General features: G+C 72.0%; 42 protein-coding genes and 3 rRNA genes (1 of these 45 running past the window's edge). 9 read left to right on the forward strand and 36 right to left on the reverse strand.

Translation table 11 applies throughout. The annotated features are described in order from the left end of the window. Positions 1 to 148: 148 nt before the first annotated feature. The gene (gene pepN, locus OG618_RS13490; protein WP_329487650.1) at positions 149 to 2,722 is read left to right on the forward strand and encodes an aminopeptidase N; all 2,574 of its coding nucleotides are present in this window, start codon (positions 149 to 151) and stop codon (positions 2,720 to 2,722) included. 183 nt (positions 2,723 to 2,905) lie between these two features. Here the strand turns inward: pepN and OG618_RS13495 are convergent, their stop codons facing one another. Both OG618_RS13495 and acnA read right to left on the reverse strand, forming a co-directional pair. Next, complete coding sequence (locus tag OG618_RS13495; RefSeq protein ID WP_329487651.1) at positions 2,906 to 4,213, reverse strand: glycoside hydrolase family 18 protein; 1,308 nt, start codon at positions 4,211 to 4,213, stop codon at positions 2,906 to 2,908. A 185-nt stretch (positions 4,214 to 4,398) separates the two neighbouring features. Beyond that, on the reverse strand, positions 4,399 to 7,059 hold the full coding sequence (gene acnA, locus OG618_RS13500) for an aconitate hydratase AcnA (RefSeq protein WP_329487652.1): 2,661 nt from the start codon (positions 7,057 to 7,059) through the stop codon (positions 4,399 to 4,401). A gap of 477 nt (positions 7,060 to 7,536) precedes the next feature. On the opposite strand from acnA, the gene OG618_RS13505 reads away from it, so the two are divergent. Beyond that, on the forward strand, positions 7,537 to 8,199 hold the full coding sequence (locus tag OG618_RS13505; protein WP_329487653.1) for a superoxide dismutase family protein: 663 nt from the start codon (positions 7,537 to 7,539) through the stop codon (positions 8,197 to 8,199). Between the two features lie 27 nt (positions 8,200 to 8,226). On the opposite strand, the gene argF is transcribed toward OG618_RS13505, so the two are convergent. The 3 genes from argF to OG618_RS13520 all read right to left on the reverse strand — a co-directional run bounded on the left by argF (position 8,227) and on the right by OG618_RS13520 (position 13,868). Continuing rightward, on the reverse strand, positions 8,227 to 9,228 hold the full coding sequence (gene argF / locus OG618_RS13510; protein WP_329487654.1) for an ornithine carbamoyltransferase: 1,002 nt from the start codon (positions 9,226 to 9,228) through the stop codon (positions 8,227 to 8,229). 312 nt (positions 9,229 to 9,540) lie between these two features. Further along, the gene (locus OG618_RS13515) at positions 9,541 to 12,207 is read right to left on the reverse strand and encodes a polynucleotide kinase-phosphatase (protein WP_329487655.1); all 2,667 of its coding nucleotides are present in this window, start codon (positions 12,205 to 12,207) and stop codon (positions 9,541 to 9,543) included. Beyond that, positions 12,204 to 13,868 (reverse strand): 3' terminal RNA ribose 2'-O-methyltransferase Hen1, encoded by a 1,665-nt coding sequence (locus tag OG618_RS13520; protein ID WP_329487656.1) that lies wholly within the window; start codon positions 13,866 to 13,868, stop codon positions 12,204 to 12,206. The genes OG618_RS13515 and OG618_RS13520 overlap by 4 nt, the downstream gene beginning before the upstream one ends. A gap of 258 nt (positions 13,869 to 14,126) precedes the next feature. Between OG618_RS13520 and dapD the strand changes: the two genes are divergently transcribed. Beyond that, positions 14,127 to 15,116: a 2,3,4,5-tetrahydropyridine-2,6-dicarboxylate N-succinyltransferase gene (dapD, locus tag OG618_RS13525; protein ID WP_442906791.1), complete on the forward strand. Its 990-nt coding sequence runs from the start codon at positions 14,127 to 14,129 to the stop codon at positions 15,114 to 15,116. A gap of 506 nt (positions 15,117 to 15,622) precedes the next feature. Next, a complete protein-coding gene (locus OG618_RS13530; protein WP_329487658.1) occupies positions 15,623 to 15,871 on the forward strand; it encodes a hypothetical protein in 249 nt (82 codons plus the stop codon). Here the strand turns inward: OG618_RS13530 and OG618_RS13535 are convergent. From OG618_RS13535 to OG618_RS13560, 6 genes are all read right to left on the reverse strand, one after another. Next, on the reverse strand, positions 15,817 to 16,488 hold the full coding sequence (locus OG618_RS13535) for a DUF6099 family protein (protein ID WP_329487659.1): 672 nt from the start codon (positions 16,486 to 16,488) through the stop codon (positions 15,817 to 15,819). The genes OG618_RS13530 and OG618_RS13535 overlap by 55 nt on opposite strands. Before the next feature lie 358 nt (positions 16,489 to 16,846). After that, positions 16,847 to 17,227 carry a nucleotide pyrophosphohydrolase gene (locus OG618_RS13540; RefSeq protein WP_329487660.1) on the reverse strand — a complete coding sequence of 127 codons (381 nt, stop codon included), beginning with the start codon at positions 17,225 to 17,227 and terminating at the stop codon, positions 16,847 to 16,849. Further along, entirely contained in the window at positions 17,224 to 18,555 is a 1,332-nt protein-coding gene (locus OG618_RS13545; protein WP_329487661.1) for an AAA family ATPase, read from the reverse strand. The genes OG618_RS13540 and OG618_RS13545 overlap by 4 nt, the downstream gene beginning before the upstream one ends. A 262-nt stretch (positions 18,556 to 18,817) precedes the next feature. Continuing rightward, the gene (locus OG618_RS13550; protein ID WP_329487662.1) at positions 18,818 to 19,648 is read right to left on the reverse strand and encodes a putative RNA methyltransferase; all 831 of its coding nucleotides are present in this window, start codon (positions 19,646 to 19,648) and stop codon (positions 18,818 to 18,820) included. A gap of 52 nt (positions 19,649 to 19,700) precedes the next feature. Further along, positions 19,701 to 20,561, reverse strand: a complete 861-nt coding sequence (locus tag OG618_RS13555) for an ATP-grasp domain-containing protein (RefSeq protein WP_329487663.1) — start codon at positions 20,559 to 20,561, stop codon at positions 19,701 to 19,703. Next, on the reverse strand, positions 20,558 to 21,538 hold the full coding sequence (locus OG618_RS13560; protein WP_329487664.1) for an ATP-grasp domain-containing protein: 981 nt from the start codon (positions 21,536 to 21,538) through the stop codon (positions 20,558 to 20,560). The genes OG618_RS13555 and OG618_RS13560 overlap by 4 nt, the downstream gene beginning before the upstream one ends. A 283-nt stretch (positions 21,539 to 21,821) precedes the next feature. On the opposite strand from OG618_RS13560, the gene OG618_RS13565 reads away from it, so the two are divergent. Continuing rightward, positions 21,822 to 22,724 (forward strand): GNAT family N-acetyltransferase, encoded by a 903-nt coding sequence (locus tag OG618_RS13565; protein ID WP_329487665.1) that lies wholly within the window; start codon positions 21,822 to 21,824, stop codon positions 22,722 to 22,724. Between the two features lie 149 nt (positions 22,725 to 22,873). Here the strand turns inward: OG618_RS13565 and OG618_RS13570 are convergent, their stop codons facing one another. Further along, positions 22,874 to 23,263, reverse strand: a complete 390-nt coding sequence (locus OG618_RS13570; RefSeq protein ID WP_329487666.1) for a fic family toxin-antitoxin system, toxin component — start codon at positions 23,261 to 23,263, stop codon at positions 22,874 to 22,876. A gap of 29 nt (positions 23,264 to 23,292) precedes the next feature. Further along, positions 23,293 to 23,529, reverse strand: a complete 237-nt coding sequence (locus OG618_RS13575) for a toxin-antitoxin system HicB family antitoxin (RefSeq protein ID WP_329487667.1) — start codon at positions 23,527 to 23,529, stop codon at positions 23,293 to 23,295. A gap of 233 nt (positions 23,530 to 23,762) precedes the next feature. Between OG618_RS13575 and OG618_RS13580 the strand changes: the two genes are divergently transcribed. Continuing rightward, positions 23,763 to 23,951, forward strand: a complete 189-nt coding sequence (locus tag OG618_RS13580) for a hypothetical protein (RefSeq protein ID WP_329487668.1) — start codon at positions 23,763 to 23,765, stop codon at positions 23,949 to 23,951. Between the two features lie 94 nt (positions 23,952 to 24,045). Here the strand turns inward: OG618_RS13580 and ssuE are convergent, their stop codons facing one another. The 13 genes from ssuE to OG618_RS13645 all read right to left on the reverse strand — a co-directional run bounded on the left by ssuE (position 24,046) and on the right by OG618_RS13645 (position 38,443). After that, positions 24,046 to 24,636 (reverse strand): NADPH-dependent FMN reductase, encoded by a 591-nt coding sequence (gene ssuE / locus OG618_RS13585; protein WP_329487669.1) that lies wholly within the window; start codon positions 24,634 to 24,636, stop codon positions 24,046 to 24,048. A gap of 180 nt (positions 24,637 to 24,816) precedes the next feature. Next, entirely contained in the window at positions 24,817 to 26,541 is a 1,725-nt protein-coding gene (locus tag OG618_RS13590; protein ID WP_329487670.1) for an FAD-binding oxidoreductase, read from the reverse strand. Between the two features lie 169 nt (positions 26,542 to 26,710). Next, positions 26,711 to 27,559 (reverse strand): LLM class flavin-dependent oxidoreductase, encoded by an 849-nt coding sequence (locus OG618_RS13595; protein WP_329487671.1) that lies wholly within the window; start codon positions 27,557 to 27,559, stop codon positions 26,711 to 26,713. A 142-nt stretch (positions 27,560 to 27,701) separates the two neighbouring features. Continuing rightward, a complete protein-coding gene (locus OG618_RS13600; protein ID WP_442906941.1) occupies positions 27,702 to 29,063 on the reverse strand; it encodes an aminotransferase class V-fold PLP-dependent enzyme in 1,362 nt (453 codons plus the stop codon). After that, entirely contained in the window at positions 29,063 to 29,869 is an 807-nt protein-coding gene (locus OG618_RS13605) for an SDR family NAD(P)-dependent oxidoreductase (protein WP_329487673.1), read from the reverse strand. The genes OG618_RS13600 and OG618_RS13605 overlap by 1 nt, the downstream gene beginning before the upstream one ends. Before the next feature lie 135 nt (positions 29,870 to 30,004). Next, positions 30,005 to 30,865, reverse strand: coding sequence for a sulfurtransferase (locus tag OG618_RS13610; RefSeq protein WP_329487674.1), 861 nt, complete (start codon positions 30,863 to 30,865; stop codon positions 30,005 to 30,007). Between the two features lie 126 nt (positions 30,866 to 30,991). Then, positions 30,992 to 32,188, reverse strand: coding sequence for an MFS transporter (locus OG618_RS13615; protein ID WP_329487675.1), 1,197 nt, complete (start codon positions 32,186 to 32,188; stop codon positions 30,992 to 30,994). 59 nt (positions 32,189 to 32,247) lie between these two features. Continuing rightward, on the reverse strand, positions 32,248 to 32,769 hold the full coding sequence (locus tag OG618_RS13620) for a cupin domain-containing protein (RefSeq protein WP_329487676.1): 522 nt from the start codon (positions 32,767 to 32,769) through the stop codon (positions 32,248 to 32,250). Next, positions 32,766 to 34,037, reverse strand: coding sequence for a styrene monooxygenase/indole monooxygenase family protein (locus OG618_RS13625; protein ID WP_329487677.1), 1,272 nt, complete (start codon positions 34,035 to 34,037; stop codon positions 32,766 to 32,768). The genes OG618_RS13620 and OG618_RS13625 overlap by 4 nt, the downstream gene beginning before the upstream one ends. Further along, positions 34,034 to 35,209: an LLM class flavin-dependent oxidoreductase gene (locus OG618_RS13630; RefSeq protein WP_329487678.1), complete on the reverse strand. Its 1,176-nt coding sequence runs from the start codon at positions 35,207 to 35,209 to the stop codon at positions 34,034 to 34,036. The genes OG618_RS13625 and OG618_RS13630 overlap by 4 nt, the downstream gene beginning before the upstream one ends. Then, the gene (locus tag OG618_RS13635; RefSeq protein ID WP_329487679.1) at positions 35,206 to 36,444 is read right to left on the reverse strand and encodes a styrene monooxygenase/indole monooxygenase family protein; all 1,239 of its coding nucleotides are present in this window, start codon (positions 36,442 to 36,444) and stop codon (positions 35,206 to 35,208) included. The genes OG618_RS13630 and OG618_RS13635 overlap by 4 nt, the downstream gene beginning before the upstream one ends. A gap of 138 nt (positions 36,445 to 36,582) precedes the next feature. Then, entirely contained in the window at positions 36,583 to 37,392 is an 810-nt protein-coding gene (locus OG618_RS13640) for a TauD/TfdA family dioxygenase (RefSeq protein WP_329487680.1), read from the reverse strand. 34 nt (positions 37,393 to 37,426) lie between these two features. Continuing rightward, positions 37,427 to 38,443 carry an isocyanide synthase family protein gene (locus OG618_RS13645; RefSeq protein WP_329487681.1) on the reverse strand — a complete coding sequence of 339 codons (1,017 nt, stop codon included), beginning with the start codon at positions 38,441 to 38,443 and terminating at the stop codon, positions 37,427 to 37,429. A 412-nt stretch (positions 38,444 to 38,855) separates the two neighbouring features. Between OG618_RS13645 and OG618_RS13650 the strand changes: the two genes are divergently transcribed. Beyond that, entirely contained in the window at positions 38,856 to 39,938 is a 1,083-nt protein-coding gene (locus OG618_RS13650; RefSeq protein WP_329487682.1) for a LysR family transcriptional regulator, read from the forward strand. A 156-nt stretch (positions 39,939 to 40,094) separates the two neighbouring features. On the opposite strand, the gene OG618_RS13655 is transcribed toward OG618_RS13650, so the two are convergent. Continuing rightward, the gene (locus tag OG618_RS13655) at positions 40,095 to 41,450 is read right to left on the reverse strand and encodes a class I SAM-dependent RNA methyltransferase (protein ID WP_329492100.1); all 1,356 of its coding nucleotides are present in this window, start codon (positions 41,448 to 41,450) and stop codon (positions 40,095 to 40,097) included. Positions 41,451 to 41,764: 314 nt separating this feature from the next. After that, entirely contained in the window at positions 41,765 to 43,834 is a 2,070-nt protein-coding gene (locus OG618_RS13660; RefSeq protein WP_329487683.1) for an APC family permease, read from the reverse strand. A gap of 229 nt (positions 43,835 to 44,063) precedes the next feature. On the opposite strand from OG618_RS13660, the gene OG618_RS13665 reads away from it, so the two are divergent. Beyond that, a complete protein-coding gene (locus tag OG618_RS13665) occupies positions 44,064 to 44,732 on the forward strand; it encodes a potassium channel family protein (RefSeq protein ID WP_329487684.1) in 669 nt (222 codons plus the stop codon). Then, entirely contained in the window at positions 44,732 to 45,403 is a 672-nt protein-coding gene (locus OG618_RS13670; protein ID WP_329487685.1) for a potassium channel family protein, read from the forward strand. Before OG618_RS13665 ends, OG618_RS13670 begins: the two co-directional genes overlap by 1 nt. Before the next feature lie 107 nt (positions 45,404 to 45,510). Here OG618_RS13670 and OG618_RS13675 read toward each other — a convergent pair whose 3' ends face one another. The 8 genes from OG618_RS13675 to OG618_RS13710 all read right to left on the reverse strand — a co-directional run. Further along, positions 45,511 to 46,275, reverse strand: coding sequence for a DUF3159 domain-containing protein (locus OG618_RS13675; protein ID WP_329487686.1), 765 nt, complete (start codon positions 46,273 to 46,275; stop codon positions 45,511 to 45,513). A 2-nt stretch (positions 46,276 to 46,277) separates the two neighbouring features. Then, complete coding sequence (locus OG618_RS13680; RefSeq protein ID WP_329487687.1) at positions 46,278 to 46,685, reverse strand: OB-fold nucleic acid binding domain-containing protein; 408 nt, start codon at positions 46,683 to 46,685, stop codon at positions 46,278 to 46,280. 73 nt (positions 46,686 to 46,758) lie between these two features. Then, positions 46,759 to 47,439, reverse strand: coding sequence for a response regulator (locus OG618_RS13685; protein WP_329487688.1), 681 nt, complete (start codon positions 47,437 to 47,439; stop codon positions 46,759 to 46,761). Between the two features lie 38 nt (positions 47,440 to 47,477). Beyond that, positions 47,478 to 50,162 (reverse strand): sensor histidine kinase KdpD, encoded by a 2,685-nt coding sequence (locus tag OG618_RS13690; RefSeq protein WP_329487689.1) that lies wholly within the window; start codon positions 50,160 to 50,162, stop codon positions 47,478 to 47,480. Between the two features lie 336 nt (positions 50,163 to 50,498). Further along, positions 50,499 to 50,615 (reverse strand): 5S ribosomal RNA (gene rrf / locus OG618_RS13695). An 86-nt stretch (positions 50,616 to 50,701) separates the two neighbouring features. Further along, positions 50,702 to 53,822: ribosomal RNA gene (locus OG618_RS13700) — 23S ribosomal RNA — on the reverse strand. 278 nt (positions 53,823 to 54,100) lie between these two features. Beyond that, positions 54,101 to 55,624, reverse strand: a 16S ribosomal RNA gene (locus tag OG618_RS13705). Together the 16S, 23S and 5S rRNA genes form the textbook arrangement of a ribosomal RNA operon. A gap of 470 nt (positions 55,625 to 56,094) precedes the next feature. Next, on the reverse strand, positions 56,095 to 57,671 hold the 3' portion of the coding sequence (locus tag OG618_RS13710; RefSeq protein WP_329487690.1) for a ribonuclease J. Its footprint extends 109 nt past the window's final position; the window shows 1,577 of its 1,686 coding nt (coding positions 110-1,686); its start codon lies off the right edge, out of view; the stop codon is at positions 56,095 to 56,097.

Genomic DNA, 57,671 nt, shown 5'->3' on the forward strand with positions numbered 1-57,671 from the left:
CGCCGCTGATTCCGTACCGGCGCCCCGGTTTGTGCAATGGTACCGGCGCGGGCGGCGTGAAAGGATGCCCCGCAGCACCACGACGCGCAGCACCCACCGCACCAGTTGAGACCGCACCACCGTGCGAGCCGGACAAAGGAGTACCGCCGTGCCGGGCAAGAACCTGAGCCGCGACGAAGCCCAGCAGCGGGCCAGCATCCTGGCCGTGGACAGCTACCAGGTCCGGCTGGACGTGACCTCGGCCCCCGACCCGGCGGCCGCCACCTTCCGCTCCACCACCACGATCGCCTTCCGGTGCGACGAGCCGGGCGCCTCGACCTTCCTCGACCTGCTGGCGAGCGCCGTCCGTGCGGTCACCCTGAACGGCCGCGCGCTCGACCCGGCCACCGCCTTCGACGGCGCCCGGGTGCACGTCGACGGCCTCGCCGCGGAGAACCTCCTGGTGGTGGACGCCGACTGCGCGTACAGCCGCACCGGCGAGGGCCTGCACCGCTTCACCGACCCGGTGGACGGCGAGACCTACCTCTACACCCACTACGAGCCGGCCGACGCCCGCCGGGTGTTCGCCACCTTCGAGCAGCCCGACCTGAAGGCCCCGTTCTCCTTCACCGTCACCGCGCCCGCCGCCTGGGACGTCCGGTCCAACGCCGTGCACGAGCAGGTGACCGACGACGGCGCCGCCCGCACCTGGCGGTTCGCGCCGACGCAGCCGATCTCCACCTACCTCACCGCCGTCGTCGCCGGCCCGTACCACGTGGCCACCGACCACTACAGCCGCACGCTGGCCGACGGCACCGCCCTGGAGATCCCGCTCGCCGCGCTGTGCCGCAAGTCGCTCGCGCCCTACTTCGACTCCGACGAGATCCTCGGCGTCACCAAGCTCGGACTCGACTTCTTCCACGAGGAGTTCGACTACCCGTACCCCTTCGGCAAGTACGACCAGTCCTTCGTCCCCGAGTACAACATCGGCGCGATGGAGAACCCGGGCTGCGTCACCTTCCGCGAGGAGTTCATCTTCCGCTCGAAGGTCACCGACGCCGCCTACGAGGGCCGGGCCAACGTCATCCTGCACGAGATGGCGCACATGTGGTTCGGCGACCTGGTCACCATGCGCTGGTGGGACGACCTGTGGCTGAAGGAGTCCTTCGCCGACTTCATGGGCTCCTACGCGCTGATCGGCGCCCGCACCCGGTACTCCTCCGCCTGGATCACCTTCGCCAACCAGCGCAAGGCCTGGGCCTACCGCCAGGACCAGTTCCCGACCACGCACCCGATCACCGCGGACATCCGGGACCTGGAGGACGCCAAGCTCAACTTCGACGGCATCACCTACGCCAAGGGCGCTTCGGTGCTCAAGCAGCTGGTGGCGTACGTCGGTTCGGAGGCCTTCTTCGAGGGCGCCCGCCGCTACTTCAAGCGGCACGCCTTCGGCAACACCGAACTCGCCGACCTGCTGGACATCCTGGAGGAGACCAGCGGCCGCGACCTCAAGTCCTGGGCCGCCGCCTGGCTGCAGACCGCCGGCGTCAACTCGCTGACCCCGCAGGTCACCGTGGACGCGGAGGGCCGGATCACCGAGCTCGCCGTCCTCCAGGACGCCGGCAACGGCAGCACCCTGCGCCCGCACCGGATCGCCGTCGGCCTCTACGACCGGGACGCCGAGGGCGCGCTGGTGCGCACCGACCGGATCGAGCTGGACGTCACCGGCGCACGCACCGTCGTCACCGAGGCCGCCGGCCGGCCCCGGCCCGCCCTGGTGCTGCTGAACGACGACGACCTGACCTACTGCAAGATCCGCTTCGACGCCGAGTCGCTGGAGACGCTGCGCACCGGCCTCGGCGACCTCGACGACGACCTGGCCCGGGCGCTCGCCTGGTCCGCCGTGTGGAACCTGACCCGGGACGGCCTGATGCCGGCCCGCGACTACATCGCCCTGGTGCTGCGCTTCGCCGGGCGGGAGGCCAACATCGGTGTGCTGCAGTCGCTGCACCTCCAGGCCAAGGGCGCCGTCGACCTCTACGCCGACCCGGCCTGGCACGGCGAGGGCGGCCGGCTGCTGGCCGACGGCGCGCTGCGCGAGCTGCGCGCCGCGGCCCCCGGCAGCGACCACCAGCTGGCCTGGGCGCGCTTCCTGGCGCAGACCGCGAACGGCTCCGAGCACCTGGGCCTGGTCCGCGGCCTGCTGGCCGGCACCGCCCGGATCGACGGGCTGGACGTCGACCAGGAGCTGCGCTGGGCGCTCTGGCTGGCGCTGGCCGCGGCCGGCCAGGCCTCGGACGAGGAGCTGGCCGGGGAGCTGACGGCCGACAACACCGCGAGCGGCAAGCGCCAGTACACCCAGTGCCTGGCCGCCCGGCCGACTCCGGAGGCCAAGGCCGCCGCCTGGTCCGCCGTGATCGACTCGGAGGAGCTGCCCAACGCGCTGGTCGAGGCCAACATCGCCGGCTTCGCGCTGCCCGCGCACCGCGACCTGACCGCGCTCTACGCGGCGCCGTACTTCAAGCTGCTGGAGCGGATCTGGTCGGAGCGGACCATCGAGATCGCGATGCGGATCGTCGGCGGCTTCTTCCCGCACGCCCAGGTCGGCGAGGAGACGCTGGCCGAGGCGGACGCCTGGCTGGCCGGCCACCCGGAGGCGGCGCCGGCGCTGCGCCGGCTGGTGCTGGAGCGCCGGGACGACCTGGCCCGGGCCCTGCGGGCGCGGGCCTGCGACGGCGTCTGAGGCACGGCGGTCCGTCCCCCGGGAGCCCCCGCCGCGCGCACGCGCGGCGGGGGCTCCCGCGTCGGGGGCCGGTGTACGGGGGTTCCGCGTCGGGGGTTCCGCGTCGGGGGTTCCGCGTCGGAGGCCGGCGTGCAGGGGCTCCGCGTCGGAGGCCGGCGTGCAGGGGCTCCGCGTCGGGAGCGGTCAGCCGCGCTGGAGGCCGCGGTCCAGGGCGGCGAGCGCGCTGCCGTCGGCGTCGTCGCCGTCCAGCGACCAGACCATCACCCCGGCAAGGTCGTTCCACCGGGTGTAGCGGGCCTTCTGGGTGAGCACCTCGGCGTTGTCGTAGCTGTAGAAGTTGGTGCCGTCGTACTTCCAGGACGCGCCGTGGTCACGGTCGGTGTAGACCTTGCCGGGCAGCCGGGAGACCTCGTTGTAGGTGAAGTCGGCGGTGGCCGCGGTGGCCGGCTGGTACAGGCCGCCCTGCTTGCCGGCCGCCACCCCGGTCCAGCCGTGGGCGTAGAACGGCACGCCGAGCACGGTCTGGGAGCCCGGCAGGCCGTGCTGGGTGTAGTAGTCGACCGCCTTGTCCGCACTGCGCTGCAGCGGCGACGGGTCCTTGGGGTCGGAGTACAGGTTGGCGTGGTGGGCGGCCGGGCCGGTGCCCTCCCACGGGCCGTGCAGGTCGTAGGTCATCAGGTTGAGCCAGTCCATCGAGCGCGAGAGCGCCGGCAGGTCCAGCCGGGCGGCGACGGTCTCGTTGGCGGCCACCGCCGCGGTCAGCAGGTAGTGCGGCCCCCTGCGGCCGCTGAGCTGGTCCAGCTGGCGACGGAACTCCTGCACCAGCAGGGTGAAGTTGCGGCCGTCCTCGGGGCGCACCACGTTGCCGGCGTCACCGCCGCCGCCCGGGTACTCCCAGTCGAGGTCGATGCCGTCGAAGACGCCGGCCGCGACGCCCTTGCCACCCTCGGCGGTGCCGAGCTGGGGCAGGTTGCCCTTGATGTACAGGTCGACGCAGGAGGAGACGAACTTCCGGCGGGACTCCTCGGTGGCGGCGGCGTCCGAGAAGTACTTGGACCAGCTCCACCCGCCGAGCGAGATCACCGTCTTGAGCCGCGGGTTCTCGGCCTTGAGCTTGCGCAGCTGGTTGAAGTGGCCCTTGAGCTTCTGGCCCGGGCGGTCGGCGACGCCGTCCACCGAGTCGGCGGCGGAGAACGGGCGCTGGTAGTCGTTCAGGGCGTCGCCCTGGCCGGCCTCGTTGGACTCGAAGCAGGTGCCCTCGGCGGAGACGTTGCCGAAGGCGTAGTTGATGACGGTGAGCTTCTCGGCCTGACCGGACTCCTGCACCCGCTTCGCGGAGCTGTCGGCGCCCCACTGGGTGAAGTAGCCGACCCGCTGCCCCTTCAGCTTCGGGCCGTGGTCACGGTCGTGGGCCTGGGCCGTGGGGGCCGCGAGGGCGGCGGCCACCGTGGCGGCGGCGATGAAGGCGGCGGTGCGACTGATCATGCGCATGGGAGAAGACCTGCGGCTTTCTCTGATTCAGCGTCAAATGGTCTGGACCAAGCTGAAACAGAGGTTTAGTCCATTCGGGCCGGACATACAAGAGGCCGGACCGCGTTGACGCGATCCGGCCTCTTGACTGCCTCTTTACCGGCGGAGCCGTTCTTCCTCGCTCAGCCCCGCCGCCCGTGCGGTGCTCAGCCGATCAGGCTGCGCAGCACGTACTGCAGGATGCCGCCGTTGCGGTAGTAGTCCGCCTCGCCGGGGGTGTCGATGCGCACGACCGCGTCGAACTCCTTGCTGCTCCCGTCCGCGCCGACGGCCTTGACCTTGACGGTGGCCGGGGTGCGGCCCTCGTTGAGCTCGGTCACGCCGGTGAAGGAGAAGGTCTCCTCGCCGGTCAGACCGAGGGACTCGGCGTTCTGGCCCTCCGGGAACTGCAGCGGCAGGACGCCCATGCCGATCAGGTTGGAGCGGTGGATGCGCTCGTAGGACTCGGCGATGACGGCCTTCACGCCCAGCAGCGCGGTGCCCTTGGCGGCCCAGTCACGGGACGAGCCCGAGCCGTACTCCTTGCCGGCCAGGACGACCAGCGGGATGCCGGCGGCCTGGTAGTTCTGCGAGGCGTCGTAGATGAACGACACCGGCGCGTCGGCCTGGGTGAAGTCGCGGGTGTAGCCGCCCTCGGTGCCCGGCGCGATCTGGTTGCGCAGGCGGATGTTGGCGAAGGTGCCGCGGATCATCACCTCGTGGTTGCCGCGGCGCGAGCCGTACGAGTTGAAGTCGCGCTTCTCCACACCGTTGGCGGTCAGGTACTGCGCCGCCGGGGTGCCCGGCTTGATGTTGCCGGCCGGGGAGATGTGGTCGGTGGTGACCGAGTCGCCCAGCTTGGCCAGGACGCGGGCGCCGGCGATGTCGGTCACCGGGCTCGGGGTCTTGGCCATGCCCTCGAAGTACGGGGGCTTGCGGACGTAGGTGGACTCGGCGTCCCACTCGAAGGTGTTGCCGGTCGGGACCGGGAGCGACTGCCAGCGGTGGTCACCGGCGAAGACGTCCTGGTAGCCCTTGTCGAACATGGCCTCGTCGATGGAGCCGGCGACGGTGTCGGCGACCTCCCGCTCCGACGGCCAGATGTCGGCGAGGAAGACGTCGTTGCCGTCGGCGTCCTGGCCCAGCGCGTCGCGGGTGATGTCGACGTTCATGTTGCCCGCGAGGGCGTAGGCGACCACCAGCGGCGGGGAGGCCAGGTAGTTCATCTTGACGTCGGGGTTGATCCGGCCCTCGAAGTTGCGGTTGCCGGAGAGCACCGAGACGACGGCCAGGTCGGACTCGTTGACCGCGGCCGAGACCTCCTCGGGCAGCGGGCCCGAGTTGCCGATGCAGGTGACGCAGCCGTAGCCGACCAGGTTGAAGCCCAGCTTCTCCATGTAGGGGAGCAGGCCGGCCTTCTCGTAGTAGTCCATGACGACCTTGGACCCGGGGGCCAGGGTGGTCTTGACCCACGGCTTGACCGTCAGGCCACGCTCCACGGCCTTCTTCGCCAGCAGGGCGGCGCCCAGCATGACGGAGGGGTTGGAGGTGTTGGTGCAGGAGGTGATCGAGGCGATCACGACCGCGCCGTTGTCGATCTCGTAGGTCGAACCGTCGGGGGCGGTCACCGCGGTCGGCTTCGAGGCCTCGGCCGAGTAGGTCGGCAGCGCCTCGGCGAACTTGTCGGCGGCCTCGGCCAGGATCACGCGGTCCTGCGGGCGCTTCGGGCCGGAGATCGACGGGACGACGGTGGAGACGTCCAGCTCCAGGTACTCGGAGTAGACCGGCTCGACCGACGGGTCGTGCCAGAGGCCCTGCTCCTTGGCGTACGCCTCGACCAGGGCGAGCTGCTGCTCGCTGCGGCCGGTGAGCTTGAGGTAGTTGATGGTCTCGGCGTCGATCGGGAAGATCGCGCAGGTCGAGCCGAACTCCGGCGACATGTTGCCGATGGTGGCGCGGTTGGCCAGCGGGATCGCGGTGACGCCCTCGCCGTAGAACTCGACGAACTTGCCGACCACACCGTGCTTGCGCAGCATCTCGGTGATGGTGAGCACCAGGTCGGTGGCGGTGGTGCCGGCCGGCAGCTGGCCGTTGAGCTTGAAGCCGACCACGCGCGGGATCAGCATGGAGACCGGCTGGCCGAGCATCGCGGCCTCGGCCTCGATGCCGCCGACGCCCCAGCCCAGCACGCCCAGGCCGTTGACCATGGTGGTGTGCGAGTCGGTGCCGACGCAGGTGTCGGGGTAGGCCTGGCCGCCCCGGACCATGACGGTGCGGGCCAGGTGCTCGATGTTCACCTGGTGGACGATGCCGGTGCCGGGCGGGACGACCTTGAACTCGTCGAACGCGGTCTGGCCCCAGCGCAGGAACTGGTAGCGCTCCTTGTTGCGGCCGTACTCGATCTCGACGTTCTGGACGAAGGCGTCCGGGGTGCCGAACTTGTCGGCGATGACGGAGTGGTCGATGACCAGCTCGGCCGGGGCCAGCGGGTTGATCTTGGCCGGGTCGCCGCCCAGCTCCTTGACGGCCTCACGCATGGTGGCGAGGTCGACCACGCACGGCACGCCGGTGAAGTCCTGCATGATCACTCGGGCCGGAGTGAACTGGATCTCCTGGCTCGGCTGGGCGTCGGCGTCCCAGTTGCCGAGCGCGCGGATGTGGTCGGCGGTGATGTTCGCGCCGTCCTCCGTGCGGAGCAGGTTCTCCAGCAGCACCTTGAGGCTGTAGGGCAGCCGCTCGGAACCCTCGACGGCGGAGAGCTTGAAGATCTCGTACGACTCGTCGCCCACCTGCAGCGAGCTGCGGGCGTCGAAGCTGTTCGCGGACACGACTGACTCCTTCTAGGTGCTTCGTGCGGTATCCGGCCGCCACGGTGGTAAGGTCAGCCTTACTTAGGCTGACCTTGCCCGCACCGCCGGTGAGCGCCTCTCGGCAAGTATCTTGATGTCGAGATATAGAGTAATGGGCAGTTATCTCGATGTCGAGATAAACCATAGTGCATGGCGGCGCGTCCGCCACGTCGGCACCACCTCCACGCTGCCCGCGCCCGGCACATCTCTTCCGAACCCCTCGTGACGAGGCCCCCAAGGCCGGGTGTCCAGCGGTGTTCGCGGGGCGGGGACCGGGGCTCAGGCGAGGCGGCGGCGGCGCGGGACCGGGGTGGGGACCGGGCGCAGGCGGGGCGGCCGAGCCGGTGCGGGCGGCCCGGGGAGACCGGGCGCGTGCCGGGGGTGTCCGTTCGGTGGCGACCGCCGTTGAGCACGGCGTCCGCCGTACCGCTCGCCCGCTCCCCGGAAGGCCCGCCGATGCCCAGTCCGATCGCCGCCGCCCTGCTCCCGCTCGCCCTGCTGGCGCCCGCCGCCACCGCCGCGACCGCTCCCCCCGCCCGGGCCGCCCAGACCGCCCAGGCCGCGCCGGCGTCGCCGCTCTCCGAGGGGTCCGGCGGCGCCGGGACCTCCGGTGAAGCCGCTGACGCCGACGGCACCGGGGCCCGGGTGGTCTCGGTGGTCGAGGCGGACTTCGACCCGGCGTCCGCCTTCGTCCCGCCGACCGCGATCAGCCACGCCGCCGACCTGGTGCCGTACGGCTCGCACGTTCGCGTGGTGGTGGACCGCTCGGTGCCGGGGCAGACCCTGCTGACCATGACGGTGTCCGGGCTCGCTCCGGACCACGAGTTCCCGGCGCACCTGCACACCGGTTCCTGCGGGGCCGACCCGGCCGCCTCCGGCCCGCACTACCAGCACGTGGTGGACCCGGTGCAGCCGTCCACCGACCCCGCCTACGCCAACGACCGCAACGAGCTGCGGCTGACGCTGCGCACCGACGGCCGGGGCGCCGGCTCGGCGGCCGGCTCGGTGGCCTGGCACCCCCGGCCGGGCGAGGCGCGCTCGCTGGTCCTGCACGCGGGCACCCCGGCCGGACCGCACGCCGCGGGCGACCGGGCCGCCTGCGTCAAGCTGAAGCTCTGACCGCCGCCAGGGGCCGTCCGGCGATCCCTATGACCCGAGGGTGGCGACCAGGACGGCCTTGATGGTGTGCAGGCGGTTCTCCGCCTGGTCGAAGACGATGGAGTGGTCCGACTCGAACAGCTCGTCGGTGCACTCCAGCTCGGCCATCCCGGTCAGCTCGTGCAGCTGCCGCGCGACCACCGTGCCCAGGTCGTGGAAGGCGGGCAGGCAGTGCAGGAACTTCACGGCCGGGTTGCCGGTGGCCCGGACGGTGTCCATCGACACCTGGTAGGGCCTGAGCAGCTCGATCCGCTCGGCCCAGACCTCCTTGGGCTCGCCCATCGAGACCCAGACGTCGGTGTAGAGGAAGTCGGCGCCGGCCACCCCGGCGGCGACGTCCTCGGTGAGGGTGATCCGGGCGCCGGTCGACTCGGCGAGCACCTCGGCCGCCTTGCGGACGTCCGCGGCGGGCCAGAGCGCCCGGGGCGCGACGATCCGGACGTCCATGCCGAGCAGCGCGCCGGTGACCAGCAGCGAGTTGCCCATGTTGGAGCGGGCGTCGCCGAGGTAGGCGAGGGTCACCTCGGGCAGCGGCTTGGCGGTGTGCTCCTGGATGGTCAGCACGTCGGCGAGCAGCTGGGTGGGGTGCCACTCGTCGGTCAGGCCGTTCCAGACCGGGACGCCCGCGTGGGCGGCCAGCTCCTCGACGACCTCCTGGCCGTGGCCCCGGTACTCGATGCCGTCGAACATCCGGCCGAGCACCCGCGCGGTGTCCTTGATCGACTCCTTGTGGCCGATCTGCGAGCCGGACGGGTCCAGGTACGTGGTGGTGGCGCCCTGGTCGTGGGCGGCGACCTCGAAGGCGCAGCGCGTCCGGGTGGAGGTCTTCTCGAAGATCAGCGCGATGTTCTTGCCCCGCAGTCGGGGCTGCTCGGTGCCCGCGTACTTCGCCGCCTTGAGCTGAGCGGCGAGGTCCACCAGGAAACGGAACTCCTGGGGAGTGAAGTCGAGCTCCTTGAGGAAGTGCCTGTTCCGGAGGTTGAAGGCCATGCCGGGCTCCTGGGGTGACGTGGACGAACGGCGAAGCGGCAATTGTATACGACGGTTGGAATTTGTATGCAAAGCCTTCGCGGCAGTCCGGCCGGCCGGGCTTCGACACCCCCGGCCGCTCGGGCGAACCGGGCGAACCGGGGCGCGGCCGGGCCCGCCGAGACGGGCGACGGTACCGGGCGCCGGGCGGGCCGGGCCCCGCGGGGTGCCCGCGGGGCCCGGCCCGCCCCGGTGACGCGGCTCCTGGACGGACCCGCCGACGGGTGGACCGGGCGCGGCGGGCGGCGCAGGCCGGCCACCGCGGTCCCGCCCCTACAGCCGGGGGTCGACCGGCTCGGACTCCAGCGCGAGGACGGCGAACACCGGCTCGTGCACCCGCCAGAGCGGCTCGCCCGCCGCCAGCCGGTCGAGCGCCTCCAGGCCCAGCGCGTACTCGCGCAGCGCCAGCGAGCGCTTGTGCCCGAGGAAGCGCTGCCGCAGCTGGTCCAGGTACTCGGTGTAGTCCGGCCCGTAGATGATCCGCAGGTACTCGCGGCCGCGGACCTTGACCCCGGGCTGGACCAGCCCGCCCGGGCGGCCCTCCCCGGCCCTGCCCCGGGCCGGCGAGACCAGCGGCTTGACCACCATGCCCTCGCCGCCCGCCCCGGTGAGCTCCTCCCACCAGGCGACGGCCGCGGCGACGGACGCCTCGTCACCGGTGTCCACCAGCAGCCGGGCCGTCCGGTGCAGGACCGGGGCGTCCGGCTCGGCCGCGCGGTCGGCGTCGACCAGGCCGTCGATCCAGGCGAGGTGCTCGTCGTGCGGGCGCACCGCGAGGTTCGCCCCCTCGGCGGCCAGCACCTGGAACGGCGCCAGCCGGATGCCGGACAGGCCCTCGGTCGGCCAGCAGTACCGCCGGTACGCCTCGGTGAACGCCCGCGCGTCGGCGGCGCGCTGCCGCTGGCGGGCCGTCAGCGCGGAGAGGTCGAGCCCGCGGCCGGCCGCCTGGTCCAGCGCGGTGAGCACCTGCGGCAGCGCCGCGCGCGCCGCCGCGCCGACCGCCGCGTACTGGCGGCGCAGCAGCTCGGTGGCCTTGAGGGACCACGGCATCAGCTCGGTGTCCAGCAGCAGCCAGCCGGTGCCCAGCCGGTCGAAGAGCCCGGAGCTCTCGGCCGCGGCCCGCAGCCGGCCCAGGACGGCGGCGGTCAGGCCGTCGTCGCCGAGGAACGCCCTGCCGGTCCGGGTCCAGATCGCCCCCGGACCGGCCAGCCCGAACCGCTTCTCCAGCGCCGTGTCGTCCCGGGCCACCAGCACGACCGCGCGGGAGCCCATGTGCTTCTCCTCGCAGATCACCTGCCGGACGCCGTCCTCGCGGTAGGCGAGGAAGGCCTCCTCCGGGTGTTCGAGGTAGCCGGGGCGGCGCGAGGTCGCGCTCGGGGCCATGGTCGGCGGCAGGTAGGCGAGCAGCCGGGGGTCGATCGCGAAGCGGCTCATCACCTCCAGCGCGGCCGCCGCGTTCTCCTCCCGGACGGCGATCCGGCCGTGCAGCGCGGTCTCGACCACCCGGCGGCCGGCCACGTCCGCGAGGTCCAGCGGACGGCCCTCGCGCGAGCCGGGCGCGTCCGTGATCATCGGCCGGACCGGCGCGTACCACTCCTGCTCCGCCTCGACGCTCACCAGCTCGCGCTCCGGGTAGCGCAGCGCGGTCAGGCTGCCGCCGAAGACGCAGCCGGTGTCCAGGCAGATGGTGTTGTTGAGGAAGCTCGCCACCGGCACCGGCGTGTGGCCGTAGACCACCAGGGCCCTGCCCCGGTACTCCTCCGCCCACGGGTAGCGCACCGGCAGGCCGTACTCGTCGGTCTCGCCGGTGGTGTCCCCGTAGAGCGCGTGCGAGCGCACCCGGCCGGAGGCCCGGCCGTGGTACTTCTCCGGCAGGCCGGCGTGGCAGACCACCAGGGCGCCGCCGTCCAGCAGGTAGTGGCTGACCAGGCCGCGCATGAACGCCCGGACCTCGGCGCGGAACTCCTCCGACTCCCCCGCCAGCTGGTCCAGCGACTCCTGGAGGCCGTGCGAGACGGTGACCTTCTTGCCGTCCATGGCCCGGCCGAGCTTGTTCTCGTGATTGCCCGGGACGCAGACCGCGTGCCCGGCCGCGACCATGCCCATCACCAGGCGCAGCACGCCCGGCGTGTCCGGGCCGCGGTCGACGAGGTCGCCGACGAAGACGGCGGTGCGGCCCTCGGGGTGGACGGCGTCCACCGCGCGGCCGGCGTCGTCCCGTGCGAGGGCGTAGCCGAGGCGGATGAGCAGCGTCTCCAGCTCGGAGCGGCAGCCGTGGATGTCCCCGACGATGTCGAACGGACCGGTGAGGTGGCGCAGGTCGTTGAAGCGCTTCTCGGGCACGATCTCGGCGGCCTCGACCTCGGCCTCGCCGCGCAGGACGTGCACCTTGCGGAAGCCCTCGCGCTCCAGGCCCCGCACCGAACGGCGCAGTTCGCGGTGCTGGCGCGGGACCACGTGCGCGGGCAGCTGGCGGTCCGGGCGGGAGCGGTTGCGCTCGGCGCAGACGCCCGGGGGGACGTCCAGCACGATCGCGATCGGCAGCACGTCGTGGTCGCGGGCGATCCGGATCAGCTGCTTGCGGGCCTCCGACTGGACGTTGGTGGCGTCGACGACGGTCAGCCGGCCGGCCGCGAGGCGCTTGCCGACGATGTAGTGCAGCACGTCGAAGGCCTCGGCGGAGGCGGACTGGTCGTTCTCGTCGTCGGCCACCAGGCCGCGGCAGAAGTCGGAGGAGATCACCTGGGTGGGCAGGAAGTGCTTGCGGGCGAAGCTGGACTTGCCCGCGCCGCTGGTGCCGATCAGGACGACGAGGGAGACGTCGGTGACCGGGAGGCGGCGCGCCCCGGGGGTGCGGGTGCCGGGGGTGCCGGGGGTCTCCGCGGTGGTGGGCGTGGGCCCGGTGGGGCTCGGGGACTGTGCGTCGTCGTCGGTCGTCATCGGGGCTCGCCCCCTTCGGGCGTCGTGCGGGCGGGTGCGGTGGTGCCGGCGGCGACGGTGCCGCCACCGGCGGCCTCCGGGTCGGTGGAGACGGTGGAGCCGGCCGTGGGGACCGTGGGCTCGGCCGGGGTGCCGACGCGGAACAGCGCGAGCTGGGTCGGCGGCCCCACCTCGGGGTCCTCCGGCCCGACCGGGCGGATCACGACGGTGTAGCCGTACGTCCGCGCCACCCGCTCGGCCCAGGCACGGAACTGCGCGCGGTCCCACTCGAAGCGGTGGTCGGCGTGCCGGACGTGGCCGGCCGGCAGACTCTCCCAGCGGACGTTGTACTCGGCGTTCGGCGTGGTGACGACGACCGCCGACGGGCGGGCCGCCCCGAGCACCGCGTACTCCAGGGCGGGCAGCCGGGGCACGTCCAGGTGCTCGATCACCTCGCAGAGCACGGCCGCGTCGAAGCCCTTCAGCCGCGCGTCCGTGTACGTCAGCGCGCCTTGGACCAGCTTGACCCGGGCCGCCTGACGCTCCGGCATCCGCTCCAGCCGCAGCTTGCGGGCCGCTGCTGCCAGCGCCCGGGCGGACACGTCGACCCCGAGCACCTCGGTGATCCGGGCGTCCTTGAGCAGGGCGCCGATCAGCTCGCCCTGCCCGCAGCCGAGGTCGGCCACCCGGGCCGCCCCGACCTCGCGCAGGGCGGCCAGGATCGCCGTCCGGCGCTGCTCGGCGAGCGGGGGCTGCTTCGGCGCGGCCCCCGGCGCCGTCTCCTCGGTGGGACCGGCGGGCTCGGCCGGCTCGGCGCCTGCGGGGTGCGCGGCGCCGGGCTCGGAGCCGTCGGTGTCGTCCACCGCGTTGTCGATCTCCTCGACCTCGCGGTCGTCGGCCTCGGCGAGCCGGGCCAGCTCCAGGCGTTCCATCGCGGTCCGGGTGAGCGACCAGCGCCGGGAGAGGTACCGACGGGCGATCAGGGCCCGCTCCGGGTGGTCGGCCAGCCAGCCCTCGCCGGCGGCGAGCAGCTTGTCGACCTCGTCCGGGGCGACCCAGTAGTGCTTGGCACCGTCGAGCACCGGCAGCAGGACGTAGAGCTGCTGGAGCGCGTCCGCGAGGCGGACGGCCGCGCAGGACAGCTCGACCCGCACGTAGCGCGACTCGCCCCACTCGGGGAACTCCTCGTCCAGCGGGATCGCCACCGCCTCGACCTGCCAGCCCAGCGGCTCGAAGAGCCGGGCCACCATGGCCGGGCCGCCGCCCTCGCCCGAACCGTTGGCGGGCACGGCGGGCAGCGCGATCCGCAGCGGGCGGGGACGCTCGGCCAGCCCGGGGCGGGCCTCGCAGACACCCTTCATCGCCGAACGGAACACCGTCCGCAGGGCCACCGCGAGCAGCGAGGACACGGCGTAGGGGCGGTCGTTGACGTACTGCGCGAGCGCGAAGTCCGGCGAGCCGCCCCGCCCCTTGCCCCGGCCGCGGCGGACCAGTGCGATCGGGTCGATGTCGAGCAGCAGCGCGGCCGTGCAGAGCTCGTCGCCCGCCTCCGGGTAGAAGACGTGGGCCTCGCCGTGCGACGTCCCGAACCGCTGGACCTTGCCGGGGTGTTTGTGCAGCAGGAAGCCGAGGTCGGTGGCCGGGCTCTCGGCAGTACCGGTGGTGGAGATCGACATGAACACCGGCCCGAGTATTGCCCAGCTCCTGCCCGCCGAGCACCGGGTTTTGCGCGCCGGGCACCGGGTTCCGCGCGCCCGGGCGTGGCGTGGTCTCCCGGGGAGGCCCCGCGACAGCCCGCCGGGGACCTCGCGCACGGCGCGTCCGGGGCCTTCCGCGACGGCTCCGGACCCGGTCGCGCCGCGGCCCGGAGCGGCCTGCGGCCCCGTCCGCACGGTGAGCGTGTTCGGCACCGACGGCCCGCATTCGTTAACGTGCACGATGTGACTGCTGAATCCACCTCCCTCGCAAGCGGCGCCGTCGCCGCCGGTCTGGCCACCATCGCCGCCGACGGCACCGTCCTCGACACCTGGTACCCCGCCCCCGCCCTGGCCGCCGAGCCCGGCCCGGCCGGCACCGTCCGCCTGACCGCCGAGCAGGCCGAGACCGAGCTGGGCGCCGGCGCCGCCGAGGCGCTGCGCGCCGACGCGCGCCGCGGCGTCGAGGTGGTCGCCATGCGCACCACGATCGCCTCGCTCGACGAGAAGCCGATCGACGCGCACGACGCCTACCTGCGCCTGCACCTGCTGAGCCACCGTCTGGTGAAGCCGCACGGCCAGAGCCTGGACGGCCTGTTCGGGCTGCTCGCCAACGTGGCCTGGACCAGCATCGGCCCGGTGCAGGTGGACAAGGTCGAGCAGGCCCGGCTGGCGGTCCGCGCCCAGGGCGGCCAGCTCGCCGTGTACGGGATCGACAAGTTCCCGCGGATGACCGACTACGTCGCCCCCTCCGGGGTGCGGATCGCGCACGCGGACCGTGTCCGGCTCGGCGCGCACCTGGCCGCCGGCACCACCGTGATGCACGAGGGCTTCGTCAACTTCAACGCCGGCACCCTGGGCACCTCCATGGTCGAGGGCCGGATCAGCGCGGGCGTCGTGGTCGGCGACCACAGCGACATCGGCGGCGGCTCCTCGATCATGGGCACCCTGTCGGGCGGCGGCAAGCAGGTCGTCTCGGTCGGCGAGCGCTGCCTGCTCGGCGCCAACGCCGGTATCGGCATCTCGCTGGGCAACGACTGCGTGGTCGAGGCCGGTCTGTACGTCACCGCCGGCACCCGGGTGACCACCCCGGACGGCAAGGTGGCGAAGGCGGTGGAGCTGTCCGGCCAGGACAACCTCCTCTTCCGTCGCAACTCGCAGACCGGTGCGGTCGAGGTCATCGCCCGCGCCGGCTCCTGGGGCGGTCTGAACGCCGAGCTGCACGCGCACAACTGATCGCCTCCTTCGAGGTCTCGGGCCCCGGCGCCGCTTCTGCGGCGCCGGGGCTTCGGCTTTCCGGGGCGGTTGCCCGGGGTGGCGTCTGCCCGTCTTCGGGGGCCCACCCCCACCCCTCCCACCGCTCCCCTCCCGAGGCACTCGTCGTCCGGGCCGGTGACAGCCCGGACGACGAGCCGGACGGTCGCCGGGTCCAGGCACGGGCACGGCCGTGCCGACACCGGCCGCACTGGCCCCACTCGGCCCAGCCGCCTGCCCGCCTGCCCGCCTGCCCGGTGCCTAGCCGAGGCGGCTCACCGGCGGCAACCCGGGCTCACCCGGGAGGCTTACCATCGACGGGAGTTGGACCGCATCGGGTGGTGCCCGGTGACCCGGCCGCGCGGAGATTCGTTGGTTGCTGCGGCGGGGCGTCGGAACCGTCGGCGAGGCGGCGGGCCACCCCGCGCCACCGGCCGGCCCGCCGCCGCCCGCCTGACGCCGCACCACCGATCCGAAGAGGTCCCCTCATGTCCGAACCCTGGTCCGAGGCACCTGCCGCGCCACAGTCCCCGAGCGACCCGTCCGGGTCGGCCGCCGCACGGCCGACCGGCGCCGCCACCCCGAAGAGCCTGCTGGAGCAGATGCAGGAGCTGCTCGCCTCGGTCACCGCGGACCTCGCCGACCTGCAGTCGTCGGGCGCCCGGCGCACCTCCCCGAGCGGCTACCCCACCGGCACGGACACCTCCGGCGCACCGGCCGGGCCCGGCACGCGGTAGTCCGGCCGCGGAGCCTCCTGTCCCGGCTCGCCGTCACCCGGCGGGCCGAGCCGGAGCACCAGTAACGGCGACCCCTGTCCGGCCGCCGGGACCGGGACCGGCGGTGGATCGACCTCGTCGCCCGTCGTCTCCCGATCGCCCTCGGCCCGTCGGACGGCCTCCCGCAGCCGGCCCACCACCTCCTTGCAGTCGGCTCCGGCGTCGACCCCGTCGATGCACGTCCAGTAGAGGCTCTCGGTGTCGGCCCCGCAGGCCAGCACCACCAGCGTCTCGCCGACCTCCTGGAGCAGCCCGAGCAGCCCCTCCAGGGCCGGGCCGATCTCACCGAGCCCGGTCAGCCGCCCGGCGCGGCCGCCGATGCCCAGGCCCAGCAGGGCGGACGAGTCGCCCGCGGACTGGTCCAGGCAGCCGGCCGCGTGCGCACCCGCCTCGGCCAGCTGCTGGCCGAGGCCCGCCAGCCCGAGGTCGTCCGGTCCGGGATCCTCCAGCTCCGCCAGCCGGGCACCCACCGCCTCGGTGAGCAGCGCGGCCTGCCGCGCCTCCAGCAGCACGTCGGACACGTTCCTGGCCTCCGCCAGGGCGTGCCGGGCCGTCTTGATCAGTCGCAGCGCCTCCATCGGCCGCCACCCCTTCCACCCGTTCTCGCCGTGCCCGCCCGGTCGTACGGCCCGTAGGACCCGTACGACCGGTGGACACCTGGTCACGGCGAAAGCGTGCGCCGGCGAAGGGACCGGCGCAGCCACCTGCCCGGAACCTGTGGACAACCCCGGGGCTGTGGACAACTCTTGTCCCTCCCAGGGGTTGTTCGCCCACGCCCGGTTGACGCCGACCGCAGCACGAGGCGCGGCCGGGGCCCGGCCGACGGTTCCCGCCCACAGCCGGAACCCGACGGTCCCGCCCACGACCCGCCCACGAGCCGGCCACGGCCCGGCCACGGCCCGGCCCCGTCGGTCCGCCCCCGGCCCGGACCGCCCCTCAGTGCGCGGACCCCGCCCCCGGTCCCGGCCCGGCCCCCGGCGCCGGGAAGCGCAGCTCATTGCGCTCGATCTTGGCCGCCAGGGCGGTCAGCGGGTCCACGCCCACCACCGTGCAGAACTGCAGCAGGTACGCGAGGACGTCGGCGACCTCGTCCCGCACCCGGTGCGCCGCGTCCGGCTCGGACATCACCGAGGCGGCCTGCTCGGGGGTGAGCCACTGGAAGATCTCCAGCAGCTCGCCGGCCTCCACGGTCAGCGCCGCGGCCAGGTTCTTCGGCGTGTGGAAGGGCTCCCAGCTGCGCGCCGCGGCGAACTCCGTCAGCCGCTGTCGCAGGCCCTCCAGGGTGGGGCCGGCGGGTTCCGTCTCTCGATCGCTCACCCGTCCAGGTCTACCGCATCCCGGGCCGCGGCCGCCCGCCGCGGTGGCCCGACCGCCCCCGGCGCTCCCGGAGCCGGCCCCGCCGCCTCCCCGCGCGCGGCCTGGGCCGGTACCCGCGCGGTCTCCGTGCGCAGCACGGTGTGCCCGGAGCCGGGGTCGCGCCGGCACTCCACCAGGGCGACGCCGGGCGGCAGTTCGCCCGGCCCGCCGAACGCCTCCCGCACCGCGGCCGGTTCCTGGAGCGCGGCCAGCACCCGCAGCTGGTTGCGGCCGGCCATCTCCCGGGCGAGCCGCAGCAACGAGGCCGCCTGCTCGGTGCCGAGCCCCGCCCCGAGGTCCTCGGCGAGCACGGTGAGCTGCCGGTGCGCCCAGGGCACCTCGGTGGCCACGTCGAGGTCGAGCACCCCGGCGCCGGTGAGCAGCACAGCGGCGAACGCGAGGTGGCGCAGCATGCCGTCGGAGGCCTGGTCGGCGCCGGTGCGGCCGAGGACGCCCTCGTCGAAGACGGCGAGGACCCGTTCGTCGGCGCCGGCGCCGCGGTGGGCGAGGTCGATCCCGAGCAGCGGGTGCGGGGCGGCGGACTGGACGACGCGCAGCAGCTGGCCGTACCGGCGGGCGCATTCGTTGCTGAGCCGGGCGATCACGGCGGAGATGTTGGCGGCGCTGCCGAGCAGGCGGGCCTGCGGGTCGGGGCGGGCCCAGTCGCGCATCAGCCCGGGCACGGGGTGGACGGGGAAGACCTCGCGCAGGGCGGTGAGCACCTGTTCGGTGGCGGCCAGCACCGTCCGTTCGCCGGGCGAGGACCCGGCGACCCGCAGCGGGATCTGGGCGGTGATCAGGGTGGTGTTCGGGAAGGGGGCGTGGATGTCGCCCTGCCGGGTGTCGTTGTGCCAGCCGACGTTGACGCGGCGGCGGAGGAGGTCCTGCTCACCGGTCTCGACGAGGGTCCGGCCGTCGAGGGTGAGCTGCTCGCGGGCGATCCGGACCGGGCCGTCGGTGCGGATGACCAGCTCCAGCCGGATCTGCCCCTGGTCCGAGCGGACGGTGCAGCCCAGGATGACGGCGTCGCGGCCGTGCGGGACGCAGCCGTCGAGGCCGCCGCGGATGGCCGTGCCGAGGGGGCCGCCGCGGCCGGGCAGGCCGTCGAGGGAGTCGCCGATCTCCTCGCCGAGGGCGAGCCGGGAGAGGACGGCGAGGGCGTCGAGGGCGTTGGACTTGCCGACGCCGGCGGGCCCGTACAGCACGGTGAGGGGCGCGAGCGGCAGGACCGCGCGCCGGTAGGACTTGAACGAGGTGAGCCGGATCTCCTCGACGGTGGGGCGCTGCACGGGCGGCGGGCCTGGGTCCGGGGTCCGCTGATGGGGGTGGGCCGGCGCTGCGGGCCGGGTGGCGTCGCGGTTCACCCGTCGGACGTTAGCCCTCGCTCGGATGGCAGAAACGTGCCTGCCCGGCAGATTCATCCCAATGAGGCACCTTCATCCCAACGAGGCGGCCGCAGCCCGACCAGGGGCTATGCCGTGTACCGACCCGGGACTACGGCCCCCACACCGCCGAGCACCCCCGGCTCCCCCGGCTCCCCGCCCCACCCGCTCAGCGCCGGTAGGCGGCGACCGTCACGGAGGCGGTGACCTCGACCGGGTCCGGCAGGTCGGCGAGCCGGGCGGCCAGCCGCTCCCGGTCGGTGTGCCAGGCGCTCGGCCCCATGCCGACGACCGTGCGGACGTCGGCGGCGGACAGCCGCAGCCCGAACTCGACCTCCTGGCGCCCGGCCGGTGTCAGATGGGGGCCGAGCTTCTCGTCGATCCGGCGCTGCTTCTCCTCGTCGACCGAGAGCAGCCCGAGCGCGCCGACGAGTTCGCGCAGGTGGCGCGGCGTCGGCGAGACCAGCAGCAGGGTGGCGCCGGGGCGCAGCACACGACGGATCTCGGGGCCGTTGCGCGGCGCGAAGACATTGAGGACGAGCCCGGCGGCGCCGTCCAGCAGCGGCAGCGGCCGCCAGGCGTCGCAGACCACGGCGCCGATCCGGGGGTGGGCCCTGGCGGCCCGGCGCAGCGCGTACTTGGAGATGTCGAGGGCGGCGCCGGGCCGGTCGGGCAGGGCGTCCAGGACGTGGGCGAGGTAGTGGCCGGTGCCGGCGCCGAGGTCGGCGACCAGGCCGTCCGGCGCGACGGCGGCGGCGGCTTCGGCGAGTGCGTCGGCGATCGGGCGGTAGTGGCCGGCGGCGAGGAAGTCGCTGCGGGCGGCGACCATGTCGGCGGTGTCACCGGTGCCGGTGTGCGCGTCACCGGCGAGCAGGCTGACGTAGCCCTGCTTGGCGACGTCGAAACTGTGCCCGGTCGGGCAGCGCAGCGCGCGTCCGTCCGGGGTGAGGGCCTGCGCGCAGTGCGGGCAGGCCAGGTAGGGCTGGATGTCCTGCAGCAACGTCCGTCTTCTCTCGCCGTCCGGTCGTGCGGTCCGGCCGGAGGGCTCAAGCCTAACGACCGGCGGTGTCCCGCCGCGCATCCCGTGGTGCCGGGACGCGGTGGCCGCCGCCCTGCCGGGCCACCCGGAGGGCGAGGGCGGCGAGGGCCTCGGGGGCGCCGGCCTGGCCGCGGATGCCGGGGAAGGCGTTGATGTCGACGATGTCCGGCTCGGCGGGGCCGTCGAGCAGGTCGACGCCGTAGACGTCGAGGCCGAACACCTCGCCGACCCGGCGGGCCAGCCCGGCGCGGTCGGCGGGCAGCTCGCGGGGGCCGAACGCCCCGCCCTCGGCGGGTTCGCCGGCGGGTTCGGCGAGTTCGGAGCGCCGGCGGGCGCAGAACACCTGCCCGTCGACGACCCAGAGCTTCTGGTCCCAGCCGGTGCCGGCGAGGTAGGGCTGGGCCACCACGGGCTCGTCGGGCCACTCCTCGGCGAGGGCGCGCAGCCGGGCGGCGTCGTCGACCAGGGCGACCAGGTCGCCCCGGCGGCTGTGCCGGCTCTTGATCACCAACGGGTAGTCGGGATCGGGCAGTTCGGTGAGGGCGGCGGCGGTGCGGGTGGCGGCGAACGGCAGGCCGGACCGCAGGGCGAGGTCGGCCATGGCCGTGCGGTCCTGGCAGAACGCCGTCGCGGCGGCCGAGTTGACGACGGGGGCGCCTCGCTCCTCCAGGTGGCGGGCGAGCGCCAGGGCCTGCGGGGTGCGGGCCTTGAGCAGGTACACGTCGGCGAGCGGGCCGGGGCCGAGGAGGTCGGCGGGCGGCAGGTCGTCGCGGTTGGCGTCGAGGCTCTCGACCCGGTGGTCGGGGGCCAGCAGCGCGGCGGTGGCGGCGAGCAGCGGGTGACCGGGGTCGGGGGTGAGCAGGCCGATCCTCACAGCGTTCCGCCCACCGCGCCGTTGACGAGGTCGGCGCGTCCGAGGCCGTCGAACGGGCCCGCGCCGCCCACGGCCACGGCCGCGCCCTGGACGGGCAGCCGGACCGGCTCGGCGATCGGCCCGGACGGCTCCTGCGCGAGCGCGGGCGCCGGGGCGGAGACGGCCGTGCCGGTGCGGGCCAGCCGCAGCACGGCGCGGGAGACGCGGGCGACCGCGTCCGGCACCTGGCGGAAGCTGGGGAAGTCGTTGATGTCGACGACCACCGGTCCGTCCGGGCCGAGCAGCACGTCGACGCCGTAGAGGTCGAGGCCGAACACCTCCCCGACCTGTGCGGCGATCCGGGCGACGTCGCCGCCGAGCGGCACCTGCCGCTCGCGCACCCCCTGGCCGGGGTGGAGCGGGGAGCAGCGCTCGGTCGCGTAGAGCTCGCCGTCGACGCAGTACACCTTGAGGTCGGTACCGGAGTTGGGCACGTACGGCTGGGCGATCAACAGGCCCTCGCCGGCCAGCTCGGGTCCGAGCTCGACCAGGTGGTCGGGGGTGGGGACGAGCCGCACGGCCCGACCGGAGCTGCCGTCGGCGGGCTTGACCACCAGCGGGTACTCGGCGGCCGGGATCTCGGCCAGCCACTCCCAGCGGGCGGCGGCGTAGGTCACCGGAACCGGCAGGCCCCGGGTGCGCGCGATCACGGCGGCGAGCGCCTTGTCCCGGACGCCGCGGATGGAACGGACGTCGTTCACGGTGGTGAGGCCGACGGCGGCGGCCGCCTCCAGGAGGGTCAGGCCGGGTCCGCCGGAGACGGTCTTGAGCACCCAGGCGTCATGGCTGCCGGCCCGCACCGCCTCGGAGATCGCCATCAGCGAGTTCCCGGGCCGCAGCACGTCCACCCGGTGGCCCCAGGCGGTGAGTTGACGCACCACGTCGAGCGGCATGCCGTCGTGCCGGTAGTGCTCCTCGACCAGAAAGCAGAGCCTCATGAGCCTGTCATCCCCCTCGCCTCTCCCCGTGCCGACGCCCGCCGTCCGGTCCGGCGGAGCTGTAAAGGCCCCAGGATGCCACGCGGCCCGCACACAAGATCGCCCGGCCTGTAAGCATTCGGCAACAATCGGTCCGATATGCCCGGCCCCCGGAGTGGGCGGCAGCGGCCCGGGAAACCCGGCCGTCCGCACCCGGACCGGCCGTCCGCGCGCCGACCCCGCGCACGGCGGGCCGACCGCAAATCGCTGGCAGGAACCCGACCGGCCTGCTTGGATGCACCGCGTGACTTCTGCCGCCGCTCTTGATCCCGCCCTCCGCCCCCTCCTCGACGAGATCGAGCGCTACTACGACGCCGTACCGCGCAGCGCAGCCCGCGTCGAGGACTTCGGGCCGCTGAGCCTGTTCGTCCGCGAGGGCGAGGGCTGGCCGTACTACGCCCGCCCGGCGCTCGGCCACACCGGCCCGGCGGTCACCGCCGAGGACGTCCTGCGCGTGCTGGCCCGCCAGCGCGAGCTGGGCGCGCCGCAGGCCTTCGAGTGGGTGGCCGAGCACGATCCGCGGCTGCGCGCGGCGGTCGAGGAGGCCGGGCTGACGGTGCACGAGCACCCGCTGCTGGTGCTGGGCCCGGACCAGGAGCCCACCCTGCCGGAGACCGCGCCGCCCGCGGGAGTGTCGGTGCGGGTGCTGGCCGCCGAGGACCCGGACCTCGCGAGCGCGGTGGCCGTCCCACACCTCGCGTTCGGCGAGCCGGGCACCGCCACCGGCCTGGCCGGCCCCGACGAACTGGCGGCAGCCGCACAGCAGTTGGCCTCCGACGGCACGGTCGCGCGGATCGCCGAGCGGATCGCCGCCGGCCGTACCGTGCTCGCCGCGGCCGTCCAGGACGGTACGGCGCTCTGCGCCGGCCAGCACAACCCGGTCGGCCCGGTCACCGAGGTGGCCGGCGTCGGCACCCTGCCGACGGCCCGCCGCCGCGGCCTCGGCCTGGCGGTGACGGCGGCGCTGGTCGCGCACGCGCGGGCGAACGGCGTGCGGACGGTCTTCCTGTCCGCCGCCGACGAGGACGTCGCGCGGATCTACTGCCGGGCGGGTTTCCGCCCGTTCGCGACGGCCCTGATCGCCGAGCCCGCCACGACCGAACCCACCACGACCGAGCCCGCCGCGAGCGAACCCGCCACGGCGTAGCCGACGGCGAGCGAGGGGCCCGCCGGCACCGGCGGGCCCACCCGGCCGAGCCCCGACCCACCGGCGCCCCGGCCGGGCCGGCGCCAGACCCAGGCGCCCGCGCCTACTCCGGCCCCGGCCGGGCCGGCGCCAGACCCAGGCGCCCGCGCCTACTCCTCGTCCTCGTTGTCCTCGCCGCTGACGTCCTCGCCCTCGGCCTCGTCCACCACCCAGGCGGCCAGCCGCTCGGCGACGCCGGACACCCCGAGCCGCCCCTCCCGGATGGCCCGGGCAAGGCTGCGCACCTCGCGGGCGGTGGTCGCCACGGTGCACCCGCTGGCCACCAGGTAGGCATAGGCGACGGCGGTGGCGAACAGTTCGTTGGTCTTCTCCAGGGCCGGCACCCGGATGAGCTGGTGCATCAGGGCGGCGGCGCGGTCCTGCGGTTCGGGGTAGACGGCGATGTCGAAGATCTCGGCCTGGTGGCGGGTGACCGCCGCGAGCAGCGATCCGTAGTCGGTGACCTGCGGGTCACCGGGTGTGTACTGTTCGGCTGTCATGAGCAGCCATGAGAGGTCGACCTCCAGGTTCAACGGCGCACGTCCTGGAGGTCTCCGTGCTCGCCGAACTCGGCGAGGAAGGCCGTCTCGTACTCCTTCATGAACTGCGCGGCGGCGTCGACGAACGCCCGCCCGGCCTCGCCCATGTCCTGCTGGACCAGGCGCTCGATGTACTGGTTCATGCTGATCCCCTGCTGCTCCGCCCGCTCCCGGGCCATCTCCGCGGTGGTGGCGTCCACCCGGACGTTCAGCTGTTTCTTACCCATGAAATTCATGCTAGCGCTGAAGTGCTAGCACAACAAGGGCGCACACGCCCGGGCCGCGCGCCCCGGCGGCGCCCGCCGCCCGCCTGCCGGCGGACCGACCCGACGGCACGTACGCCAGGAAAACGCCACCCCGGGCGACGCGGCGGGCGGGACTTGAAGAGTTCTTCACCTTCGTAGACTCTGAACTGCCCCGCGCATTCCCCGGAGCGGCACCGACCTTTTGGAGGCCGGCAATGACAGCGATGTTCGACCAGGAGCTGCGCGAGCAGCTCGCCCGGGCCCGCGAGGAACTCGCGGCAGCCCGGACCGACCAGGACGCCGACGGCGTCCAGGCCTACGAGGGCCGGATCGCCGGACTGCTGCGGCTCGCCGCCCAGCACGGGATCACCCTTCCGCACACCGCCGACGAGGCCCAGGGCTAGGGGGTCTGCGCAACGTCGCGGACCCGGCGGGACTCTGCGCACACCCCCCCAGGACGGCGACGGCGGTCCCCGGAGGCTCCGGGGACCGCCGTCGTCATCTCCGCGCCAGGGCGCCCGGCCCGGACCGCCCGGCCGCGGGCAGTCCACCGGGCACGTCCGGCGGCAGCGCGGCCAGGAAGTCCGCCACCGCCTGCTCCAGCCGGGGAGCGGCCTCCGACGCCAGCCGCGGCGGCCCGCCGTCCCGCGGCTCGACCGCCGCGTCGAGGACGAACGCGCCGCGGACGACGTACCGCGCGCCGAGCGCCGTCAGCACCGGCCGCAGCGCGTAGTCGGGGGCCAGCGCGTGGGCGAGGCTCCCGCCGGTCATCACCGGCAGCACCGTCTTGCCCGCCAGCCCGGAGCGGGGCAGTGCGTCCAGGAAGGCCTTCAACAGACCGCTGTAGGCCGCGTTGTAGACGGGCGACGCCACCACGAGCCCGTCCGCGGCGGCCACCGCGGCCAGGGCGTCGCGCAGCACGGCGCTGTCGGCCCGCCCGGCGAGCAGCTCGGCCGCCGGCAGGTCGCGGACCCGGACGTGCCCGGTCCGGAAGCCGGCCTCGGCCAGGAGCTGGACGAGGTGGGCCGTCAGCGCGGCGGTGCGCGAGCCGGCCGAGGGGCTGGCGGATATCGCGAGCAGGGAGGTCATCGGAAGGCTCCTTCGAGGGTCACGGCGGCGGCGGGGCACGGCGGCGGGCAGCCCGGCCGCGGAGCGGGCCCCACCGGGCACCCGTCCGGGCACCCGTCCGGGGCCCTCGCCGAGCACCGTCCGGGACGCGATCCGAGCCGCCACCGGGGGCGCCTTTCGAGCCGCCGCCCGGGCCGCCGCTCAGGCCGTGGGCAGCTCGACGGACTGGCCGTGCCGGAAGACGTCGAGCGGGTCCCACGCCGCCTTGATCCGCTGCAGGCGCGGGTAGTTCCCCTTGTAGTAGAGGTCGTGCCAGGGCACCCCCGAGGTGTTGAGGCCCGGGTCGTTGAGGTCGATGTCGGGGTAGTTCACGTAGCAGCCGTCGGTGACCCCGTTCGGCACCGGCACCCCGCCGGTCTCGGCGTAGACCGCGCGGTAGCAGTCGCGGGCCCAGCCGATGTTGCGGTCGTCGTCGGCCGGGTCGTTCCAGAACACCTGCCAGAGCATCTTGAAGGCCGCGTCCCGGTGCGGCGCCGCGGTCGCCGCCGGGTGGACCGCGTTGATCCGGCCGCCGTAGGAGGTCAGCTGCACGCTGATGTTCGGGTTGGTCACATCCTCGCGGGTGAGGTGCGCGTGGAGCGCGTCGAGCTGGCCCTCGGGGAAGCCGGCGCGCATGAAGGAGGACTTGTACTCGGCGCGCAGCGTCGGGTCGTTGAGCACCCCGTTGGTGGTGCCGAGCATCCGGACCGCCTGGAGCCAGGGCAGCCGGCGCGGGGCGGCGAACTGGGGCATCGCGGGCAGTTCGCCCATGTGCCGGGTCAGCGCGCCGCGCTCCACGGTGACGCCCTCGCCGATCCGCTCCAGGTAGCCGGCGAGCAGCCGCTCGGCGCCCCGCGCCGAGGCGTCCACCAGGACGAGCATGCCGATCTGGCCGGCGCTGCGGTGGTTGAGGACCAGCTGGCTGATCAGCGCCCGCGCCGGGTCGTCGGGCCCCAGGTGGGCCACGTGCCAGTCGGCGTAGTTGCGGACCAGGCGGACGAACTCGTCCCGGCTCAGCTCGTCCCACGGCCAGCTGACGGCGCTGACCAGGAGCTCCTCGGGCGGCTTCGGCAGCAGGGCGCGCGGGTCCCGCCCGGTGGCGCCCGGCGAACGGAACCAGTAGCGGGTGACGACGCCGAAGTTGCCGCCTCCGCCGCCCGTGTGGGCCCACCAGAGGTCGTGGTTCGGGTCGTCCGGGTCGCGGGTGCCGATCACCGCGCGGGCCCGGCCGGCCGCGTCGACCACGACCACCTCGACCGCGTACAGGTGGTCGACGACCAGGCCGTGCAGCCGGCAGAGCGGACCCCACGCGCCGCCGCTGACGTGGCCGCCCATGGCGACGGAGTAGCAGAACCCGGCGGGGACCACGACGCCCCACTCCGGGTAGAGGGTCTGGTAGGTGCGCAGGTTGGTGGCGCCCGACTCGACGGCTATCGCGTTGAGCCGGGGGTCGTAGCCCACCGCGTGCATGCCGGACATGTCCAGGATGATCCGGACCTCCGGGTTGTGGACGAAGTCCTCGTAGCAGTGCCCGCTGGAGCGCACGGCGAGCCGCTTGCCCCGGTCGACCGCCTCCTGGACGACGGCGACGACCTCCTCGGTGGTGCTCACCAGCCGGACCGAGTCGGGGGCCGCGACGTAGCGCTGGTTGAGGCCGCTGACCAGGTCCTCGTACTGGCGGTCGGCCTTGGTCACGGTGATCCCGCCGCGGCCCCGCAGGGGGTCCGCCGCCGTCCCGCCGTCGGCCGCCCCGCCGCCGACGGCCCCGCCGTCCGCCGCACCCCCGTCGCGCGGAGCGTTCCCGTGGTCCGAAGCACCCCCGTGGTCCAGAGCACTCCCGTTGTCCGAAGCCCCCGTGGTGGCCGTGCCGGCCACGTCTTCGATCATCTCTGTCACACCTTCTCTTCACGCGAATCCCGGGCTAACCGCCCGTCTGCGACGAACTGCCGAATTCCTGTGATCCCCCGTACGGCATTCGCGTATCGGCCGGGCCCTCCCGGCCGATACGCGGGACAGGATCGCGTCGTGAAATCCCCCGTGGTGTGCGTTGTTTCCGTCAGCTGTCGCGCAGCGGCGGAATCACCTCACGGGCGACTCTTTCGAATTCCTCCCGATGGGCCTCCCCCGGCCAGTCCAGGACGAAATCCGCGACACCGGCCCCGGTGAAGCGCTCGAAGATCTCCTCGTAGCCGTGCCGCCCCCTTCTCGGGTCCCAGGGCCCGAAGATCGTGTACCCGCGCCGGACGGCCGCGGGGTCGCGGCCGGCCTCGCCGGCGAGCCGGTCCAGCCGGCGGTTCTGCTCGGCGGTGATGCCGAGCACCTCCTGGGCGCTCGCGCCCGGCGGGCCGTGGGTGTTCCAGGCGTCGGCGCACGCGGCGGCCACCCGGATCAGCGTCGGCGACTGACCGCCGACGATCAGCGGCAGCCGCGGCGACTGCAGCGAACCGGGTACGGTCACCACGTCCTTGACCCACAGCTGGGCCCCCTGGTGGCTGAACATCCCGCCGCGCAGCACCCCGTCGACGATCGCCAGGTAGTCCGCGAAGCGCTCGGCGCGCTCCTTGGGCGACCACGGGACCTGCCCCACGCTGTGGTGGTCCCAAGGGAACAGCCCGGCCCCGATGCCCAGGTCGAACCGGCCGCCGGAGAGGTGGTCGAGGGCGATCGCCTGCTTGGCCAGCTGGGCCGGCGGGCGCAGGATCTGGTTGGCCACCATGGTGCCGATCCGGATCCGCCGGGTGGTCACGGCCGCCATGGCCAGCACCGACCAGCTGTCGAACCAGAGGCCGCTCGGATTGCGCAGGTCCGCGCTGTGATCGGGTACGAACACCTGGTCGAAACCGAGTTCCTCCAGCCACCCCAGCCGCTGCGCGAGCACCGGAAAGGGCTGGTCCGGATAGAGCATGACGCCGAATCGGTGGGCGGGCGATCGGGAATGGTCCAATTGTTCGGTCGTGCGTGTTCCGGTCATGTCGGGCACTCTCCTTCCGGTGTCGGAGCCTACTGAGCCGCGGTCACCCGTAACGGGTCACCCGGGGAATTCCCGCTCATCGGAGGAATTCCGGTACCGGCCGCGGATCCGGCACCGGCCGCCAGCCGTCCTCCGGGTGGTCGTAGGACCAGCGCGGCCCGCGCCGGACCAGTTCGCCCAGCGCCGCCACCAGCCGGTCGACGTGCTCGGCGGTGGTGCCCAGGCCGATGCTGGCGCGCAGCGCGCGGTCGCCCTGGTGCCCGGGTGCGTCGCTCAGCAGGGCGTGGACCGCCTGGTGGGCGCAGAACGCGCCGTCCCGGACGCCGATCCCGTGCTCCGCGGAGAGCGCCGTGGCGACCAGCCGCTGGTCGGCGGGCGCGTCGCCGCAGCGGGCGACGCTGAAGGAGACCACGCCGAGCCGCGGGTGTCCGCCCGGCCACAGGTCCAGCAGGCGGACTCCGGGGACGGCCGCCAGCCCGCCGCGGAGCCGGGCGGTCAGGGCCTGCTCGTGCGCGGCGACGGCGTCCCAGCCGGTGGCCGTCAGCGTCCGGCAGGCGACCGCCATCGCGTGGGTGCCCACCACGTTCGGCGAGCCGCCCTCGTGCCGGTGCGGCAGCCCGGTCCAGCGGATGTTCTCCCGGCCGTCCTCCTCGGCGACCCGGGCGGTGGCCCCGCCGCCCGCCAGGTAGGGGTCGGCGTTGTCCAGCCAGTCGGCGGAGCCCACCAGGGCGCCGGCGCCGAACGGCGCGTACAGCTTGTGCCCGGAGAGCGCGGCCCAGTCCACGCCCCAGCCGGCGAGGTCCAGCGGCCGGTGCCCGGCCAGTTGGGCGGCGTCCAGGACGGTGCGCGCGCCGTGGGTGGCGGCCACCTCCGCCAGCTCGGCGACCGGCCACAGCTCCCCGGTCACGTTGGACGCGCCGGTGATCACCACCAGCTTCGGCCCCCTGGGGGCGCCGGCGAGCGCCTTCGCCAGCGCGGTCACGGCGTCCGCCGCGGTGGCCGGCCGGGCCAGCCGGTACACCGGGGAGCCGCGCCAGGCGAGCAGGGCGGCGTGGTGGTCGGTGGAGAACCGGAAGACCGCCGTGCCGGCGGGCAGCGCGCGGCCGAGCAGGTTGAGCGCGTCGGTGGTGTTGCGGGTGAACACCACCTGGGCGTCCGGGGCCGCGCCGACGAAGCGGCGCACCGTCTCCCGGGCCCGCTCGTACGCCCGGGTGGAGACCGCGGAGGCGAACCCGGCGCCCCGGTGCACGCTGCTGTACCAGGGCAGCATGCGGTCCACCGCGTGCTGCACGGCCGCGAGGCTCGGAGTGCTCGCCGCGTAGTCGAGGTTGGCGTACGGCACCCACGAGCCGGTCACCAGCGGCACCTTGAGGTCTCCGCCGACGACCTCCGGTACGCCGCGGGTGGCCCGTTCCGGCCCGGTGGCGGTGGCGGGCATCACCGGGCCGTCCATCCACCGTCCATGACCAGCACCGAGCCGGTGAAGAAGCCCGCCTCGTCGCCGGCCAGGTAGACGACCGCCGAGGCCGCCTCCTGCGCGCTGGCGATCCGGCCGAGCGGGTGCAGGGCGGTGAACATGTCGGCCATCTCCTGGCTGCCGCCCACCGAGGAGCGGTACATCGGCGTGTCCACGGTCGCCAGCGCCAGGGCGTTGACCCGGATGTTCTCCCCGGCGTACTCCAGCGCGGCGGCCTTGGTCAGGCCCACCACGCCGTGCTTCCCGGCCACGTAGGCGCTGATCCCGGCGCCGAACCCGACCACGCCCAGCTGCGAGGCGTTGTTGACGATCACTCCGCCGCCGCGCCGCTGCAGGGCCGGGATCTCGTGCCGCATCGACAGGAAGACGCTGGTGAGCACCCGGCCGAGGTCGTCCGTCCAGGCCTCCGGCTTCTGGTCGGCGACCAGGCCCGGGGTGCCCAGCGTCCCGGCGTTGTTGAAGGCGATGTCCAGACCGCCGTAGTGCCGCTCGGCCGTGCGGACGGCGGCCGCGAGGTCCTCGTCGACCGTGACGTCGGCGGTGACGGCGATCGCGGCGCCGCCGGCGGCGGTGATCTCCCCGGCGACCCGGTCCAGTTCGCTCCGCCGCCGGGCCGCCAGCACCACGCTCGCGCCCTGTGCGGCCAGTGCCTTGGCGGCCGCCTCGCCGATGCCGGAGCTGGCGCCCGTCACCAGGGCGACCTTGCCCGCCAGCCGGTCCCGGGCGGGCGCGCCGAGCGGGGGCTGCGTCGTGTTGCGTTCGTTCATGGCTGGTGGTGGGGGCCGTCCGAGGCCGGCCCCGCTCCCTTCAGGCTCGGAGGATCGGCGTGCGGTGAATCGGGCAGGGGCGTGCGGTGGGTCGGGGAGGAGAGAGGAGAGGGGCGGGGCGGGGGCGGGGGCGGCTCAGTCGCCGGGAGTGCCACGTTCGACCGGCGCGCCGATCAGCGACCCGTACTCGGCCCAGGAGCCGTCGTAGTTGCGGACGTCCGGCCAGCCCAGCAGTTCGCGCAGGACGAACCAGGAGTGCGCGGAGCGGGCCCCTACCCAGCAGTAGGTGATGGTGCCGCGGGCGGGTTCCAGCGCGGCGAACCGCCGGCCGAGCTCCTCGTCGGAGCGGAAGGTGTCGTCCTCGCCGACGACGTCCTGCCAGGGCAGGTGGACCGCGCCCGGGACGTGGCCGGAGCGCTGGGCCACCTCGTGCGGGTTGTGGCCGGTCGCGAAGGCCTCCCCGGCGAAGCCGGGCGCGAAGACCAGTCCGGAGTACTCCTCCGGGCTCCGGACGTCGATGATGTTGCGCTGCCCGATGCCGGCCAGGACGTCGTCCCGGGTCGCCCGGACGGACGGGTCGGGGTCGGTGACCAGGTAACCGGTGGGCGGGCGGCCGGGCGACGCGGTGGTCAGCGGGCGGCCGTCCAGCTCCCACTTGCGGCGGCCGCCGTCGAGCAGCCGCACGGACCGGTGGCCGTAGAGGGTGAGGTACCAGTAGACCTGGGTGGCCAGCAGGTTGGCGTTGGCCGAGTACACCACCACGGTGTCCTCCTCGCCGATGCCCTTGGCCCGCATCAGCCGCTCGAATCCGGCCCGGCCGACGACGCCGAGCCGCAGGTCGTCCTGGAACTCGCTCCAGTTGATCCAGACGGCGCCCGGCAGATGGCCCTTGCGGTACTCGGTGTCCTCGTTGCCGGTCTCGACGAAGACCACTCCGGCGGTGCCGAGCCGGCGCTCGGCCCAGTCGCCGGTGACCAGGACGGAATCACGACCCATGGTTGCCCCTCGTGAAGTGACGGCCGGGTGGCCCCGGCGGGACTCCCGGCCCCCGCACGGGGCCGGGCGAAGCGGACCGGGCGGGGCCGGCCGGCGCACCGGGCGCGGCCCCGCCGGGCGGAGGTGTCAGGCCGGCGAGGTCTCGGCCGTCCGCTCCTCGGCACCGGCCCCGACCGCCTTGCCGCCACCGGTGCGGTCCCGGTGCCAGGCGTAGGCGCTGAGCAGGATGCCGAGGACTGTGACCCCGGCGGCCGCGAGGTAGACCGAGCGCAGGCCCGGGCCGTCGATGACCCGGCCGCCCAGCCAGCCGGCCAGGGCGGCCGCGAGCTGGTAGCCGGAGGCGTTCACCGCGATCGCCAGGGTCGGCGCCGAGCTGGCGGTGGTCAGCACCCTGGTCTGCATGCCGGGGATCACGGAGAAGCCCAGCGCCCCGATCACGAAGACCATCACCGCGGTGAGCACGGTGCCGCCGCTGACCGCCCACATCACCAGCAGGCCCCCGGTGAGCAGGCCCAGCAGGCCGACCTGGGAGGCCATCAGGGAGCGGTCGGAGAGCCAGCCGCCGACGAAGTTGCCGGCCGCCGCGCCCACCCCGTACGCCAGCAGCAGCAGCGGGACGGCCCCGTCGGCGAAGCCGGTGAGGTCGGTGAGCAGCGGCGAGAAGTAGGTGAACACCATCAGCAGGCCCATGTTGGCGACGGCGGTGATGCCGATCGCCAGCTGGACGTTGCGGTTGCGGAACACCCGCAGCTCCGCCACCGCGCTGGTGGTGGAGGCCGCCACGTCCGGCACCAGCGGCAGCACCAGGACCAGGCCGACCAGGCAGACCGCGGCGATCACCGCGAAGGTGGCGCGCCAGCCGAAGTGGTCGCCGATGAAGGTGCCGATGGGCGCGCCGAGCATCATCGAGAGGTTCATCCCGAAGACCAGCTTGGACACGGTCGAGGCCTGCTTGCCCTCCGGGGCCGTGGACGCGGCGATCACGATCGCGTTCGCGAAGAACGTGGCGGTCACCAGCGCGGTGACGACGCGCGCGACGAACAGCACCGCGTACGCGGGTGCCAGCGCCGAGGCGACGTTGCCGACGATCACGATGACGAGCAGGCCGACGATGAGCGGCTTGCGCGGGTACCGGGCGGTCAGCGCGGTGAGCACCGGACCGCCGATGATCATTCCGATGGCGTACGCCGTGACCAGGAGCCCGGCCGCGGGGATCGACACGTCGAGGTCGGAGGCGACGTCCGGCAGGATGCCGGCGATGACGAACTCGCCGGTGGTGATGCCGAACACGCACAGCATCAGGGAAAGGAGCTTCAACGACATGGTGTCTCTTCTGTCGGAACGGGAGCGTTGGCCGGCCGGCCGAGGGGCCGGAGCGGCCGTCAGGGGGCGGGCGGCGGGCCCGCGTAGCGGTACGCGTACGTGGTGCCCAGCGCGATGATGTGGTCGAGGTCGGGGCCGCCCACGTCCTCGGTGGGCAGCGTCAGGGCCCGGGCGTGCGGGATCTCCGCCTTCAGGAACAGGTCGAACTGCGGCCTGCGGTCCGGCTGGGGCGTGGAGTGGATGGTGAGGAAGCGGGCGTTCGGCGAGGTCGTCACGAAGCCGTGCGGAACGGTCCGCGGCACGATCATCGTGCTGCCGGCCTCGGCGACGAGCTCCTGCCCGTCGCAGATCATGCGCAGCGTGCCGTCCAGGACCATGAAGACCTCGTCCTCGTAGTCGTGGATGTGCAGCGGCGTGTTGTAGCCGCGGTTGCCGGTGTGCTGCACGACGGTGAAGGCGTTGCCCGTCGCCTCGCCGGGCACCCGTATCTGGGCCAGGCCGCCGAGCAGCCACACCGCGGTCTGTTCGGACTCGGGGATCAGCCGGCCCTTCTCGTCCCGGGCCATGTCGGGGAAGGTCATCGCGCTCCTTCGGTGGTCGTGGTGCCGCTCGCGGCGGCGGCCGGTGCGGTCCGTTCGCAGTCGGCGAGGAAGGCGCTCACGCCGTCCGGGGTGGACAGCGCCCGCCACATCGCGACCGGGTCGTTGAAGTTGCCGACGAAGGCGTCGGCGACCCGCCGGTCGACCGCGGCCCGCCCGAACAGCGCGCCGACGTGCGGCGGGGGCCCGGCGAGGAAGGCGTTGCTCCACTCCACGACGTGGCGCGCGTGCTCCCACAGGCGCGCGGACGCGTCGCGGCAGAACTCCTCGTCGTAGCGCCCCCGGTGCCGGGTGATCAGCTCGGCCAGCGCGAAGGCGGTGTGCGAGCCGAGGTTGGCGCCCTGGGCGGTGAGCGGGTCGTTGGTGATCCAGGCGTCGCCGACCGCCAGCGCGCAGGTGCCGTCGTCGAGCCGGGCCCAGCCCCGGCGGACCACCGGGGTGATGGCGCCCCGGGCGAGCTCGCCCGGCGCGGTCAGCGCGAAGCCGGCGGTGTCGATCCGCTCGCGCAGACCCGGGGCGTGCGCGGCGACCAGGTCCAGCACGTGCCGGTGGAAGCCCGCCGGGTCGGCGTCGGCGTCGAGGTGGCCGGCGGACTCCAGCGGGCCTCCGGGGACGGCCTCGAAGGCGAGGACGTCGGCCCGGCCGGCCGGGGAGTAGAAGGGCAGTCGCAGGATCTCGCCGGCGCCGGGCAGGAAGTGGATGTCGAGCGAGTGCGGCACCTCCTCGTCGATCCCGAAGTAGATCCCGGCGCAGATCACCCGCTGCGGCGTGCTGTACGGCGAGCGGGCCGGGTCGGCCGGGAAGAGCCGGCGCACCGACCGGTTGCCGTTGGCGACGACCAGCAGGTCGTGGTGCCGGGCGAGTTCCTCGACCGGGTGGTCGCCGGTCACCAGTTCGCCACCGCGGTCGACGAAGGCGCTGAGCAGCCGGGGCAGGTAGATCCGGAAGTCGACCACGCTGGACGGCGGCCGCAGGGCGGCCAGGAACTCCAGCGGCCGCGGCTCGCCGGTGTGCATGGTGACCGCCCAATGCCGCACCTGCGCGTCGGCGAACTCCCATTCGTGGACGCCGAGTTCCCGCTCCCGTTGCTGGGTCGGCCCGAACCGGGCGGGGAAGTTGCGCGGCGGTCCGCCCTTGAGCCCCTCGATGCCGTGCTCCGAGTACACCGTCGCCGGGACGCCGGACTGCTGGAGGCGCAGCGCCAGTTGCAGGCCGGAGATGCCGGACCCGACGATGCCCACGCCGGTCATGAGGACACCGCCGCGGTGGCCGGGCCGGAGCCGGAGCCGGGACCGCCACCCGGGCCGGCGTCGGAGCGCAGCCGGGCGGCGAGCCAGCCGATCGACTCGATCGTGTAGCCGGCCGCCTCCGGCGAGGCCAGCGCCGAGGCGGGGATCAGCATGGGGTGGCGCATACCGGCGTCGAGCAGTTCGCCGATCCGCTTGAGCACCGTCTCCCGGCTGCCGGCGATGACCTGGTCGGCCACCACCTCGTCGGGCACCACCGCGAGCGCCCGCTCCACCTCGGCGCGGGTGAGCAGGTGCGGCAGCAGTTCGACCAGGCCGCGGTAGTCCTCGCCGAAGGGGTGGGCGGCGCCGTGCCGCCGCCAGGCCCGGGCGCCCGCGTGCAGCGCGAGGAAGCGGATCGGGGTGGCCCGCAGCAGTTCCTGCGCGGCGGCGTCGGTCTCCGCCACCACGATCGGGACGCCGCCCGCGGCGACGATGGTGTCGGGGTCGCGGTCGGCGTCGACGGCGGCGGCGCGCACCGTGTCGAGCCGCCGGGCGTACTCGTCGGGGGCCATCAGCTCGGACGGGAGCCAGCCGTCGGCGTAGCGGCCGGCCAGGGTGAGCATCCGCGGGCGGTTGGCGCCGAGCCAGATCCGGGGCGTGCGGCCCTCGGGGGCGGGGGTGATGAGCGCCCGGTCGAGGGTGAAGTGGTGGCCGCGGAAGTCGTGCGGGCCCTCCCCGGAGAAGAGCAGGCGCAGCACGCGCAGCGCCTCCTCGACCCGGTCCACCTGGTGGTCGTGCGGCACGCCGTACGGCACGAGGTTCTCCAGCGCTCCCGCGCCGATGCCGAGGACGGGTGCCCGGTCGGTGAGCTGGGCGAGGGTCAGCGCGGTCTGCGCGAGCACCGCGGGGTGGCGCCGGTGCGGGTCGGTCACGCCGATGGCGAGCCGGACCGGGCCGGCCTGCGGGGCGAAGTTGCCCAGCACGGTCGCGAAGTCCAGGCAGCGGTCCGGGGTCGGCAGGCCCGCCGCGACGTGGCTGAAGTCGGTGTCCCAGGCCTGCCGGGGGAAGACGTTCATCAGGTGGTCGAAGACCAGGAAGGTGTCCAGCCCGGCCTGCCGGGCGAGGTGCAGCAGCCCCCGTCCGTCCTCGACCCGCCCGACCGCGTCCCAGACCAGGCCGACCTCGACACTCATGCTGCGCTCCTCACGGTCTGGGCCCGGGCGATGAACGCGTCGGTGCCTTCGGGGCTGGCGAGGCCGCGCCACATGGCGGCCGGCCGGTCGAGGTGGGCGACGAAGGCGTCGGCCACCCGCTGGTCGGCCGCGGCGGCGCCGAGCAGGGTGCCCAGGTGCGCCGGCGGCGGGCCGATGAAGAGGTTGGTGAAGTCGACGACGGGTTGGGCGCGCTGCCACATCCGCTCGGAGGCGGCGCGGCAGAACGCCTCGTCGTAGCGGCCGGTGTGGTCGCGCAGCACGTCGGCGAGGAGGAAGGCGAGCTCGGAGCCGAGGTTGGCGCCCTGGGCGGTGAGCGGGTCGTTGGCGATCCAGGCGTCGCCGACCGCCAGCGCGTACCGGCCGCCGGCCAGGGCGGCCCAGCCCCGGCGGACCACCGGGACGACGGCGCCCTGGAGCAGGTCCACCGGCCGGGCCAGCGCGAAGTCCTGCTCGTCCACGCGCTCCCGCAGGGCGGGCGCGTGGGCGGTGACCAGGGCGAGGACCTCCTTGGCGAACCCGTCCGGGTCGCCGCGGTGGTCCCGGCCGGTCAGCTCCGCGAACGGGCCGTCCGGAACGGCCTCGACGAGCACGGCCGTCACCTGCCCGGCGAAGGAGTGGTAGGTGGGGGCGTGGATCTCCCCGGCCCCCGGGACCATGTGCATCGTCATACCGGCCGGCTCCGGCGGACGGACCCCGTGGAACAGGCCGCCGGCCAGCCGGCGCGGCGCCGAGCGGTAGGGCGAGCGGGCCTCGTCCCGGGGGAAGACGTCGGTGAGCGCGCCCCGGCCGGCCGCCACGACCACCAGCTCGTGGCGTTCGGCCAGCCGGTCCAGTCCGGCCCGGTCGGCCACCCTGAGGTGGACCGGGTCCCCGCCGCGCCGCTGGAACTCCTCCAGCAGCGCGGCGAGGTACATCCGGAAGTCGACCGAGCTGGCCGGCTTCGGCAGCCGGCCGCGGAACGAGAACCCGTCCGGGCCTTCCAGGTGGAGGTGCATCCACGCGTTGTCGTACGCCGGCGACGACCATTCGGTGACGCCGAGCGCGGATTCCCGTTCCCGGGTGGAGTCGAATCGAGTGACGAAGTTCAGCGGCGGACCGCTGCGGATGTCGTCGGGCCCCTGGGCCGTGTACAGGGTGGCGTCGATGCCGAACTGCCTTAGCCTCAACGCCAGATGAAGACCGGAGATCCCGGTTCCCACAATGCCGATACTCATGTTCTCGCTCCACCTGTGCCGGAAGTGCCGGCCTCCCGGCGTTGACGGGTGATGACGGGTGACGGGTGATGGCGGGTGACGGGTGACGAAAGCCGTCGGCGGGTTCGGCCCCGCGGGCGGGAGCCGGCCCGGGACGCCTCAGATGACCTCGACCCGCTGCAGATGGCGGGAGGTCGGCCCGGTGAAGGCGTTGCGCCCGTGCACCAGCGCGATGTTGTCGGCGATCACGATGTCGCCCCGGCGCCAGTCGTGCGCGTAGCAGTAGTCGGGCCGGTGCAGCCGCTCCGCCATCGAGGCGATGAACTCCTCGGCCTGCGCGCCGTCGACGCCGTCGACGTGGACGGACACCGGGTTCTTGTAGACCGCCGGGTCCAGCGGCTCGGCGAAGCGCAGCACGGGCACCCCGGTCCCGGGGTGCTGGGCGACCAGCCGCTCGGTGACCTCGCCGCCGTAGTGCACCATCTTCTCGGTGGTGTAGGTGACGCTGATCCGCGCCCAGAGGTCGCGCAGTTCGGGGTCGGCGTCCCGGTAGACGGCGGTGGTGTCGGAGAAGACGGTCTCCCCGCCGGCCCCCGCGGTCGCGTCCAGGCACTGGAAGAAGAAGTACCGCGGATCGGCCTCGACGAAGGCACCGTCCCAGTGGAACGGCACGTCGCCGCTGGCGAACAGGTAGTTCCGGGGATTCTCCTCGACCACCAGGTCGATGACCTCGCCCGGCTCCCACTTCAGGACCTCACCCCATCGCCGGCAGTAGTCGGCGAATTCCTGCTTTCCGAGCAACGAGAATCCGCGGAGCACCAGGACCCGCGATTCCTCGGTCCAGCGGGCGAGCGTGTCCACCGGAATGTCGCCGATCCGGGCATTTCCGCCGGGAGCCTCGACCACGCGGCCGAACGGCCGGAGCGGAATGTGGCGCAGCTCCGCGGCCGAGGGAATGGAAGTCGTCATGGCGCGTTGTCCTCCTTTCTGGAACGGGCTTTCCCTACGGGCGGGCGGCGAGGTGCGGGGCGACGAAATGGCTCGGCCGGCCGTCCCGCCAGACGACGGAGGCCTGGAGGTTCTCCGCGTCCCACCGCTTGACCAGGTACCGGCTGACGCCGTCGTCGAGCACCACGCCGTGCCACGGGGTCAGCCAGCCGTCCCTGGTCGGCATGAGCTGGAGCCCGAACTTCTCCGAGTGCGGCGGCTGCGGGTGTATCGAGAGGCGTATCGCGTCGGGGAACTTCTCGGCGACCAGCCGGCTCCACGCGTTGCTGCGGAGAATGGTCTGGTAGGCGGCGTCCTTGGAGTTCTTCCGGAGCTGGTTCCGGGTCGTCCCGCCGCCCTGGCGCGCCACCGCGTCCTCGAACATGAAGCGGTGGATCCCGTTGAACAGCGCACGCGTGTTCCGGTCGGTGCGGACGTTCTCCTTGAGCTCGTCCAGCGTCGCGGAGTAGTTCTCCTCCAGCACGCGCCGCATCTTCGGGTAGTCGAGGCTGCCGAACGCGTCGTCCAGACCGTAGAGGTCCAGCGCCGACCAGTGCGAGGCGCCGATCATGTCCGCGAGGGCCTGCCGGTAGGCGGTCACCGCCCCGTCGGTCACCCCGACGACGTCACCGAAGACGTGGCCGTCCGAACAGATCGTGACCCGGGCGCCGGGCGCGTAGAAGTGCCGCACGTAGTCGCAGAGCGACTGCAGGAAGCCGACCGCCAGGTGCTCGCCGAGGTCCGGCAGCGCGCCGAGCACCTTGCCCTGGTTCGGGGACTTCGCCGGAAACGCCGGCACGACGAAGTGGATGGGCTCGTCGCGCGCGGTGAAGCGCTCCATCTTGGCCCGGTGGACCTCGGAACACGCGTCGCAGCGCGCGTTCCCCGACGTCCCGCCGGGCTCCTCCGGTCCGGCCGGTCCGGTCGGTTCGGCCGCCAGCGCCTCGTCGATCCGCTGGTACCGGTAGAGCAGTTCGAGTACTCGCGCCGATGCCGTCCGGGCGGACGGCTCCCCCGTGGTGTTGTGGTTCAACACTCCTCCAGACAACATTCCCGTTCGGGCGCGAAGCCGGAATCATGCACTCCGCACGTGGCGGACTCGGGTGGAATTCCTGTCTGCACACTCATTTCACCGCTCCTGAATTCGTGTCCGCGCCGGGCGGCACGGAACCGCTTCTGGGATGGTGCTCGGTGGTTCCCGGCGGGAGCCTCAGGATCGGTCGTGCCCAGTGGACGCCCGGCCCCCGACGGCCGTTCTCGCCGAAACGACGACTGCGCCTCCGCGTGCGCGGGTGGATCAGGGCACGCCGAAAGAAGCGGCCGGCCGGTTTTCGGCCACCCCGACCACGCCGTACCGGATTCTCCCGCGATCTCGCTGAGGCGTTGTCAGCTTCCCTCGCGCGCAAGGCTCCGCGCAATCCTCCATCGATTAGCATGATTGATGGATGGCGGAGCCAGCTCCGGGGCGATGGGAGGCAACGGCGATGGTCGGCGTGGACGACCCGGCGGTTCACCAACTGCGATCACTGCTGACGCTGGCCGAGGAGCTGCATTTCGGCCGCGCCGCCGCACGGCTCTACCTGACCCAGCCCGCCCTCAGCCAGCAGATCCGCACCCTCGAACGCCGGCTGGGGGTGCAGCTGTTCACCCGGACGAGCAGAAGAGTGACGTTGACGCCCCTGGGGCATGCCCTGCTTCCGCTCGTCCGGAACGTGGTGGACGCCGCGGACGAGCTGCGCGACGCCGCCCGGCACTCGCCCGACGACGGCGACGGGCCCACCCTGCGGCTGGGGCTCACCGACTGCGCCGCCGCCCTGGCCGCCACCCGCCGGGTGATCGCCACGCTCACCACCCTGCACCCGGGTCTGAACGTGGACTTCCACGTCCTGGACCTGGTCGAGCAGACCACCGCCCTCGCGATCGGCAAGATCGACGCCGCCTTCGTCTACCTGCCGGCGCCCGAGGGCTTCCACGCCGAGCCCCTCACCACCGAGCCCCGGGTGGTCTGCGTGGCCGCCTCCGACCCGCTGGCCCGGCAGCCGGTGCTCCGGCTCGCGGACCTCGCCGACCGGCCGATGGTCGGCCTCGCCCCGGAGGTCTCCCCCTCCGAGCGGAGCTTCTGGGCGATGGACCCGCGGCCCGACGGCACCCGGGTCCGCTACACCGGCCACCAGGTCACCCGGGTGGAGTCGCTGCTCTCCGCGGTCTCCTTCGACGGGGCGACGGCCTTCCTGCCCGCCGTGGCGGCCGAGCTCTTCCCCCGCCCGGACGTCCGCTACCGCCCGGTGGAGGGCCTGGTGCCCTGCGACTTCGGCGTGGTCTGGCCCGCGGACGACCAGGAGAAGCCCGGCATCGCCCTCCTCCAGGAGGTCTGCTGCCGGCTGCGGGACCAGGGCCTTCCCGCCGGGACGATGCCGGCCCCGGCCGCGCCCCCGGCCGCCGTCGAGAGCGCGGGCGACGAGAGCGCGGCCGCCGGGACCGCCGCCGGCACCGGGCCGGCCGGCGGCCTGGGCGTGTCCTTCGGCTGACCCGGTGGTCGGCGCCGGCGCCGACCACCGGGTCCCGACAAACCCGCTCGCCCCGAAGCGCCCCCGCAGACGACGGCAGGCGGCACCCGGAGCGTCCGGACACCGCCTGCGCGTCACTGCGAAAGTACGAGAACCGCCAGGGCCGCGAAGCCCCGGCTAGGCCGCGATCGGCTCCAGGATCGCCACGCACTCGAAGTGGTGGGTCATCGGGAACAGGTCGAAGGCCCGCAGCGAGACCGGCCGGTAGCCGCCCTCGCGGAAGTACCCGAGGTCCCGGGCCAGCGCGGCCGGGTCACAGGCCACGTAGGCGATCCGGCGGGCCGACAGGCCAGCCAGGTGCGCCACCGTCTCCCGCCCGGCACCCGCGCGCGGCGGGTCCAGGACGATCAGGTCGGTGGCGGTGATGCCGGTGCGCGGCAGCAGCGTCTCCACCCGGTCGCACTCGATCCGGACGTTGTCCAGCACCGCCAGGTTGTGCCGGGCGTCGACCACGGCCTGCTTGGACGACTCGATGCCGAGCACCGCGCCCTCCTCGCCGACCCGGTCGGCCAGCGCACCCGCGAACAGCCCGACGCCGCAGTACAGGTCGAGCGCGCTCTCGCCCCACTGCGGGTCCAGACCGGCCAGCACGGCGTCGACCAGGGTGTCCGGCGCCTCGGGGTGGATCTGCCAGAAGCCGCCGTTGCTGACCCGCCAGGTCCGGCCGGCCGCACGCTCGCGGACGAAGGAGCGGCCGTGCACCTTGTGGATGTTGTCGTGCTCGTCGATCCGGGCGATCGACACCGGCTTGTCCAGCTCGACCAGCGGCAGCTGGGCGCCCGGCGCCGGGGTGAGGACGACCTGGCGGTCCGAGGAGCCCGCGGCGGCGATCACCTCGACGGTGGTGATGCCCGGCCAGTCGCGGGCCTCGACGCCCAGCTCCGTGACGCCCTCGGCGGCGATCAGGCAGCGGTCGATCGGCTGGATGTCGTGCGAGCGGTGCTTGCGCAGCCCGACCTTGCCGCTCTCCTGGTCCACCGCGTACTGCACCCGGGTGCGCCAGGCCGGCACCTGCCCGGCCGGCAGCTTGCCGCCGATCGGCTCGACGGTGCCGTCCCAGCCCGCCTCGGCCGGGGTGAGGCCCGCCAGCTTGGCCAGCTGCTCGGTGAGCACCTGCACCTTGAGCTTGCGCTGCCCGCCCGGGGTGACGTGCTGCCAGTCGCAGCCGCCGCACTTGCCCGGCCCGGAGAACGGGCAGGGCGGGGCGATCCGGTCCTTGGCGGGCTCCAGGATCTCCACCGCGTCGGCGCGCAGGAAGCGCGACTTCGTGGTGCCCTCGGTGACCTGGGCGATGACCTTCTCGCCCGGCAGCGCGTGCCGGACGAACAGCACCCGGCCCTCGTGGCGCGCCACGCAGTGGCCGCCGCCGTGCGCGACGGCGCCGATCTCGACCTCGTAGCGCTCGCCGACCAGCGGGTCACCGCCGGGCCCCCTGGGGGCGGCCTCGACCCGCGGCGCGCGCGGCGTGCGCAGCACCTTCGGCGGGCGGACGGCCTGCTTGCGCGGGCGGTCCCCGCCCTTGGACCGGTCGGCCGGCTTCTCCTTCCGCGCCTGCGCGGGGGCCGGGCGCTCGGGCTCGGGCTCCGGGGCGCGCTCGCCCGGCGCGAGCGGGGCGGTCTGCGCGGTGAAGCCGTCGCGGTCGGTGGCGGCCGGGCGCACGGGCTTGCCCCAGCGCGGCCGGGCGACCTGCCCGGGCTTGCCGGCGCCGCCCTTGCGGGCACCCTTCGCGGAGGAACCCTTCGAGGACGAGCCCTTGGAGCCGTTGGAGCGGGGCGGGGTGTTGCGGGTCACTGGGAGGAGTCCTTGCTGCTGTCAGCGGTGTCGTCGGGCTGTGCGGAGGCCTTCGACTTTACGGCCTTCGGCGCCCGCGGCTCACCACGACGAACGGCGCCGGGAGCCGACCAGGCCTTCTGCGGCTTGCGCCGTTCGGAGGACTCCAGCTGCCAGGGTACCGAGGTCACCATCACTCCGGGCTTGAACAGCAGACGTCCCTTGAGGCGCAGCGCGCTCTGGTTGTGCAGCAGGTGCTCGTACCAGTGCCCGACCACGTACTCGGGGATGTAGACCGAGACCACGTCGCGCGGGCTGCTGCGGCGCAGGTTCTTGACGTAGTCCAGGACCGGCCCGGTGACTTCGCGGAACGGCGAGTCCAGCACCTTCAGCGGCACCTCGATGCCGCGCTCGTCCCACTCCGCCCGCAGCGCCGCGGTGTCCACCGGGTCGACGTTGACGGTGACGGCCTCCAGCGTGTGGGCGCGGGCCAGCCGCGCGTACGCCAGGGCCCGCAGGGCCGGCTTGTGCAGCTTGGAGACCAGCACGATGGCGTGCACCCGGGTGGGCAGCACCACGTCGTCCGGCTCCTCGGCGGCGACCAGCTCCTCGGAGACCCGGTCGTAGTGCCGGCGGATCGCCTTCATCATCACGAACAGCACGACCATCGCGGCGATCGCGATCCAGGCGTGGCTGATCTTGGTGGCGAGCACGACGATCAGCACGGCCATGGTCATCACCAGGCCGAAGGCGTTGATCGCCCGGCTGCGCTGCATGTGGCGGCGCTTGGCGGGGTCGGTCTCGGTGCGCAGGTGCCTGGTCCAGTGCCGGATCATGCCGGACTGGCTCATGTTGAAGGAGACGAAGACGCCGACGATGTACAGCTGGATCAGCCGGGTGGGGTCGGCGTCGAAGGCGATGATGAACAGGATCGCGGCCAGCGCCAGCAGGATGATGCCGTTGGAGAAGGCCAGCCGGTCGCCGCGGGTGTGCAGCTGGCGCGGCAGGTAGCGGTCCTGGGCCAGGATCGAGCCGAGCACCGGGAAGCCGTTGAAGGCGGTGTTGGCGGCCAGCACCAGGATCAGGCCGGTGACGGCGGCCACGAAGTAGAAGCCGGGCGTGAAGTTGGAGAAGACGGCCTCGCTGATCTGGGCCAGCGCGGTCTTCTGGTGGTAGCCGTCGCCCGCGCCGACCAGCTGCTCGGCGGGGTTCTCGGCCATCTGGACATGGGTGAGGCGGGCCAGCCAGATGATGCCCATGAACATCACCACGGCGATGGACGCCATCATCAGCAGCGTGGTCGCCGCGTTCTTGCTCTTCGGCTTGCGGAAGGCCGGCACACCGTTGGAGATCGCCTCGACGCCGGTCAGCGCGGCACAGCCCGAGGAGAACGCCTTGAGCAGCAGGAACACCATCGCGAAGCCGGCCAGCGACTCGTTGCCGGGCGTGGCCTGCAGGTGGAACCCGGAGCTCTCGGCGGGGATGTCCTGCCCCAGGCCGAAGTGCCGGACCACGCCGTACACCACCATGCCGAGCACGCCGACCATGAAGGCGTACGTCGGGACGGCGAAGGCGCTGCCGGACTCGCGGACACCGCGCAGGTTCATGCCCATCAGCACGATGACCACGACCACGGACAGGGTCAGCTCGTGGCCGCGCAGCGAGGGCACCGCGGACACCACGTTGGCCACCCCGGAGGTGGTCGAGACCGCCACGGTGAGGATGTAGTCGACCATCAGGGCGCTGGCGACCACCAGGCCGGAGTTGGGACCGTGGTTCACGGTGGCGACCTCGTAGTCGCCACCGCCGCTCGGGTACGCGTGCACGTTCTGCCGGTACGAGGCCACCACGGCGAGCATCACGACGGCGACGACGACGCCGATCTGCCAGGAGAAGTGAATGGCCGAGGCACCCGCCAGGGAGAGCGTCAGCAGGATTTCCTCGGGCGCGTACGCGACCGAGGAGAGCGCGTCCGAGGCGAAGACGGGCAGCGCGATGCGCTTGGGGAGCAGCGTTTCCCCGAGCTTGTCGCTGCGCAGCGCACGCCCGATCAGGATGCGTTTCGGAAGGTCAGTCGGCATAGGCACGATAAGGAATCGTAGGGGCTCTTAGGCCCGGGGTCCGACTTATGGCCCCCCCTTCGTCGCGACTGTGTTCGGTGGACCGGCTAGCGTGTCGGATACGAGCAGGCGGGCAACACTCAGGTTGTCGTACCCAGCCCCACGAACACGCTCGCCCCGGGCGACCGGGCGGGAAAGGAAGACGAACGGTGTTTGCGCAGGTCAAGAACCCAACGGGACGGGTGAGGTAGCGCCGGTGCACATCGTCATCATGGGCTGCGGCCGCGTGGGGTCCGCCCTCGCCAGAGCACTCGAGAAACAGGGGCACTCGGTCGCCGTGGTCGACCAGGACCCGACCGCGTTCCGCCGCCTCGGCGCCGGGTTCAACGGTCGGCGGGTCACCGGCGTCGGCTTCGACCAGGACACCCTGAAGGAGGCGGGCATCGAGGAGGCCGGCGCGTTCGCCGCCGTCTCCAGCGGTGACAACTCCAACATCATCGCGGCCCGGGTGGCCCGGGAGAACTTCGGCGTGGAGAACGTCGCGGCCCGGATCTACGACCCCCGGCGCGCCGAGGTCTACCAGCGCCTGGGCATCCCGACGGTGGCCACCGTCCGCTGGACGGCCGACCAGATGCTGCGCCGGCTGCTGCCGAGCGGCGCCGAGCCGCTCTGGCAGGACCCGAGCGGCACCGTGCAGCTCGCCGAGGTCGCCTACGACCCGCACTGGGTCGGCCACCGGATCAGCGGGCTGGAGGAGGCCTCCGGCACCCGGGTGGCGTTCGTCACCCGGCTCGGCGAGGGCGTGCTGCCCACGCCGCAGATGGTGGTGCAGGAGGGCGACCTGGTGCACGTCATGGCGCGCCGGGCCGACCTGCCGGCCGTCGAGGCCGCGTTCGCCCAGGGGCCGAAGGAAGAGGGTCACTGATGCGCGTCGCCATTGCCGGGGCCGGTGCCGTCGGCCGCTCGATCGCGAGCGAGCTGCTGGAGAACGGCCACGAGGTCCTGCTGATCGACAAGAACCCGAACTCCATCTCGGTGGAGCGGGTGCCCATGGCGGAGTGGCTGCTGGCCGACGCCTGCGAGATCACCTCGCTGGACGAGGCGGCGCTGCAGCGCTGCCACGTGGTGATCGCCGCCACCGGTGACGACAAGGTCAACCTGGTCGTCTCGCTGCTCGCCAAGACCGAGTACGGCGTGCCGCGGGTGGTCGCCCGGGTGAACAACCCCAAGAACGAGTGGCTCTTCAACGAGTCCTGGGGCGTGGACGTCGCCGTCTCCACCCCGCGCCTGATGTCCGCCCTGGTCGAGGAGGCGGTCAGCGTCGGCGACCTGGTCCGGCTGATGCGCTTCAGCCAGGGCAACGCCAACCTGGTCGAGCTGACCCTGGCGGAGGACACCGAGCTGGTCGGCACCCGTGTCGGCGACGTGGCCTGGCCGCCGGACACCTCGCTGGTCACCATCATCCGCGAGGGCCGGGTCCTCACCCCGGGCAAGGACGACACCCTGGAGGGCGGCGACGAGCTGCTCTTCGTGGCCGCCCAGGAGCGCGAGGAGGAGCTGGAGGACCTGCTCTCCGCGACCTCCGGCGCGCAGTAGCGGCTCCGGCCGACGACGGACGCCACGGCTGACACGGCAGCGGGGCCCGCACTCGGATCCGAGTGCGGGCCCCGCTGCCGTTGTCCCGGCGGCGGGCTCCGCCGCCGCTACCGGTCGCCCGGCGGCGCCTCGGCCCCGTCCCCGGCCGGCTCCTCGTCCAGCTGCGCCTTGATGGGCGGCGGCGCCTTCAGCAGGATCTGCCAGGTGACGTACATCGCCAGCAGCATCGGCGGGATGCCCAGCGCGACCTTCAGCCAGCCGAGCAGGTTGACGTTGTGGGTGAAGTACAGCGGGAAGAGGATCACCGGCTTGATGCCCATGATCACCACCCAGGCCCAGGTGGCCTTGGTGTAGGCCGCGAGCCGGCCCGGGTTCTGCTTGCGCCAGGTGAACATCTCGCCGGTGATCGGGCCGAGCATCAGCCCGATCATCGGCCAGCGGACCAGTGCCGAGACGGCCAGGCCGATGCAGTAGCCGACGCTCCAGAGCAGACCGGGCAGGTAGAAGTTCTCCGCCTTGCCGGTCTTCATGGAGATCCAGGCGCCGATGGCGACCCCGAAGACACCGCTGAAGGCGTGCTGGACGGTCTCCCGCCGGGCCAGCCGCGCCACCACGAACAGGCCGCTCAGGCCGAGCGCGGCCCAGGCGGCCGCGGGGACCTGGTGGGTGATGTTGTACGTGACGATGAAGACCAGGCCGGGCAGCGTCATGTCGACCATGCCGCGGACACCGCCGAAGGCCTGCATCACGGTGTCGGCGGCCTCACGGGAGGCCGCCTCGCGGGAGGCGGCCTGCCTGGCCTCCTCCTCGCCGGGAGCCGCCTCGACCAGGTCGAGCTGCGCGGCGGGCTCGCCGCCGGAGTGGTTGCTCACGCTCATTCGCTCCCGTGTCCGACCGGACGCAGTTCGTAGCGGGGGTTGAACAGCACGCGGCGCCCGCGTGCGTGGCCGATCCGGCCGCTGGCCACCAGGCGGCGGCCGGGCTCTATGCCGGCGATGGAGCGCCGGCCGAGCCAGACCACGTCCAGCGCCTCGGTGCCGTCGAAGAGCTCGGCCTCCAACGCGGGCACACCGGCCCGCGGGCGGAGGGTCACCGTTCGCAGGGTGCCGGCGACGGTGACCAGTTGACGGTCCCCGCAACTGGCGATCGGGGTGCAGCCCGACTCCGCCGCGATCTCCTGGCGCAGCTCCTCCGCCTGGAGCTCCTCCGTGGAGGAGGTCAGCCGGCTGAGCATGCGGCGGAAGCGGCCCTGCGGCTGGTCGCTGCTGTTGTCACCACTCATGTCGGAAGGGTACCGGTTTTGGGAGCCGTGGCGGCAGGCCGCGGCGGCGGCCAGGGGGCCGGGCGCCCTCGGGTCAGCCCTCGAAGCGGTAGCCCATGCCCGGCTCGGTGATGAAGTGGCGCGGGTGCGAAGGGTCCCGCTCCAGCTTGCGACGCAGCTGGGCGAGGTAGACCCGCAGGTAGTTGGTCTCGGTCCGGTACGCCGGGCCCCAGACCTCCTGGAGCAGCTGGGTCTGGCTGACCAGCCGGCCGGCGTTGCGGACCAGCACCTCCAGCAGGTGCCACTCGGTGGGGGTCAGGCGGATGTCGGCGCCGTCCCGGTTGACCTTCTTCGCCGCGAGGTCGACGGTGAAGCTCTCGGTGACCACCAGCGAGTCGTCCTCACCGGCCACCGGCTCGGCCCGGCGGACGGCGGCGCGCATCCGGGCGAGCAGCTCGTCCATGCCGAAGGGCTTGGTGACGTAGTCGTCGGCGCCCGCGTCGAGCGCCTCGACCTTCTCGTCGGAGGCGTGCCGGGCCGAGAGCACGATGATCGGCACCCTGGTCCAGCCGCGCAGGCCCTTGATCACCTCGACGCCGTCCATGTCGGGCAGGCCGAGGTCGAGGACCACCACGTCGGGGTGGCGGGCGGCGGCCAGCTCCAGGGCGCCCGCCCCGTCGTGGGCCGCGTCGACCTCGTACTTGCGGGCCTTGAGGTTGATCACCAGCGCGCGGACGATCTGCGGTTCGTCGTCCACGACGAGGACCCGGGTCATACGGGCTCCGCCTTTCACAGCAGTCGGAAGGGTGGTGGTCATAGGGGGGACGGGCGGTCGGCCGGCCCGGCCGTCGCGGGGTGCCCGGACGGCCCGGGGCGCTCGGCTCGTTCGGGCGCCCCGGCCTGCTCGGCCGGCCCGTCCCGGCCGGCCCGCTCGACCGGGTCGGCCCGCTCCGCCAGCTCCGGCGGCCGGTCCACGGCCGGCAGGGTGACGACCATGGTGAGACCGCCGCCGGGGGTGTCCTCGGCGGTGACCGTCCCGTCCATCGCCTCGACGAAGCCGCGCGCCACCGCGAGCCCGAGGCCCACCCCGGCCCCGCGCGGCGCGTCCCCGTACCGCTGGAACGGCGCGAAGATCCGTTCCTTGGCGTCCTCGGGCACCCCGGGCCCCCGGTCGACGATCCGCAGCTCGACCCGGCCCCGGCCGCCCACCGGGTGCAGGGCATCGGCCTTGACCAGCACCTTCACGCCCGCCGGGCTGTACTTGACGGCGTTCTCGACCAGGTTGGCCAGCGAGCGCTCCAGCAGCCCGCCGTCGGCCCGGACCATCGGCAGCGTCTCGGGGACGTCCAGCCGGACGGCCTCCGGCGGCACGCCGCCGAGGGCGAAGGGCACCACCTCGTCCAGGTCGGTCTCCTGGATCAGCGGCGTGACGGTGCCGGTCTGCAGCCGGCTCATGTCGAGCAGGTTGTTGATCAGGTGGTCGAGCCGGTCGGCGCCCGCCTCGATCCCTTCCAGCAGCTCCGCCTCGTCCGCCTCGTCCCACTCGACGTCCGCCGAGCGGAGCGAGCTGACCGAGGCCTTGATGCCCGCCAGCGGGGTCCGCAGGTCGTGCGAGACGGCGGCGAGCAGCGCCGTGCGGATCCGGTTGCCCTCGGCCTCTCGCCGGGCCGCGACGGCCTCCCCCGCCAGCCGGCGCCGTTCCAGCAGCACGGCCGCCTGGGCGGCGAAGGCGCCGAGCAGCCGGCGGTCCTCGGCGGGCAGCACCCGGCCGCGCAGCACCAGCGCCAGCGTGTCGCCGACCGGGACGTCCACGTCGGCGGTCTCCGGTCGCAGCGGCGGCCGCGGACCGGCTGCGGCGACCGACTGCCACGGCCCGAGCGGATCGGGCCGCTCCAGCAACGCGGCGGCGTCCTGCTGGAACGTCTCCCGGACCTGCTCCAGCAGCGCGGTCAGGACGCCGTCCCCGCTCGGCGCGCCCCGCAGCACCGTGCCGGCCAGCGCGCTGAGCGTCTGTGCCTCGGTCTGGCTGCGGGCCGCCTGGTGGGTCCGCCGGGCCGCGAGGTCCACCACGGACGCGACGGCGATGCCGACGGCGGTGAAGATCGCCACCGCCATGATGTTCTGCGGCTCGTCGATGGTGAAGGTGTGGATCGGCGGGGCGAAGTAGTAGTTCAGCGCCGAGGATCCGACCAGCGCCGCGCCGATCGCCGGGAAGAGACCGCCGACCAGCGCCGCGCAGACCGTCAGGGACAGGAACAGCAGCATGTCGGTGGAGAGCCCGAGGCCGTCGACGTGGGTCAGCAGCAGGGCCAGCAGCGGCGGGCCGCCCAGGCCGATCAGCCAGCCCGCGACGGTCCGCGACCGGCCGAGGTCGGTGACCCGGCGGATCGGGACCCGGCCCAGGCCCTTGGCGGCCTGCTCGTGCGTGACGATGTGCACGTCGATGTCGCCGGAGGCCCTGGTCACCGTGGTGCCCACGCCGGGGCCGTAGAGGTACTGCCAGGCGGGCCGGCGGCTGGTGCCCAGCACGATCTGGGTGGCGTTCACCCCGCGGGCGAAGTCCAGCAGCCCGGCGGCGGGGTCGTCGGCGAGCACCGCGTGGAAGCTGCCGCCGAGGTTCTCCACCAGCGCCCGCTGCTCGATCAGCGTCTGGGAGGAGCCGGATCCCGAGCCGGCCAGTCCGTCCGAGCGGGAGATGTGGACGGCGAGCAGTTCGCCGCCGGAGCCGCGGGCCGCGATCCGGGCCGCCCGGCGGATCAGGGTCGCCCCCTCCGGCCCACCGGTCAGGCCGACCACGATCCGCTCGCGCGCCTGCCAGGTGCCCTTGATGCCCTGCTCGGCCCGGTACTTCTGGAGGTACTCGTCGACCCGGTCGGCCGTCCAGAGCAGGGCCAGTTCGCGCAGTGCGGTCAGGTTCCCGGGGCGGAAGTAGTTGGCGAGGGCCGCGTCGACCTTCTCCGGCGCGTAGACGTTGCCGTGGGCCAGCCGCCGGCGCAGGGCCTGGGGCGACATGTCGACCAGTTCGAGCTGGTCGGCCCGCCGCACCACCTCGTCCGGCACGGTCTCCCGCTGCCGGACCCCGGTGATCCCCTCGACGACGTCGCCCAGGGACTCCAGGTGCTGGATGTTCACGGCCGATATGACGTCGATGCCGGCCGCCAGCAGCTCCTCGACGTCCTGCCACCGCTTGGCGGTGCGGGAGCCCGGCACATTGGTGTGCGCGAGTTCGTCGACGAGCACCACCTGCGGACGGCGGGCCAGTACGGCGTCCAGGTCCATCTCGGTGAACGCGGCGCCCCGGTGGTCCAGCTCGCGGCGGGGGACGACCTCCAGGCCGTCCACGAGCTCCGCGGTGTGCCGCCGCCCGTGGTCCTCGACGAAGCCGACCACCACGTCCGTGCCGCGCTCCCGCCGCCGGTGCGCCTCGGAGAGCATGGCGTACGTCTTGCCGACCCCGGGCGCCGCTCCGAGGTAGATCCGCAGCCTGCCGCGTCCCATGTGCACCATTCTTGATCCGGCCGGTACCGGGGACCACCCCGGACACGTGTTCCCCTCACCTTGGAGACTACGGCGTGGCCTGCGATTCTCCAGCGATCCGGCCGCTGATCAGGCAGTTTTAGCGGCATTTTGACGGCGGGAACGGCCTGGCCGGGGCACCGCCGGCCGCCCCACGGCCCCGCGTGCCCTCGGCCGCACGGTGGTCTACGGACCTCTCCGGGCCTCTTCGGGTCTTTCCCGGCCTCTTCGGGCCTCTTCGGGCTGACCGGGATCGCCTTGCCGGAAACGCAAAGAACCCCCCGATCCGTAAGGATCGGGGGGTTCTTTGGAATGATTGTTCGGCGGCGTCCTACTCTCCCACAGGGTCCCCCCTGCAGTACCATCGGCGCTGTGAGGCTTAGCTTCCGGGTTCGGAATGTAACCGGGCGTTTCCCTCACGCTATGACCACCGAAACACTATGAAACTTATCAACCGCACCCACGACAGGCCATGTCATGGGGGTCGTTGTTTCAGAACAACACAGTGGACGCGAGCAACTGAGGACAAGCCCTCGGCCTATTAGTACCGGTCAACTCCACCCCTTACGAGGCTTCCATATCCGGCCTATCAACCCAGTCGTCTACTGGGAGCCTTACCCTCTCAAGGAGGTGGGAGTGCTCATCTCGAAGCAGGCTTCCCGCTTAGATGCTTTCAGCGGTTATCCCTCCCGAACGTAGCCAACCAGCCATGCCCTTGGCAGGACAACTGGCACACCAGAGGTTCGTCCGTCCCGGTCCTCTCGTACTAGGGACAGCCCTTCTCAACACTCCTACGCGCACAGCGGATAGGGACCGAACTGTCTCACGACGTTCTAAACCCAGCTCGCGTACCGCTTTAATGGGCGAACAGCCCAACCCTTGGGACCTACTCCAGCCCCAGGATGCGACGAGCCGACATCGAGGTGCCAAACCATCCCGTCGATATGGACTCTTGGGGAAGATCAGCCTGTTATCCCCGGGGTACCTTTTATCCGTTGAGCGACGGCGCTTCCACAAGCCACCGCCGGATCACTAGTCCCGACTTTCGTCCCTGCTCGACCCGTCAGTCTCACAGTCAAGCTCCCTTGTGCACTTACACTCAACACCTGATTGCCAACCAGGCTGAGGGAACCTTTGGGCGCCTCCGTTACTCTTTAGGAGGCAACCGCCCCAGTTAAACTACCCACCAGACACTGTCCCTGATCCGGATCACGGACCCAGGTTAGACATCCAGCACGACCAGAGTGGTATTTCAACGACGACTCCACAACAACTGGCGTTGCTGCTTCAAAGTCTCCCACCTATCCTACACAAGCCGAACCGAACACCAATATCAAGCTATAGTAAAGGTCCCGGGGTCTTTCCGTCCTGCTGCGCGAAACGAGCATCTTTACTCGTAATGCAATTTCACCGGGCCTATGGTTGAGACAGTCGAGAAGTCGTTACGCCATTCGTGCAGGTCGGAACTTACCCGACAAGGAATTTCGCTACCTTAGGATGGTTATAGTTACCACCGCCGTTTACTGGCGCTTAAGTTCTCAGCTTCGCCCGGACGAATCCAAGCTAACCGGTCCCCTTAACGTTCCAGCACCGGGCAGGCGTCAGTCCGTATACATCGCCTTACGGCTTCGCACGGACCTGTGTTTTTAGTAAACAGTCGCTTCTCGCTGGTCTCTGCGGCCACCCCCAGCTCAGAGTGCAAGACTCATCACCAGGAATGGCCCCCCTTCTCCCGAAGTTACGGGGGCATTTTGCCGAGTTCCTTAACCATAGTTCACCCGAACGCCTCGGTATTCTCTACCTGACCACCTGAGTCGGTTTGGGGTACGGGCCGCCATGAAACTCGCTAGAGGCTTTTCTCGACAGCATAGGATCATCCACTTCACCACAATCGGCTCGGCATCAGGTCTCAGCCTTAATGAGTGACGGATTTGCCTATCACTCGGCCTACACCCTTACCCCGGGACAACCACCGCCCGGGCTGGACTACCTTCCTGCGTCACCCCATCGCTCACCTACTACCCTGTTGGGTCACCGGCTCCACCACGTCCCTTTGTCCGAAGACTCCGGGCCGGCTTCACGGGCTTAGCATCAAGAGGTTCGACGTTGGCGCTTCAAAGCGGGTACGGGAATATCAACCCGTTGTCCATCGACTACGCCTGTCGGCCTCGCCTTAGGTCCCGACTTACCCTGGGCAGATCAGCTTGACCCAGGAACCCTTGGTCAATCGGCGCAAGAGTTTCTCACTCTTGTATCGCTACTCATGCCTGCATTCTCACTCGTGTACCGTCCACGACTGGTTTCCACCGCCGCTTCACCCGGCACACGACGCTCCCCTACCCATCACAGCAGGCGTTGGCCCTATATGCTGCAATGACACGACTTCGGTGATGTGCTTGAGCCCCGCTACATTGTCGGCGCGGAATCACTTGACCAGTGAGCTATTACGCACTCTTTCAAGGGTGGCTGCTTCTAAGCCAACCTCCTGGTTGTCTCTGCGACTCCACATCCTTTCCCACTTAGCACACGCTTAGGGACCTTAGTCGGTGTTCTGGGCTGTTTCCCTCTCGACCATGGAGCTTATCCCCCACAGTCTCACTGCCACGCTCTCACTTACCGGCATTCGGAGTTTGGCTAAGGTCAGTAACCCGGTGAGGCCCATCGCCTATCCAGTGCTCTACCTCCGGCAAGAAACACGTGACGCTGCACCTAAATGCATTTCGGGGAGAACCAGCTATCACGGAGTTTGATTGGCCTTTCACCCCTAACCACAGGTCATCCCCCAGGTTTTCAACCCTGGTGGGTTCGGTCCTCCACGAAGTCTTACCTCCGCTTCAACCTGCCCATGGCTAGATCACTCCGCTTCGGGTCTTGGGCATGCAACTGTATCGCCCTATTCGGACTCGCTTTCGCTACGGCTACCCCACACGGGTTAACCTCGCTACACACCGCAAACTCGCAGGCTCATTCTTCAAAAGGCACGCAGTCACGGCCCATCAGCAAGCTGATGAACGACGCTCCCACGGCTTGTAGGCACACGGTTTCAGGTACTATTTCACTCCGCTCCCGCGGTACTTTTCACCATTCCCTCACGGTACTATCCGCTATCGGTCACCAGGGAATATTTAGGCTTAGCGGGTGGTCCCGCCAGATTCACACGGGATTTCTCGGGCCCCGTGCTACTTGGGTGTTCTCCAAACGAGCCGTACAGATTTCGTCTACGGGGGTCTTACCCTCTACGCCGGACCTTTCGCATGTCCTTCGACTACCCATACAGTTTCTGACTCGTCGACCGGCCGGCAGACCGATCAAGAAGAATCCCACGACCCCGCGATGGCAACCCCTGCCGGGTCTCACACCATCGCGGTTTAGCCTCATCCGGTTTCGCTCGCCACTACTCCCGGAATCACGGTTGTTTTCTCTTCCTGCGGGTACTGAGATGTTTCACTTCCCCGCGTTCCCTCCACATACCCTATGTGTTCAGGTATGGGTGACAGCCCATGACGACTGCCGGGTTTCCCCATTCGGAAACCCCCGGATCAAAGCCTGGTTGACGGCTCCCCGGGGACTATCGTGGCCTCCCACGTCCTTCATCGGTTCCTGGTGCCAAGGCATCCACCGTGCGCCCTTAAAAACTTGGCCACAGATGCTCGCGTCCACTGTGCAGTTCTCAAACAACGACCAGTCACCCACCATCGACAACCCATACAGGCTGCCTCAAGTGAGACCGGCATCTCTGAAGCAACGACCATACGGCCGTTCCCTCAGGACCCAACAACGTGCCCGACACACCAACCAGAGAACTGTTTTCCACGCCGAAGCAGTACTGACAGACCCTACCTAGTGTGCCGAATAGTCAACGTTCCACCCATGAGCGACCGTGCAGAACATTCGCCTGCAAGCGGCCATGTGCTCCTTAGAAAGGAGGTGATCCAGCCGCACCTTCCGGTACGGCTACCTTGTTACGACTTCGTCCCAATCGCTGGTCCCACCTTCGACGGCTCCTCCCCTTACGGGTTAGGCCACCGGCTTCGGGTGTTACCGACTTTCGTGACGTGACGGGCGGTGTGTACAAGGCCCGGGAACGTATTCACCGCAGCATGCTGATCTGCGATTACTAGCAACTCCAACTTCATGGGGTCGAGTTGCAGACCCCAATCCGAACTGAGGCCGGCTTTTTGGGATTCGCTCCGCCTCGCGGCATCGCAGCCCTTTGTACCGACCATTGTAGCACGTGTGCAGCCCAAGACATAAGGGGCATGATGATTTGACGTCGTCCCCACCTTCCTCCGAGTTGACCCCGGCAGTCTCCTGTGAGTCCCCATCACCCCGAAAGGCATGCTGGCAACACAGAACAAGGGTTGCGCTCGTTGCGGGACTTAACCCAACATCTCACGACACGAGCTGACGACAACCATGCACCACCTGTATACCGACCACAAGGGGGCGACTATCTCTAGCCGTTTCCGGTATATGTCAAGCCTTGGTAAGGTTCTTCGCGTTGCGTCGAATTAAGCCACATGCTCCGCTGCTTGTGCGGGCCCCCGTCAATTCCTTTGAGTTTTAGCCTTGCGGCCGTACTCCCCAGGCGGGGAACTTAATGCGTTAGCTGCGGCACCGACGACGTGGAATGTCGCCAACACCTAGTTCCCAACGTTTACGGCGTGGACTACCAGGGTATCTAATCCTGTTCGCTCCCCACGCTTTCGCTCCTCAGCGTCAGTAATGGCCCAGAGATCCGCCTTCGCCACCGGTGTTCCTCCTGATATCTGCGCATTTCACCGCTACACCAGGAATTCCGATCTCCCCTACCACACTCTAGCCTGCCCGTATCGAATGCAGACCCGGGGTTAAGCCCCGGGCTTTCACATCCGACGCGACAGGCCGCCTACGAGCTCTTTACGCCCAATAATTCCGGACAACGCTCGCACCCTACGTATTACCGCGGCTGCTGGCACGTAGTTAGCCGGTGCTTCTTCTGCAGGTACCGTCACTTGCGCTTCTTCCCTGCTGAAAGAGGTTTACAACCCGAAGGCCGTCATCCCTCACGCGGCGTCGCTGCATCAGGCTTTCGCCCATTGTGCAATATTCCCCACTGCTGCCTCCCGTAGGAGTCTGGGCCGTGTCTCAGTCCCAGTGTGGCCGGTCGCCCTCTCAGGCCGGCTACCCGTCGTCGCCTTGGTAGGCCATTACCCCACCAACAAGCTGATAGGCCGCGGGCTCATCCTGCACCGCCGGAGCTTTACACCCACCCCCATGCGGAGGAAGGTCATATCCGGTATTAGACCCCGTTTCCAGGGCTTGTCCCAGAGTGCAGGGCAGATTGCCCACGTGTTACTCACCCGTTCGCCACTGATCCACCCCGAAGGGCTTCACCGTTCGACTTGCATGTGTTAAGCACGCCGCCAGCGTTCGTCCTGAGCCAGGATCAAACTCTCCGTGAATGTCTGCCCGTAATCGAGCCGCACTCGCGTCGAGCGGCACGGCAACCACCGGAATAGGGCGGCCCCGCGCACTGCGTCCTCGCTAGTGTTTACTTCATAAAGGAATCTCCAACCCCGATCACAAGGATCAAGGCCGGGGATGTCAACATATCTGGCGTTGACTTTTGGCACGCTGTTGAGTTCTCAAGGAACGGACACTTCCTTCGGACCGCCTTCCAGCGGGCCCTCCGGGCGCTTCGTTCTTTCGTGTTTCCAGCTTACCAGATGTTTTCCGCTCCGTTTTCCGGAGTTTCATTTACCTGATCGGCTTTTGCCTTTCGGCGCTCCCGAACTCTAGCAGAGTTTCTCGGGCCGTTTTTCGCCTGTTGTTCTCGAATTTCGTTCGAGAACTTCCGGCAGGCCGTCCCGTGGGGCAACCCGGAGAACACTACGCACCGGGTTGCCCCACGTCAAACTGGCCGTGGGGAGGCTCAGACCTCGACGACGACCGGCAGGATCATCGGCCGGCGGCGGTAGTTGTCCGCCACCCACTTGCCCATGGTCCGGCGCACGAGCTGCTGGACCTGGCGGATCTCCAGGACGCCGTCGCCCGCCGAGCGGTCCAGTGCCTCCTGGAGCTTGGCCGTCACCGGGGCGAACGCCTTGTCGTCGATGCCGGAACCGCGGGCCTGGATGGTCGGACCGCCCACGATCTTCCCGTTGGTGGAGTCGACCACCACGAAGACCGAGATGAAGCCCTCCTCGCCGAGGATCCGGCGGTCCTTCAGGGACGCCTCGGTGATGTCGCCGACGGACGAACCGTCGACGTAGACGTAGCCGGCCTGCACCTTGCCCACGATGCGGGCGACGCCGTTCTCCAGGTCGACGCAGACGCCGTCCTCCGCGATGACCGTGCGGTGCTTCGGGATGCCCGTCGCGATGCCCAGGTCGGCGGCGGCGCGCAGGTGGCGCCATTCGCCGTGCACCGGCATCAGGTTGCGCGGCTTGCAGATGTTGAAGAAGTACAGCAGCTCGCCGGCCGAGGCGTGGCCCGAGACGTGCACCTTGGCGTTGCCCTTGTGCACGACCTTGGCGCCCCAGCGGGTCAGGCCGTTGATCACCCGGTACACGGCGTTCTCGTTGCCGGGGATCAGCGACGAGGCCAGGATGACGGTGTCGCCCTCGACGATGCGGATCTGGTGGTCGCGGTTGGCCATCCGGGACAGCGCCGCCATCGGCTCGCCCTGCGAACCGGTGCAGATCAGCACGACCTCCTTGTCCGGGAGGTCGTCCAGCTGCTTGACGTCGACGACCAGGTTGCCGGGGACCTTCAGGTAGCCGAGGTCGCGGGCGATGCCCATGTTGCGGACCATCGAGCGGCCGACGAAGGCGACCTTGCGCTTGTACTCGTGCGCGGCGTCCAGCACCTGCTGGATGCGGTGCACGTGGCTGGCGAAGGAGGCGACGATGATGCGCTTGTCGGCGTTGGCGAAGACGTTCCGCAGCGCGGCCGAGATGTCCCGCTCGTGCGGGATGAAGCCGGGGACCTCGGCGTTGGTGGAGTCCACCAGCAGCAGGTCCATGCCCTCCTCGGCCAGCTTGGCGAAAGCCGGGAGGTCGGTGAGGCGGCCGTCGAGCGGCAGCTGGTCCATCTTGAAGTCACCGGTGGCGACCACCATGCCGGCGGGCGTGCGCACGGCGACGGCCAGCGCGTCCGGGATGGAGTGGTTGACCGCGATGAACTGGCAGTCGAAGGGGCCGATCCGCTCGCGGTCGCCCTCCTTCACCTCCAGCACGTACGGGTGGATGCGGTGCTCGGCGAGCTTGGCCTCGATCAGCGCCAGGGTGAGCTTCGACCCGATCAGCGGGATGTCCGGGTTCTCCCGGAGCAGGAACGGGACGGCACCGATGTGGTCCTCGTGCCCGTGGGTCAGCACGATGCCGTCGATCTTGTCGAGCCGGCCCCGGATGTAGCTGAAGTCCGGGAGGATCAGGTCGACGCCGGGCTGCTCGTCCTCGGGGAAGAGGACCCCGCAGTCGACGATGAGAATGCGGTCCCCGAATTCGA

Source organism: Kitasatospora sp. NBC_01246, from assembly GCF_036226505.1.
Taxonomy (GTDB): Bacteria; Actinomycetota; Actinomycetes; order Streptomycetales; family Streptomycetaceae; genus Kitasatospora.

Excerpts from the sequence above, each read along its gene's own strand:
- OG618_RS13690 (WP_329487689.1), bottom strand. The coding sequence starts at position 50,162 with ATGGGACGCGGCAGGCTGCGGATCTACCTCGGAGCGGCGCCCGGGGTC.
- OG618_RS13515 (WP_329487655.1), bottom strand. The coding sequence starts at position 12,207 with ATGACGACCGACGACGACGCACAGTCCCCGAGCCCCACCGGGCCCACG.
- OG618_RS13630 (WP_329487678.1), bottom strand. The coding sequence starts at position 35,209 with ATGAGTGTCGAGGTCGGCCTGGTCTGGGACGCGGTCGGGCGGGTCGAG.
- ssuE (WP_329487669.1), bottom strand. The coding sequence starts at position 24,636 with ATGACCTCCCTGCTCGCGATATCCGCCAGCCCCTCGGCCGGCTCGCGC.
- OG618_RS13595 (WP_329487671.1), bottom strand. The coding sequence starts at position 27,559 with ATGCTCTATCCGGACCAGCCCTTTCCGGTGCTCGCGCAGCGGCTGGGG.
- OG618_RS13495 (WP_329487651.1), bottom strand. The coding sequence starts at position 4,213 with ATGCGCATGATCAGTCGCACCGCCGCCTTCATCGCCGCCGCCACGGTG.
- OG618_RS13535 (WP_329487659.1), bottom strand. The coding sequence starts at position 16,488 with ATGGAGGCGCTGCGACTGATCAAGACGGCCCGGCACGCCCTGGCGGAG.
- OG618_RS13650 (WP_329487682.1), top strand. The coding sequence starts at position 38,856 with ATGGCGGAGCCAGCTCCGGGGCGATGGGAGGCAACGGCGATGGTCGGC.
- OG618_RS13640 (WP_329487680.1), bottom strand. The coding sequence starts at position 37,392 with ATGACGACTTCCATTCCCTCGGCCGCGGAGCTGCGCCACATTCCGCTC.
- OG618_RS13530 (WP_329487658.1), top strand. The coding sequence starts at position 15,623 with ATGTCCGAACCCTGGTCCGAGGCACCTGCCGCGCCACAGTCCCCGAGC.
- OG618_RS13590 (WP_329487670.1), bottom strand. The coding sequence starts at position 26,541 with ATGATCGAAGACGTGGCCGGCACGGCCACCACGGGGGCTTCGGACAAC.
- OG618_RS13605 (WP_329487673.1), bottom strand. The coding sequence starts at position 29,869 with ATGAACGAACGCAACACGACGCAGCCCCCGCTCGGCGCGCCCGCCCGG.
- OG618_RS13580 (WP_329487668.1), top strand. The coding sequence starts at position 23,763 with ATGACAGCGATGTTCGACCAGGAGCTGCGCGAGCAGCTCGCCCGGGCC.
- OG618_RS13620 (WP_329487676.1), bottom strand. The coding sequence starts at position 32,769 with ATGACCTTCCCCGACATGGCCCGGGACGAGAAGGGCCGGCTGATCCCC.
- OG618_RS13560 (WP_329487664.1), bottom strand. The coding sequence starts at position 21,538 with ATGAGGCTCTGCTTTCTGGTCGAGGAGCACTACCGGCACGACGGCATG.
- OG618_RS13685 (WP_329487688.1), bottom strand. The coding sequence starts at position 47,439 with ATGACCCGGGTCCTCGTCGTGGACGACGAACCGCAGATCGTCCGCGCG.
- OG618_RS13570 (WP_329487666.1), bottom strand. The coding sequence starts at position 23,263 with ATGACAGCCGAACAGTACACACCCGGTGACCCGCAGGTCACCGACTAC.
- OG618_RS13670 (WP_329487685.1), top strand. The coding sequence starts at position 44,732 with ATGCGCGTCGCCATTGCCGGGGCCGGTGCCGTCGGCCGCTCGATCGCG.
- OG618_RS13600 (WP_442906941.1), bottom strand. The coding sequence starts at position 29,063 with ATGCCCGCCACCGCCACCGGGCCGGAACGGGCCACCCGCGGCGTACCG.
- OG618_RS13625 (WP_329487677.1), bottom strand. The coding sequence starts at position 34,037 with ATGACCGGCGTGGGCATCGTCGGGTCCGGCATCTCCGGCCTGCAACTG.
- OG618_RS13505 (WP_329487653.1), top strand. The coding sequence starts at position 7,537 with ATGCCCAGTCCGATCGCCGCCGCCCTGCTCCCGCTCGCCCTGCTGGCG.
- OG618_RS13680 (WP_329487687.1), bottom strand. The coding sequence starts at position 46,685 with ATGAGTGGTGACAACAGCAGCGACCAGCCGCAGGGCCGCTTCCGCCGC.
- OG618_RS13575 (WP_329487667.1), bottom strand. The coding sequence starts at position 23,529 with ATGGGTAAGAAACAGCTGAACGTCCGGGTGGACGCCACCACCGCGGAG.
- OG618_RS13610 (WP_329487674.1), bottom strand. The coding sequence starts at position 30,865 with ATGGGTCGTGATTCCGTCCTGGTCACCGGCGACTGGGCCGAGCGCCGG.
- argF (WP_329487654.1), bottom strand. The coding sequence starts at position 9,228 with ATGGCCTTCAACCTCCGGAACAGGCACTTCCTCAAGGAGCTCGACTTC.
- OG618_RS13635 (WP_329487679.1), bottom strand. The coding sequence starts at position 36,444 with ATGAGTATCGGCATTGTGGGAACCGGGATCTCCGGTCTTCATCTGGCG.
- OG618_RS13615 (WP_329487675.1), bottom strand. The coding sequence starts at position 32,188 with ATGTCGTTGAAGCTCCTTTCCCTGATGCTGTGCGTGTTCGGCATCACC.